The sequence below is a fragment of the Streptomyces albidicamelliae genome (genome assembly GCF_025642175.1).
Lineage (GTDB): Bacteria > Actinomycetota > Actinomycetes > Streptomycetales > Streptomycetaceae > Streptomyces > Streptomyces albidocamelliae.
The window spans coordinates 1-55,386 of sequence record NZ_CP106796.1 but is presented as its reverse complement, the minus strand read 5'-3'; the positions used below and the strand labels follow the sequence as shown (position 1 = coordinate 55,386).

At 69.0% G+C, this 55,386-nt stretch carries 58 protein-coding genes and 1 pseudogene (1 of these 59 only partly in view); 38 read left to right on the top strand and 21 right to left on the bottom strand.

Annotated features, from left to right (window positions below; all coding sequences use genetic code 11):
* On the bottom strand, positions 1-286 hold the 5' portion of the coding sequence (locus N8I86_RS38280) for a hypothetical protein (protein ID WP_073898897.1). It extends 14 nt beyond the left edge of the window; the window shows 286 of its 300 coding nt (coding positions 1-286); its start codon is at positions 284-286; its stop codon lies off the left edge, out of view.
* 80 nt (positions 287-366) lie between these two features.
* Positions 367-843 carry a hypothetical protein gene (locus N8I86_RS38275; protein ID WP_143611395.1) on the bottom strand — a complete coding sequence of 159 codons (477 nt, stop codon included), beginning with the start codon at positions 841-843 and terminating at the stop codon, positions 367-369.
* 244 nt (positions 844-1,087) lie between these two features.
* Here N8I86_RS38275 and N8I86_RS38270 point away from each other — a divergent pair, with 244 nt between their 5' ends.
* The 7 genes from N8I86_RS38270 to N8I86_RS38240 all read left to right on the top strand — a co-directional run bounded on the left by N8I86_RS38270 (position 1,088) and on the right by N8I86_RS38240 (position 6,511).
* Positions 1,088-2,017, top strand: a complete 930-nt coding sequence (locus tag N8I86_RS38270; RefSeq protein ID WP_263280275.1) for an ABC transporter ATP-binding protein — start codon at positions 1,088-1,090, stop codon at positions 2,015-2,017.
* Positions 2,014-2,838, top strand: coding sequence for a hypothetical protein (locus tag N8I86_RS38265; RefSeq protein ID WP_073898903.1), 825 nt, complete (start codon positions 2,014-2,016; stop codon positions 2,836-2,838). Before N8I86_RS38270 ends, N8I86_RS38265 begins: the two co-directional genes overlap by 4 nt.
* A gap of 397 nt (positions 2,839-3,235) precedes the next feature.
* Positions 3,236-3,958: a hypothetical protein gene (locus tag N8I86_RS38260; RefSeq protein WP_263280274.1), complete on the top strand. Its 723-nt coding sequence runs from the start codon at positions 3,236-3,238 to the stop codon at positions 3,956-3,958.
* A gap of 28 nt (positions 3,959-3,986) precedes the next feature.
* Entirely contained in the window at positions 3,987-4,175 is a 189-nt protein-coding gene (locus tag N8I86_RS38255; protein ID WP_143611399.1) for a hypothetical protein, read from the top strand.
* A gap of 72 nt (positions 4,176-4,247) precedes the next feature.
* Positions 4,248-4,751, top strand: coding sequence for a hypothetical protein (locus tag N8I86_RS38250; protein ID WP_143611401.1), 504 nt, complete (start codon positions 4,248-4,250; stop codon positions 4,749-4,751).
* A gap of 6 nt (positions 4,752-4,757) precedes the next feature.
* The gene (locus N8I86_RS38245) at positions 4,758-5,135 is read left to right on the top strand and encodes a hypothetical protein (RefSeq protein ID WP_143611403.1); all 378 of its coding nucleotides are present in this window, start codon (positions 4,758-4,760) and stop codon (positions 5,133-5,135) included.
* A gap of 836 nt (positions 5,136-5,971) precedes the next feature.
* Positions 5,972-6,511, top strand: coding sequence for a hypothetical protein (locus N8I86_RS38240; protein ID WP_143611405.1), 540 nt, complete (start codon positions 5,972-5,974; stop codon positions 6,509-6,511).
* Positions 6,512-6,807: 296 nt separating this feature from the next.
* Here the strand turns inward: N8I86_RS38240 and N8I86_RS38235 are convergent, their stop codons facing one another.
* Both N8I86_RS38235 and N8I86_RS38230 read right to left on the bottom strand, forming a co-directional pair.
* A complete protein-coding gene (locus N8I86_RS38235) occupies positions 6,808-7,566 on the bottom strand; it encodes a DUF2182 domain-containing protein (RefSeq protein WP_263280273.1) in 759 nt (252 codons plus the stop codon).
* A complete protein-coding gene (locus N8I86_RS38230) occupies positions 7,563-8,177 on the bottom strand; it encodes a DUF1326 domain-containing protein (protein WP_073898911.1) in 615 nt (204 codons plus the stop codon). The genes N8I86_RS38235 and N8I86_RS38230 overlap by 4 nt, the downstream gene beginning before the upstream one ends.
* A gap of 774 nt (positions 8,178-8,951) precedes the next feature.
* Here N8I86_RS38230 and N8I86_RS38225 point away from each other — a divergent pair.
* A complete protein-coding gene (locus N8I86_RS38225) occupies positions 8,952-10,163 on the top strand; it encodes a M4 family metallopeptidase (protein ID WP_073898913.1) in 1,212 nt (403 codons plus the stop codon).
* Entirely contained in the window at positions 10,160-10,471 is a 312-nt protein-coding gene (locus N8I86_RS38220) for a protealysin inhibitor emfourin (RefSeq protein WP_263280272.1), read from the top strand. Before N8I86_RS38225 ends, N8I86_RS38220 begins: the two co-directional genes overlap by 4 nt.
* Before the next feature lie 124 nt (positions 10,472-10,595).
* Here the strand turns inward: N8I86_RS38220 and N8I86_RS38215 are convergent, their stop codons facing one another.
* Complete coding sequence (locus tag N8I86_RS38215; protein WP_263280271.1) at positions 10,596-11,456, bottom strand: thermonuclease family protein; 861 nt, start codon at positions 11,454-11,456, stop codon at positions 10,596-10,598.
* 633 nt (positions 11,457-12,089) lie between these two features.
* On the opposite strand from N8I86_RS38215, the gene N8I86_RS38210 reads away from it, so the two are divergent.
* Positions 12,090-13,304, top strand: a complete 1,215-nt coding sequence (locus N8I86_RS38210) for a hypothetical protein (RefSeq protein ID WP_263280270.1) — start codon at positions 12,090-12,092, stop codon at positions 13,302-13,304.
* Here N8I86_RS38210 and N8I86_RS38205 read toward each other — a convergent pair.
* From N8I86_RS38205 to N8I86_RS38190, 4 genes are all read right to left on the bottom strand, one after another.
* Positions 13,288-15,009, bottom strand: a complete 1,722-nt coding sequence (locus N8I86_RS38205; RefSeq protein WP_263280269.1) for an asparagine synthase-related protein — start codon at positions 15,007-15,009, stop codon at positions 13,288-13,290. The genes N8I86_RS38210 and N8I86_RS38205 overlap by 17 nt on opposite strands.
* Positions 15,010-15,070: 61 nt before the next feature.
* Positions 15,071-15,694: a lasso peptide biosynthesis B2 protein gene (locus N8I86_RS38200; protein WP_263280268.1), complete on the bottom strand. Its 624-nt coding sequence runs from the start codon at positions 15,692-15,694 to the stop codon at positions 15,071-15,073.
* A gap of 464 nt (positions 15,695-16,158) precedes the next feature.
* Positions 16,159-16,779 (bottom strand): CAP domain-containing protein, encoded by a 621-nt coding sequence (locus N8I86_RS38195; RefSeq protein WP_263280267.1) that lies wholly within the window; start codon positions 16,777-16,779, stop codon positions 16,159-16,161.
* Positions 16,780-16,961: 182 nt separating this feature from the next.
* Complete coding sequence (locus tag N8I86_RS38190; RefSeq protein WP_143611409.1) at positions 16,962-17,210, bottom strand: hypothetical protein; 249 nt, start codon at positions 17,208-17,210, stop codon at positions 16,962-16,964.
* Positions 17,211-18,290: 1,080 nt separating this feature from the next.
* Here N8I86_RS38190 and N8I86_RS38185 point away from each other — a divergent pair.
* Entirely contained in the window at positions 18,291-18,461 is a 171-nt protein-coding gene (locus N8I86_RS38185; RefSeq protein WP_011113206.1) for a DUF5670 family protein, read from the top strand.
* A gap of 264 nt (positions 18,462-18,725) precedes the next feature.
* Here the strand turns inward: N8I86_RS38185 and N8I86_RS38180 are convergent, their stop codons facing one another.
* Positions 18,726-19,112, bottom strand: a complete 387-nt coding sequence (locus N8I86_RS38180) for an SRPBCC family protein (RefSeq protein WP_263280266.1) — start codon at positions 19,110-19,112, stop codon at positions 18,726-18,728.
* 416 nt (positions 19,113-19,528) lie between these two features.
* Here N8I86_RS38180 and N8I86_RS38175 point away from each other — a divergent pair, with 416 nt between their 5' ends.
* Positions 19,529-19,753, top strand: coding sequence for a hypothetical protein (locus N8I86_RS38175; RefSeq protein ID WP_263280265.1), 225 nt, complete (start codon positions 19,529-19,531; stop codon positions 19,751-19,753).
* 125 nt (positions 19,754-19,878) lie between these two features.
* Here N8I86_RS38175 and N8I86_RS38170 read toward each other — a convergent pair whose 3' ends face one another.
* From N8I86_RS38170 to N8I86_RS38160, 3 genes are all read right to left on the bottom strand, one after another.
* Positions 19,879-20,331, bottom strand: a complete 453-nt coding sequence (locus N8I86_RS38170; RefSeq protein ID WP_079192709.1) for an RICIN domain-containing protein — start codon at positions 20,329-20,331, stop codon at positions 19,879-19,881.
* Positions 20,332-20,814: 483 nt separating this feature from the next.
* The gene (locus N8I86_RS38165) at positions 20,815-21,228 is read right to left on the bottom strand and encodes a hypothetical protein (protein ID WP_263280264.1); all 414 of its coding nucleotides are present in this window, start codon (positions 21,226-21,228) and stop codon (positions 20,815-20,817) included.
* A 258-nt stretch (positions 21,229-21,486) separates the two neighbouring features.
* Positions 21,487-21,846 (bottom strand): peptidase inhibitor family I36 protein, encoded by a 360-nt coding sequence (locus N8I86_RS38160; RefSeq protein WP_263280263.1) that lies wholly within the window; start codon positions 21,844-21,846, stop codon positions 21,487-21,489.
* 256 nt (positions 21,847-22,102) lie between these two features.
* Between N8I86_RS38160 and tap the strand changes: the two genes are divergently transcribed.
* The 5 genes and pseudogenes from tap (at position 22,103) to N8I86_RS39550 (ending at position 26,467) form a co-directional block, all read left to right on the top strand.
* The gene (gene tap, locus N8I86_RS38155; protein WP_263280262.1) at positions 22,103-24,340 is read left to right on the top strand and encodes a telomere-associated protein Tap; all 2,238 of its coding nucleotides are present in this window, start codon (positions 22,103-22,105) and stop codon (positions 24,338-24,340) included.
* A 77-nt stretch (positions 24,341-24,417) separates the two neighbouring features.
* Positions 24,418-24,536, top strand: a pseudogene (locus N8I86_RS38150) (telomere-protecting terminal protein Tpg); the annotation flags it as partial.
* Between the two features lie 552 nt (positions 24,537-25,088).
* Positions 25,089-25,295, top strand: a complete 207-nt coding sequence (locus N8I86_RS38145) for a hypothetical protein (RefSeq protein ID WP_263280261.1) — start codon at positions 25,089-25,091, stop codon at positions 25,293-25,295.
* Positions 25,296-25,560: 265 nt separating this feature from the next.
* Positions 25,561-26,079 (top strand): hypothetical protein, encoded by a 519-nt coding sequence (locus N8I86_RS38140; protein ID WP_263280260.1) that lies wholly within the window; start codon positions 25,561-25,563, stop codon positions 26,077-26,079.
* A gap of 199 nt (positions 26,080-26,278) precedes the next feature.
* Positions 26,279-26,467, top strand: coding sequence for an SOS response-associated peptidase family protein (locus N8I86_RS39550; protein ID WP_351946927.1), 189 nt, complete (start codon positions 26,279-26,281; stop codon positions 26,465-26,467).
* Between the two features lie 209 nt (positions 26,468-26,676).
* Here the strand turns inward: N8I86_RS39550 and N8I86_RS38135 are convergent, their stop codons facing one another.
* Complete coding sequence (locus N8I86_RS38135; RefSeq protein WP_073898934.1) at positions 26,677-27,246, bottom strand: DUF4232 domain-containing protein; 570 nt, start codon at positions 27,244-27,246, stop codon at positions 26,677-26,679.
* A gap of 1,013 nt (positions 27,247-28,259) precedes the next feature.
* On the opposite strand from N8I86_RS38135, the gene N8I86_RS38125 reads away from it, so the two are divergent.
* The 7 genes from N8I86_RS38125 to N8I86_RS38095 all read left to right on the top strand — a co-directional run bounded on the left by N8I86_RS38125 (position 28,260) and on the right by N8I86_RS38095 (position 34,493).
* Positions 28,260-28,544 carry a hypothetical protein gene (locus N8I86_RS38125; protein WP_073898938.1) on the top strand — a complete coding sequence of 95 codons (285 nt, stop codon included), beginning with the start codon at positions 28,260-28,262 and terminating at the stop codon, positions 28,542-28,544.
* Between the two features lie 5 nt (positions 28,545-28,549).
* Positions 28,550-28,906 (top strand): hypothetical protein, encoded by a 357-nt coding sequence (locus N8I86_RS38120; protein WP_263280259.1) that lies wholly within the window; start codon positions 28,550-28,552, stop codon positions 28,904-28,906.
* Between the two features lie 267 nt (positions 28,907-29,173).
* Positions 29,174-29,464, top strand: coding sequence for a lactococcin 972 family bacteriocin (locus tag N8I86_RS38115; RefSeq protein ID WP_158075379.1), 291 nt, complete (start codon positions 29,174-29,176; stop codon positions 29,462-29,464).
* Positions 29,465-29,666: 202 nt separating this feature from the next.
* Complete coding sequence (locus tag N8I86_RS38110; protein ID WP_263280258.1) at positions 29,667-31,730, top strand: hypothetical protein; 2,064 nt, start codon at positions 29,667-29,669, stop codon at positions 31,728-31,730.
* 44 nt (positions 31,731-31,774) lie between these two features.
* Positions 31,775-32,425: an ABC transporter ATP-binding protein gene (locus tag N8I86_RS38105; protein WP_263280257.1), complete on the top strand. Its 651-nt coding sequence runs from the start codon at positions 31,775-31,777 to the stop codon at positions 32,423-32,425.
* Positions 32,426-33,871 (top strand): glycosyltransferase family 39 protein, encoded by a 1,446-nt coding sequence (locus N8I86_RS38100; RefSeq protein WP_123439549.1) that lies wholly within the window; start codon positions 32,426-32,428, stop codon positions 33,869-33,871.
* Between the two features lie 457 nt (positions 33,872-34,328).
* Complete coding sequence (locus N8I86_RS38095) at positions 34,329-34,493, top strand: hypothetical protein (protein WP_263280256.1); 165 nt, start codon at positions 34,329-34,331, stop codon at positions 34,491-34,493.
* 56 nt (positions 34,494-34,549) lie between these two features.
* Here N8I86_RS38095 and N8I86_RS38090 read toward each other — a convergent pair whose 3' ends face one another.
* Complete coding sequence (locus tag N8I86_RS38090; RefSeq protein WP_263280255.1) at positions 34,550-35,779, bottom strand: acyltransferase family protein; 1,230 nt, start codon at positions 35,777-35,779, stop codon at positions 34,550-34,552.
* A gap of 516 nt (positions 35,780-36,295) precedes the next feature.
* Between N8I86_RS38090 and N8I86_RS38085 the strand changes: the two genes are divergently transcribed.
* The 3 genes from N8I86_RS38085 (at position 36,296) to N8I86_RS38075 (ending at position 38,844) form a co-directional block, all read left to right on the top strand.
* Complete coding sequence (locus N8I86_RS38085; protein WP_263280254.1) at positions 36,296-36,913, top strand: RICIN domain-containing protein; 618 nt, start codon at positions 36,296-36,298, stop codon at positions 36,911-36,913.
* 125 nt (positions 36,914-37,038) lie between these two features.
* Positions 37,039-37,587, top strand: a complete 549-nt coding sequence (locus N8I86_RS38080; RefSeq protein ID WP_263280253.1) for an RICIN domain-containing protein — start codon at positions 37,039-37,041, stop codon at positions 37,585-37,587.
* A gap of 276 nt (positions 37,588-37,863) precedes the next feature.
* Positions 37,864-38,844, top strand: a complete 981-nt coding sequence (locus tag N8I86_RS38075) for a hypothetical protein (RefSeq protein ID WP_263280252.1) — start codon at positions 37,864-37,866, stop codon at positions 38,842-38,844.
* A 545-nt stretch (positions 38,845-39,389) separates the two neighbouring features.
* Here N8I86_RS38075 and N8I86_RS38070 read toward each other — a convergent pair.
* Positions 39,390-40,112: a hypothetical protein gene (locus N8I86_RS38070; RefSeq protein WP_263280251.1), complete on the bottom strand. Its 723-nt coding sequence runs from the start codon at positions 40,110-40,112 to the stop codon at positions 39,390-39,392.
* 269 nt (positions 40,113-40,381) lie between these two features.
* Here N8I86_RS38070 and N8I86_RS38065 point away from each other — a divergent pair, with 269 nt between their 5' ends.
* The 3 genes from N8I86_RS38065 to N8I86_RS38055 all read left to right on the top strand — a co-directional run bounded on the left by N8I86_RS38065 (position 40,382) and on the right by N8I86_RS38055 (position 42,101).
* On the top strand, positions 40,382-40,951 hold the full coding sequence (locus N8I86_RS38065) for a hypothetical protein (protein WP_263280250.1): 570 nt from the start codon (positions 40,382-40,384) through the stop codon (positions 40,949-40,951).
* 410 nt (positions 40,952-41,361) lie between these two features.
* Positions 41,362-41,667 carry a hypothetical protein gene (locus N8I86_RS38060; RefSeq protein ID WP_263280249.1) on the top strand — a complete coding sequence of 102 codons (306 nt, stop codon included), beginning with the start codon at positions 41,362-41,364 and terminating at the stop codon, positions 41,665-41,667.
* Positions 41,668-41,894: 227 nt separating this feature from the next.
* Positions 41,895-42,101 carry a cold-shock protein gene (locus N8I86_RS38055; RefSeq protein ID WP_263280248.1) on the top strand — a complete coding sequence of 69 codons (207 nt, stop codon included), beginning with the start codon at positions 41,895-41,897 and terminating at the stop codon, positions 42,099-42,101.
* A 326-nt stretch (positions 42,102-42,427) separates the two neighbouring features.
* Here the strand turns inward: N8I86_RS38055 and N8I86_RS38050 are convergent, their stop codons facing one another.
* Positions 42,428-43,087, bottom strand: coding sequence for an SOS response-associated peptidase (locus tag N8I86_RS38050; protein ID WP_263280247.1), 660 nt, complete (start codon positions 43,085-43,087; stop codon positions 42,428-42,430).
* A 155-nt stretch (positions 43,088-43,242) separates the two neighbouring features.
* Between N8I86_RS38050 and N8I86_RS38045 the strand changes: the two genes are divergently transcribed.
* A complete protein-coding gene (locus tag N8I86_RS38045; RefSeq protein ID WP_263280246.1) occupies positions 43,243-43,839 on the top strand; it encodes a hypothetical protein in 597 nt (198 codons plus the stop codon).
* A 1,109-nt stretch (positions 43,840-44,948) separates the two neighbouring features.
* Entirely contained in the window at positions 44,949-45,209 is a 261-nt protein-coding gene (locus tag N8I86_RS38040; protein WP_263280245.1) for a hypothetical protein, read from the top strand.
* Here N8I86_RS38040 and N8I86_RS38035 read toward each other — a convergent pair.
* Positions 45,193-45,519 carry a hypothetical protein gene (locus N8I86_RS38035; RefSeq protein ID WP_263280244.1) on the bottom strand — a complete coding sequence of 109 codons (327 nt, stop codon included), beginning with the start codon at positions 45,517-45,519 and terminating at the stop codon, positions 45,193-45,195. The genes N8I86_RS38040 and N8I86_RS38035 overlap by 17 nt on opposite strands.
* Before the next feature lie 159 nt (positions 45,520-45,678).
* Here N8I86_RS38035 and N8I86_RS38030 point away from each other — a divergent pair, with 159 nt between their 5' ends.
* Positions 45,679-46,302 carry an SMI1/KNR4 family protein gene (locus N8I86_RS38030; protein ID WP_263280243.1) on the top strand — a complete coding sequence of 208 codons (624 nt, stop codon included), beginning with the start codon at positions 45,679-45,681 and terminating at the stop codon, positions 46,300-46,302.
* Between the two features lie 43 nt (positions 46,303-46,345).
* Here the strand turns inward: N8I86_RS38030 and N8I86_RS38025 are convergent, their stop codons facing one another.
* Positions 46,346-46,819 carry a hypothetical protein gene (locus N8I86_RS38025; protein WP_263280242.1) on the bottom strand — a complete coding sequence of 158 codons (474 nt, stop codon included), beginning with the start codon at positions 46,817-46,819 and terminating at the stop codon, positions 46,346-46,348.
* Between the two features lie 136 nt (positions 46,820-46,955).
* Here N8I86_RS38025 and N8I86_RS38020 point away from each other — a divergent pair, with 136 nt between their 5' ends.
* The 3 genes from N8I86_RS38020 (at position 46,956) to N8I86_RS38010 (ending at position 48,332) form a co-directional block, all read left to right on the top strand.
* Positions 46,956-47,258: a hypothetical protein gene (locus N8I86_RS38020; protein WP_263280241.1), complete on the top strand. Its 303-nt coding sequence runs from the start codon at positions 46,956-46,958 to the stop codon at positions 47,256-47,258.
* Positions 47,259-47,554: 296 nt separating this feature from the next.
* On the top strand, positions 47,555-48,211 hold the full coding sequence (locus N8I86_RS38015; RefSeq protein WP_263280240.1) for a hypothetical protein: 657 nt from the start codon (positions 47,555-47,557) through the stop codon (positions 48,209-48,211).
* A gap of 19 nt (positions 48,212-48,230) precedes the next feature.
* A complete protein-coding gene (locus tag N8I86_RS38010; protein ID WP_263280239.1) occupies positions 48,231-48,332 on the top strand; it encodes an SNU13 family protein in 102 nt (33 codons plus the stop codon).
* A gap of 1,165 nt (positions 48,333-49,497) precedes the next feature.
* On the opposite strand, the gene gcvH is transcribed toward N8I86_RS38010, so the two are convergent.
* Positions 49,498-49,887, bottom strand: a complete 390-nt coding sequence (gcvH, locus tag N8I86_RS38005; RefSeq protein WP_073898994.1) for a glycine cleavage system protein GcvH — start codon at positions 49,885-49,887, stop codon at positions 49,498-49,500.
* A 954-nt stretch (positions 49,888-50,841) separates the two neighbouring features.
* Positions 50,842-53,406 carry a DEAD/DEAH box helicase gene (locus N8I86_RS38000; protein WP_263280238.1) on the bottom strand — a complete coding sequence of 855 codons (2,565 nt, stop codon included), beginning with the start codon at positions 53,404-53,406 and terminating at the stop codon, positions 50,842-50,844.
* Between the two features lie 297 nt (positions 53,407-53,703).
* Between N8I86_RS38000 and N8I86_RS37995 the strand changes: the two genes are divergently transcribed.
* Both N8I86_RS37995 and N8I86_RS37990 read left to right on the top strand, forming a co-directional pair.
* Positions 53,704-53,898, top strand: coding sequence for a hypothetical protein (locus tag N8I86_RS37995; RefSeq protein ID WP_263280237.1), 195 nt, complete (start codon positions 53,704-53,706; stop codon positions 53,896-53,898).
* Between the two features lie 58 nt (positions 53,899-53,956).
* Positions 53,957-54,250: a hypothetical protein gene (locus tag N8I86_RS37990; protein WP_263280236.1), complete on the top strand. Its 294-nt coding sequence runs from the start codon at positions 53,957-53,959 to the stop codon at positions 54,248-54,250.
* Positions 54,251-55,386: the final 1,136 nt, after the last annotated feature.

Here is a 55,386-nt window from a genome sequence, read left to right as displayed (position 1 = left end):
GGATACCGTCGCGATGGAAGACATACAGGTATGCGCCCATGATGAACAACGCGATGAGCAGGCCGGGGATGCGAAAGAGTTGCCTGTGGAGGCCCTTGAGTAAGGATCGCGCGGCCACCGGGACTATTGCGATCCAGCCCGCGAAGTAGACGCACCAAGCAGCCGTTTGGGCCGCGTCGGCTCGTCCGAGAAAGGCAATGGCGCCGGCCAGGATGGCGATGAGGGCCGGAACTGCCCACCAGACGTTGTCGTTCGTCTGTTCCGCTTCGCTCCGAGTGTTGTTCATGTCTCCTCGCATAAAGCCGCAGGGCAACGGCCCCCACCGCGGCTCTCAGTGGGGGCTGTCAGATCATCGCACCGTACGGCCTACGCGTGGTGGTAGACCCAGGTGACGACGGACCAGATCACATCGGCGGAGGAGTAGAAGCCACTGGCCTTCAGCACCCACTTGATGGGGCTGTACCACTTCATGTTGTCGATCTCGTGGCGTATGTAGCGAACCGCCTTGGTCTTGCCCAGGTGGTAGACCTTCTTGGAGTTCTTGACGAGCCACTGCCACGCGGGCTTCGACTTCTTGATGAGCGCAATGATCTTGCCGATGTTGACGCCCTTGGCCACCACCGACGAGCCCTTGACCTCAACGCTGTCGGCCACACCGTTGCTGCTCATGGTGCGGGCGACAGCGCGGGCCTCGGCGTTGCTGCCGGTCGTGATGACCTGAGTCGCGACGGGTGCGCGGGTCACCGTCTCGTGCTGAGTGGCGGCCTGCGCGGTGGTGCTGGCGAGGCCGAACGCAGTGGCGGCGACCACAGTTGCTGCGGTCAGACGCAGTCTGGTGTTCACTTGGGACTCCCATGTCGCTTGCGGGCATGGGGCATTCACCGCAACAGGGTGAAACCCCCTGTACGCCCAGGGCATTGGGCGTACAGGGGCCATCTTCGTCAGGCTGTCCCCACGGCGGGAATCGGATCTTCGGGCATCCGACGTTTGTGCAATGCCGGCAGGCGCCGTCACAGGGGGGCCGAGGGCAACCCGGTGCGACCGACAGCCGTCCTTTCCCGCGGAATGCGGACTGAAATTCCCGACGATGAACGAGGTGTTCGTGAAAGACGTTCTTGTCCAGGTGTGCGAGCTCAGGCGTACATTCGGAAAAAAGCGAGTTCTGGACGGTGTATCCGTGGACCTGCGCGCCGGATGCGTCACCGGTTTCGTCGGCTCCAACGGCGCCGGCAAGACGACCACCATCAGGGCCATGCTCGGCCTGCTTCCGGCCGAAGGGCACACGCTGTACCTCGGCCGCCCTCTCACCGCCTGGCGTGCCCCCTCCCGCATCGTCGGAGCAGCATTCGGCGGGGTGGCAGGTCACCCGAAGCACCGCGTACGCCACCACCTGCACATGATCGCTGCGGGAGCCGGCGTACCCGACCGGCGTGCAGACGAACTGCTGGACCAAGTCGGCCTGCGGGAAGCCGCCGGCCTGCGGCTTTCGGCGCTGTCGCTGGGCATGTCGCAACGCGTCGGCACCGCACAGGCACTGATCGCCTCTCCTCGCGTCCTGATCCTGGACGAGCCCGCCAACGGCCTCGACCCGCACGCCGTACGCTGGCTCCGCGACTTCCTGCGCACCCTCGCCGACGCAGGCACAGCCGTTCTCATCTCCAGCCATCTGCTGGCCGAGATGCAGCAATTGGCCGACCGGGTGGCCGTCCTGTCACAGGGCAAAGTCGTCGCCGAAGCCGACATGAGCGACCTCCTGGCCTACGCCGACCGGCAGTCCGTCGTGCAGATCCAGTACGCGTCCGACGACGCTCCCACGCTCGCCGGACTGGCTCGCCGGCAAGGCTTCGCACTGCGCCGCACCGGCCCGGACACCGCGGACATCACCGGCATCAGCAGAGAGAAGCTGGCCCGCCTGTGCCTCGACCTCCGTGTTCCGTTGTTTCAACTGTCCGAGAACCGGCCCAGCCTCGAAGACTCCTACCTGACCATCGCGCACGAGGAATTCAAGATCACATGAACACTGCGGTGAGCTCTCACACCCCTACCGACGTACAGCCCTCCCCCGCACAGGCATGGTGGCGCGCCTGTCACTACGAGCTGCGCCACCTGGCCGCGCTGCGCTCCACGTGGATCCTTGCGGCGATCGTCACCGTCATCGCGCTCTGGGTGCCCTTAGCGGCCCCGTTCATCATCAACTCCTCCAAGGACACGACCGACCCGGCGCTGGTGAACTCGGTGCAGTGGACGCCAAGCCTCATGCAGATGCCCAGCCTGGCCGTCTACCTCCTCGTCCTGGGGACCGGCCCGGTTTCGACAGAGCTGATGCGCGGCGCGAGCCGGACCACGTGGCTCACGGCGGCTTCCCGCAGCTACGCCTTCTGGGCCAAGTGCGTTGTGGGTGCCGCGATCGGCATGCTGGTATCAGCCCTGAGCTGTCTTCTGGAAATCGGCGGCCTCGCTGTCGCGGCGGCGGCAAAGGGCGTCCACCAACCGCTCTGGACGCAACTCCTCGGGGCCGCTGCCCGACTCGACCTATGGATGGCTTGCTGGATGCTGCTGTGCACATCAGCCTCGGCACTGATCCGCAACCGGGTCGGCCCGGTCTTGGTGCTGCTCCTGCTGCCGTCGCTGGGCGAGCGCCTTGTGAGCACGTTGGCCGGAGGAATCCCCAGCATCGGTCCCGACAGGGTGGCTGACTGGCTTCCTTTCGCCGCCGGTCAGCGGATGCTGACGGCGCACACCGCGCGGGACGCCGTCCTGGGCGGCCTGATCTTCATCGTCATCACGGCGGTGGCCGCATTGGCTGGGCATGCGGCATACATACGCAGGGCCGGCTGACTCGCGACAGTCCGGCGTGGCGGCCGCCGGGGAGATGCACCCGCAAGACGACGGCCTTGAGTTCGGCGAACGGCGCGAGCGACAACGGGAGGACGTTCGTCGCCCGATGTCATCGGCCTTCTTCCGGAGACTTCCGCGTCACTCACCCCGTCCCGTTGCGGCGCACCAGCCGGCCGCGCCCGGTCGAGCGGATGCCTGTCCGGCCGGTGCATCCCCTGATGCCTCGCCGCCCCCACGGCACTACGGGCCGGAGCAAGAACCGGAGCACTGGCGACAGATACGTCTTCCTTCCTGCGACCTGCCCGAACAGGTGATGCCCCAATGGTCAATACCCCTGCAGGCCTTACCCCCGTAGCGTCACGACCACCCCTTGTAACACCACCCATCAGGAGCAGCAGTGCGTTCTGGTTCCCCCTGGCAGCGCGTCAGCACAGCAGCAGTCGCAGGCGCCGCCGCTGTCGCGATCCTCGCCCCTGCCGCCTCGGCCGCCCCGGCGGTCAACGGCACCCCTCACGCGCATGCCTCACAGGCCGGCACCGCCCTGCCCCGTCAGCTCACCCAGGACGCCTATGTGGCGTGGCTGAAGAAGCAGCACACCGACGCTGCCGCCGCCACGCTCAAGGCCTTCACCAAGCTGTCCAACCTGAGGAAGTACATCTTCCTCCAACAGCTCCAGAACCGGTCCGCCTACGCCGCGCTGCAAGCGCAGCTCAAGGGTGGCCCCAAGGGCTTCCACAAGACCGTCCCTTATAACAAGGTCATCAGCATCGCCCGCGACGTCGCCATCACCAAGACCCGTGGGAAGAAGCCCGCTACGACCGTCACCTTCACGGTCACCCAGACCATCTACAACATCCCCGTCACCTCGCACACTGTCTGGGCCACCTACCAGACGGCCAAGGGCAAGCAGCTGAAGGTCACCGACAGCGGCGCCCGTGTCACCAACACCAACGGCGCGTACGCGATCAAAGCCACCAGCAGCGGCAGCACTCACACCGGCGCCACCGCCCAGTGGCACGGCGCCCCGCGAGTGGCCTCTGTCGGAAAAGCCATCGACAAACAGCAGAGTGTCGCCACCAGCGCCTCGGTGTCCTGGAAGGCCGGCCTCACCACGAACTGAACCACGCCCCGATACCTGCGGGGCGACCGTGAGCGCCACGCTGTGCGGCACGCTCACGCCGCCTGCATCATCGCCCACCCCGGCCGCCATCGATCGCCACCGCAGCGCTGATCCGCGCGGGGCCGACAGGTTGCCGGCTCCCTTCGTGCACCGCACCTACGATCACGCGGTGCAGCAAGCAGTAGTCGAAGCGTCGATGGCGACCAAAGCGCATTGATCCGTACGCCCGCCCAGACCCCGATGTGCTTCCTGGACACCGAGCGGGTGACCTTCCCTGAATCGAGGAGACATGCTGACCACGCGACACACCCTTGCCGCAACCGCCCTGGCCATCATCGGAGTTATCGGAGCCGCCGCCCCCGGGTCGGCCCACGACAGCGGCCATGCCGGACCGTCAACCGTGGCACAGGCCAAGAAGGACCCGTGCGCCCACGCTCCCGAGTCCAAGGTCGTCCGCACCTACACCCGGGGGCCCAGGATTGGACCGAAGCTCGTGGTCGTCCTGCGCTGCGGCTCCTCCACGTGGGGTTACCGGCACCTGAAGAAGAAGGGCCGCTGGTCCACCGCGTTCGACCGGAAGATAGCGAACACCGTCCAGTCCGGAACGATCACCGTTGACATGCCGGGACGGCGGATCTTCGACGACATCCTCAAGCAGTGCCCCCCGAAGAGCCGGTTCAAGGTCGTTACGAATCCCGGCAAGATGGGCAGGAATCCCCACATCAACCCGCAGGGTATCGTCACCGCCTACATCAACCCCGACAAGATCGGCGTAGCTGCGAAGAAGTGTTGAGAAGCCATGCATCCCACCACACAGGTCCGTGATCTTCTCAGGCCCTTTCTCATGGGGCTGCACGACTTCGGCGCCGAAGTCCTCGGCGAGCACGACTGGGTCGAGGTGGTCGGACTCGAGGCGAGCCCGCACAAAGGCTCTTACCTCCTAGAGGCCGAGCTGTTCGGGCGCGGACGCACGCGCGGTGTCACGGACATCGGCCCGCGCGGTGAGCATTGGAAAGTGCGCCTGGACTGCAAGGACCACCTGTCGCACGGCTTCTTCCAGGATCCGCCGGCCTGGGAGGACGTCCGGGCCGCGGGCAACGGGCTGACTCTCCAGCTCAAGCTCTGGTGGGACACCCATCCACCGGGAGGTGGCCGGTCGGCGGACAGGCTGGCCTGAACGTCGCCTTGGGCGGGTGCACCGCGAGCTGGCTCGATCCAGTCCCAGCCACTGCACAAGCCTGTAGTGACGTCGGCTGGGGCTGCGAGCGCGGGGAACGGGACGAGGCCGACCCGGCCGGTGTGGACGCGGGCGATCGGGACGATGCCTTCACGGCGAAATCCGGCCTCGAGCGCGGCCCGTGAGGCGGTGCTCTTCATGGCGGCCCGCAGTTCCCGACGCGGGAACTGCGGGCCGAACTGCTGGTCGCTCAAGGTCATCGGGCCAGTGCCCCGGTCGCCTCGGTGGTCCCCGCGACGGCAGGCTCAAGGCATGCCCCACAGCCGAGCCCAAGGAGCCCGGCCCGCCTGCTGTTCCGTACCGCTGCACCGATGCGCGGGCCCACCGCCTCAAGGCTGTCCAACCCAGGCGGCGGGCAGGTGCTCCCTTAGGAACACCTGTGACCACCATGCACCGCGGTGACAATCGAAGCCGGGAATTATCACACCCCCAGGTCCTGAGCCAGTCGCTCGAGGACCTTCTGGCCCAGGCCGAGCACCTCCACTGCCGTCAGCGTCATGCCGGTCGGCTTGCTGCCGTCCGGTGGGTGCGGTGCCGTACGAGCCGGGAGGCGAAGAGACGACTGCCCGGCGGATCTTCAGGCTAGGCCGAACCGCGGTGGTGCGAGGACGGCGGGCGCCGGCACGGGACGATCTGCCGGCCCTCTTGGGATGTGATCTCGCCGTCCGCGCCGGCACCCCGCCCCGGAGCAGGCCGTGGGGTCGATTCCCGCGTCCCTGTCGCCGGTGTGTGGGCGGGCGAGGGCGGCCTCGGGGAGCGAAGCTGAGGGCGTGGGTATGAAAAGTGAGCATCCGGCGAGTGCTGAGCAGATCTGGGCGGCGTTGGCTGCCCTGGGGGCCGAACCGGTGGCGGATCCGCAGGTCCGCTCCGAGGGGCCGCGGGAGGCGGACCGCCTACGGCTGCTGGGCGCACTGCTGGCCACGGCAGAGTGGGAGATCACTGCTGCGACGCGGCTGTCCGAGGAGGGGGAGATCGAGGATGTCCTGCAGACGTCGCTCGGTTGGACGGACCGGCTGGGTCGTGACCCCGGCCTCGCGGTGAACGTCCTGACGAACAGGCTGCAGCGCACCGCCATGCAGGTCTCCGAGTCCGAGGGGGAACAATCGCTGCCGGGCCGGGAGGCGTCTTTCGCTGCCGCCATGACGGCGTTGTACACCCTCAGTGCCCAGATGCATGCCGATCGAGGTGACGTCGAGGGAACCCGGCGGGCTCTGGGCGGGGCGGAAGAAGCCCTCATTGACGTCATGCAGGGCGTGCACGACCTGCGGATTGCCATCGGCGATGGACCCCGGGAGACCGAGGGGCCGGAGGACTGACCCGGCATCCCGGCCACTCGTAGCCGCCCCGGCACCCAGGTGACCGGCGAACACCCGGCTCGCGGGCATGGTGCCCGCCGTCCGCCTGGGCCGGAACGGACCGGCACGACCGCCGAGGCGACCTCACCTGCACCAGGTGCGATGCGGAGCGCGACCGAAGAGCTGGACGAGGCCGGGCTCGGAACCGCATACGTCCGCGAAGTCACCGCAATGGTCCGTGCAGGCCGCGCCCGCGAGCGAGCCCTCTCGAAGCGGCCGCCCCGCACCGAGGACTTCTCGGCAGGCGCCGCCCGTGCTCACATCCCGGCCATACCGCCGCCGGTGAGACCCGGAGCCAGCGCCGGGACCCAGAAGACGGCGACGGCCAGGACGATCGAGGCGATCCCCACGGCACGGGCCACCAGGCGGCCGAACGGAGCGAGTTTCTCGGCGGTGATCACGGCGGCCAGGACCACCATGGCCCACAGGTTCATCACACCGAACGCCGCCAGCAGCACCATCAGCGACCAGCAGCAGCCCAGGCAGAAGGCCCCGTGGTGGGCTCCGGCACGCAGATCGCGCGAGGCCCGCGGGTACGAGGCGTAGCGCAGCATCAGGCCGATCGGCGAACGGCACCTCGCCAGACAGCGGTCTTTCAGAGGCGTGAGCTGGTAGACGCCGCTGACCGCGAACACGGCCGCGGCCACCGCTGTCCCCGCCGCAGGGGTGAGGTGCGCCGCCCGGCCGAGGCCGACAGCCAGCGCATACGCCGGCAGCCCGGCCGCGGCCCAGACGAGCAGGTAGGCGAGCGTGAAAACGACCATGCGCGGTGCCCGGTGCACGGTGAGGGTGCGTGCGTACAAGGCGGCGACGGGCGCCGTGGCGGGCAGCATCATCGCCGTCATCATCAGCGTCCACACGGCCAGGAAAGCGGCCAGGCCCAGGCCCATGGTGCCGGGCACGGCCGGCATGCCGCCCCAGTGCGTCACCACCCAGACCCAGGCGGCGGCCGCCACGACCAGCAGCAGCCCGGCGGGGACCACCCGGATGCGGACGATAACCGGCCCACCGGTCATCCGGACCACATGAAGGGCGCCGAGTGTCCGTTGCCGCCCGTGAAGTCCCAGGACCGGCCGTACACGCCGTCGCCCGTCGCCCGGGTGGACCGGGCGATCGTCAGTGTGCTGTTCACCGGGTGGAACATGCCCGTCAGACTCATCACCGGGCCGTCCTGGCCGAACTGCGGGGCGATCTGGTCCTCGATCTCGATGTCGATGGCATCGCCCACCCGCACGGCGTGGTGGCGACCGTCGTCGCGGTAGTCGATGGGGACGCGTTCCACGCCGAGGACCTCGCCGATGAGCGGAGCGAGCCCGGCCATCGGGCCGCCCGCCTGGCCCGAGAAGACCTTCCCCAGCGCCTCCGCCTGGCCGTCATCGGCTGAAGCGTCGACGTACAGCGCCACCTGCCAGCCGCCCTCGGCCATCACCCGCGGCCCGTCGATGAAGACGGCCACGCTGCGGTCGGAGACGTCCACGTCGTCCACGGTCCCGCTGTCCACGTGAAAGGCGAAGGTCACCTGGCAGCGCTCGTGGTCGGCCGGTGCGGTGAGGCCCGAAGTGGTGCAAGGGCACACCACGTCACAGTTACAGCTCTCCAGGTATGTGCCGCTCAGATTCCAGGGCATGACTCTTCCTCCCTGCTGTGCGGCACTCCGGGGCAGAGAGGGTGCACCGAGAGGGTTCGCTCCGCCCCGGTGCCGCTCCATTCCAGGCTATTCCTGACGGCACTCATCGTGCAGATCCGCTGTCCGTGCAGTTCACCGGCCTGTACGGTACGGAATCCGTGGGGCACCCGGGAGCTCGATGCGTCATCGACGACGTCTTCTTCTTCATGGCGCGTGCGATCTCCGAGCCGGCGGCCTCGGCGCCGGTGGAGCGATGATGCTGATGCGGTGACAGCGTCAACAATTCGAAGAGGTTCGGACCGACTTGACCGACATGGGGCGACAACTCCACAACCGGCTAGTCCCCTCCTCTCGCAGTCGGCCCGCGAAAGATGACCACGTCTGCCAAAGAGCATGTGACCGCTGTTCTTTGGCCTTGGCCGCCGCCCGGGACTCATCGTTCTATCGTCAAAATTTGAATGCGAAATATGACCTGATCCTGGCTGTTGTAGGATGCAGGGCTTATTGCGTGAGCGTAGTGTTGTCCAGGGGGAGTTGAAGGCCGATCAAAGATTCTTCGGGCAACGAACAATTTCCCCCTCGTGCCGTGGACGGCAAGTAACTGGTGATGTCAGCGCGACCGCGCCGCTGCACTGGGGATGACGACCGTGCTGAACAAAGAATCCCACCTCGCGTTGACGGTTGAAACGCGACGATCGGTGATCCGGTACCAGCTGAGCAGCCGTCAAGGTGACGCGTGCTCGGCCATCGGTCCTCTCGCTCAGGAGGTGTCCCATGAGCAGGGCTCGCCCAATCAACTGCATCATCCCCCCGTACATCCTCGACAAGCTCCTGGACAGCGATGACGGCGAGGTGCGCCAGGCCGCCCTGGACACCCTGCTGGTCACCGCTCGCCTGCGGGGCGAGCGATCGGTGCGGGCGTCCTTCGCCGGCGCGGCCGCCCCCGGTGACGGCCGGCGCACCGTCTTCGACTGCGAGCAGGCGGAGATTCTGGTCAACGCCGTTCTGGCGAGGCCGGAGGACGGCCCGGAGTCCGCGGATCCGTCCGTCAACCAGGCGTTCGAAGCGCTCGGTCTCACGCGTGACTTCTACAAGGAAGTGTTCCAGCGCAATTCGATCGACGGCCGGGGGATGCGCCTGGACGGATACGTCCACTTCGGTTTCCAGGTCAACAACGCCTTCTGGGACGGACGGCAGATGCTCTTCGGCGACGGGGACGGCAAGGAGTTCAGCAACCTCACCGGATCCCTCGAGGTGATCGCCCACGAGCTGACGCACGGCGTCACCGACAACACCGCGGAGTTCGAGTACCACAACCAGTCCGGGGCTCTGAACGAGTCGATGTCGGACGTGTTCGGGTCGCTGGTGAAGCAGTGGTCGAAGAAGCAGACGGCTGAGGAGGCGGACTGGCTGATCGGGGGTGACGTGTGGACCCCGGGGATCGGCGGCGACGCCCTGCGGTCGATGAAGGACCCGGGTCAGGCCTACAACAACCCGCAGTTCGGGAAGGACCCCCAGCCCGACCGCATGAGCAAGTTCATCCACCTGCCGGACACAAAACGAGGTGACTTCGGTGGGGTGCACTACAACTCCGGTATTCCGAACAAGGCGTTCTACCTGACCGCTGTGCGCATCGGTGGATTCGCCTGGGAGGCTGCCGGAAGCATCTGGTACGAATCGCTCAAGGCCTCCAGCGCCGAGGACGGGTTCGAGGACTTCGCGGGTACCACCTTCCAGAAGGCCGGGGAACTGTTCGGTGTCGGCAGCCCCGAGCAGTCGGCCGTACTGTCGGCGTGGCAGGAGGTGGAAGTCCCGCTCCGGGGAGTCCCGACCGGAGTCGCCCGGGTGCGGAGCCTCGCGGCCAACGGCAACGGCGGCGCGGGCCGGGAGAACGGCCTGGAGGCCCTCGCCGGGCAGCTCGCGGCTCTGAACGACAAGGTCGCGGGGCTGGCCAAGGACGTGGCCGCGCTGAAGGGCACCGGGTGAAGGTGACCCTGGAGACCTACGGCGGGCTGGCGGCGGTGACCGATCGCCGCCGCCCGCCCAAGGTGCTGGACACGGACGATCTGTCCGAGACCGCTGCGGCTGAACTGTCCGACCTGCTGGCGGCGGCCGTCTCGACGCCCCTGGAGGAGCGGGTGGAGCAGGCCGGCCGTGCCAGGGACGCGATGAGCTACACGATCACCGTGCAGGACGGCGACCGGCTGACAGCCATCGAGCAGTCGGACGCCGCCATGACCCCTGCGTTCGCGTCCCTGCTCACCTGGCTCAAGAAGCACTTCGCGCAGCAGTGACGCGCGAGGCGTGAGGCTGCGCGGCAACGTGAGGCTGCGCGGCCACCCTCCCCGTCGGGGGGCATCTCCCGCATCTCACCGCCGGGTTCGCCCCGCCCGGCGGGGCGAACCCGGCGCAGTGGGCTCAGGCGTCCTCGAAGAGGAGGTCTTCGGGCGGGTGGGTCATCCGCACCGTGTGGTCGTTGGTGACTTCCACGATGTGGTGCAGACCGGCCCGCCGTTCACCCGTGGAGAGGATGGAGAAGCGGTCCTGGACACCGGCCAGGAAGGCCGGGAGGCAGGCCAGCGGCATGCTCAGGTGGAGGTAGTCGACCAGCCTGCGGAACAGTTTGGGCAGGATCACCGCGTCGTCCGTCAGCGAGGCCAGTCCGGTGGTCTTCGCCCCGGTCGTGGTCACGTCGCTGGGCCACAGGCCCCGGCCGGCCTCCCGCGCCTCCGTGGCCGCGGCGGCCATCTCGGTCCGCAGGCTGGTGAACAGGCTGCGGTAGAAGGTCGGATAGGCCAGCCCCTCGGTCAGCAGGTGGTGGTTGACGGTCGTCCGCAGCACGGCGGCGTCGACGTCGATCTCCAGGCCGCTGGTGCCGGGCGCGGGGCCGTTCCCGGCGAGCGCCACGCAACGGCCGTGGACGTCGGCGCCGCGGGTGAGGATGAATCCGGGAACCGTCTCCGGGGTGGTGGCGGTCACCGTCTCGCCCGAACCGCGCTGGACGTCGGTGAATCCGAGCCGGCTCAGCAGCTCGTCCCGCGCCGCGTGCGCGAATTGCAGGGGCTGGTGGACGCGAGTTGGACCGTAGTGCGTCTCGAGCGCGTCGATCGCGTCCAGGCGCAGTGTCGCCCGCCCCACGGCGTTGTGCTCAACGGCACGTCCGGCGCCCCCGCCGACAAGACTCCACTCGGTGGGGTCGTCGGCCGTGAAATGGACGGTGTCACCGTCGGGTTGGGTTCCCTTGATCTCGTAGAAACCCTTGATGAGCAGCATGGGCATGATGACTCCTCGGTAGGGGGACGGCCAGTGAGTCGGAGTCCTTGCGTTCAAGAGGGCAGACTCTGCGGTGCCTTGGTCTTCGCGGGTCCGGAGGCGCTGTCTGAGAGGGAAGCGCGGTTGGTCCGGCATCACCAGGCTCGGCGCAGAACCGCGCCACGGGAATCACCTTCCGAGCACACGCCACGGAATTCGTTCAGGCGTCAACTGACCGTCGATGACGAGTCTCGCGCGCTCACAGAAGGGGTCAACACCAGCATATCCGGGTCCTGCTGGATCGCAGCTCGGGCGAGACCGTAAAAATATGTCATCGGAGTTGGGTGAAAATCGAACGATTCCGGATGTCGTTGCCGGAAGCGACGACATGGCATCGGGGAATTCGCGAGTACGGCCGTTACCGCGTCAGTGCACGATGGGTGGGCCGACCGGCGGAATGTATGTGGTGATCCCGGCGGAATGTGTGTAGTGATCGCCGTGGATCACATCGGAGCATGGTGATCGGATTCCTTTGCGTCGCCAGGAGGTGATCGTGTGACGACTTCCCCCGAGCCTAAGTCAGGGGGCCGCTCCGGCTCGTACGTGATGGTACGACGGCGCATGACGAGATCCCGATGCGCGCGGGCGGAAATGGCATGGGTGGTGCTGGTCCTGCTCCTGACGGCGCTGCCCGTGGGCTGGTGCGGCTTCAAGGACTTCAGGGAGGCTCTGACCTTCCCGGGGTGCGTTACCGGAGCAGCCCTCATGTTGGCGACACTCATCATGGTCGTGGGTATTGCCGCGGTCGTGGACTGCTGGGTCCGAGGGCCGATCTCCAACTTTAGAGTGGTCGCGCTGGTCGGTACCGGCGTCGCATTGTTGACGAACATCTTGCTCGCCCTGCAGACCTGGAATGATGGCGAGATTGTCCGTTTCAAAGTACTGTCCCTCGTGCTCATTGTATGTTCGCTATCCGCTGTCATCCTGGTATGGCGAAGGCTGGATGAAATCCCCGCCCCGAGGCGGGTGGCCGCGGCACTCGTCATCTCCACGGCCGTGGCGGTCGCTAATTTCGGCTACCAGTACCTTTTCCAGCCGTATCGGCGCGACGCCACGCCTCTCGTGCAGCTGGCGGTGGGCAAGGCGGTGCTCAGTGCGGACCGCAAGGCATTCTCCGTGCCTGTCGAAATCAAGCTTGTAAATCACAGCGATATCGGTTTCTACGTGCTGGGCGCCGAGTTCCATGCCATGGGAGAGGACGTGGCGGTCAGCCCGAGGGACCTGGCCCTCTCGAAGTGGCGAGAGCAAGCCGAGAAGTGGGCCGTGTCTCGGGAGAAGCACCCGCTCACCCGCAGGGAGGTCTACCAGCCTGGCAAGCTGGTGGCGGCGCAGCCGTGGATTCCCGCCGGGAATTGGATCAAGGCGAACGACGAGTCACTCACGCGGACCGTTGTTCAGCTTCCGAGCAACACGAATTTCGACAAGCTGACGTTCTACGCCACCCTGAACCTCGCACGTAAAGACCGGCTTGTCGTGGAAAAATTCGACGATCCTCAGTACTCCTGGAAGGGCTTCGCGCTGCCTGCCTGGGCAAAGGACAAGAAGGAGGAAGAGGAGGACACCATCATCCAGTCGTCCGATATGCGAGAAAACAATGCAATCGATCATTACACGAGAAGAGCGCGCCGCGTCACAACGTACTGGACCTTTGGTCAACATGGTGTAACCGTGGCGCCGGCCATCGTGCCGGAGGGTGAGGAGAGCCGTCCCCTCTCTGAGCAGATGTTCCGTGAGGTAGTGAACCGTTACGGGCTGATCGACGTCTATGCCGGCCCGGTAGAAGAGACCCTGGACGAGGTCAAGGCGAGGCGCTGAGAAGCCCCTCCAGCCACATCACCAGGGCGAGGGAGCTGTTCACGCGATCCCAGGAGTACGCGTCCCCCACCCCGAGCCGCGCCTCCCGCACGGCCCGGCACAGCGTCTCGACGTCGAACATCTCCTGCACCAGTGGATGCCTCGCGCAGCGGCACAGGCCGATGAGGTCGTCGCCGTGTACCTGCAAGCCGCGGACGTACAGCTGGTCGAAAGGGGTTTTGACCGTCCGGTGGTGGATGCGGGCGGGCAGCAGATCCGCCATCGCCTCACGCAGAACCGCCTTGGGCCGCCCCGGACGGAACGTCGCCTCGGCGGGAAGGCCGCGCATCAGCGCGATGACCTCCTGGTCGAGGAAGGGATGGGAGAGGAAGTAGCCGTCCTCCCGCGCGCGGTGCCAGGACAGCAGGTCGGGAGCGGCGAGGTAGTTGGCCGCGTCGTAGAGCGACCGCTCCGGCGCGCGTCCGAAGACGAACCTGCTCTCCGCGATGGCGGCCTCACGGTAGCCGTGGGCCCGCGCGAAGCCGGAGCGCAGCCATGGGGGACGGCTGAAGGCGCCGAGACCGCCGAGCACCGTGCCGGGGGAGGCGAGCATGCCGATCCGCTCGGCCGCCAGAGGAAGAGCCGGTTTCAGGACGTAGTCGTGGACGATGTCCCGCACGCCCCGCTCGCTGCCCTGGGCCCAGGCGCGTGCCTGCAGCGCCAGCCCGCGCAGCCGTCCCGTGCGGGCCAGCCGATGCAGATGAAAGGGGTTGGTGTCGGCGATCGGATCGGCTCCGCACCCGGTCAGGAGGATGTCGCAGCCCCGCTCGGACGCCGCGGCATGAAGCCTGCTCCAGAACGGCGCCCGGAAGGCGTGCGCATGCGGTTCGTCCGCGTCTCCCGCATGGTGGCGGAAGTCGTCGAAGTCGGCCACGTCGCCGGCATCCACGATCACCGGGCGGGCTTCGGGCGCATGGCGGCGGATCTCCTGGATCGCCTCCTTCAGGTACGGCTGCTCCGCGGCCAGTTCTCCGCTGCCGAAGCGCCCGGAGAGCAGGACGAGACCCCCGTGACGGCTGCCTTCTCCGGTCAGTGTCCGCGCGGCGAGCAGGGCGACACTGGTGGAGTCCAGGCCGCCGGAGACGTGGCATGCCGTCGTCGTGCCCATGCGGCGAGAGACGGCGTTCTCCAGCGCGCGGCGCAGCTCCTTGGCCGCTGTGCCGGGGCCGGCGTCGCCCGCGGCCGCCGGCGGGAGTCCGCCGGAAGCGGAGGCGGGTCGCCGAATGCGGCCGTGCAGCCGCCCGGTGGGGGACAGCTCCACCACCTCGCCGCCCAGGACCCTACGGACTCCCGTGAACGGGGTGAGTGCCGTGTGGGGCTGCGCCATGTTCCCGGTCAGGTAGCGGCAGAAGTAGCGCCGCTCCAGCTCTTCGGCGTCACCGAGGCTGCGCGCCGAGCTGCTCACCGCGCTCACCCGGCCGTCGGACTGCCGGAAGAACAAGGGGATGCGTGCGGACTCGTCCCGCATCAGCAGGATGCGCTCGCGGTAGACGAGGACGGCCGCGTAGTCGCCGTTCGGCGGACGCGGCACGACTCCTGCTCCGGCGAAGGCGTCGAGGAGGCGGTGCGCACCCGCCACGCGGTCGCGGAACGAGCCGACCCAGCCGACGACCGTCGCGGTGCCGGCCTCTGAGGAGACCGTCGTCACCAGCCCCTGTTCCGCCATGTCCTTCGCAGCCCGGAGCCGTGGCGCACCCGCGGCCCACTCGAGGCGGACCGCTTCCACCTCACCGCCCTCCGGGGTCGATGGAGAGAATCGGTGCGAACGCATGCCCGCGCGGGTCGGCATCCGGGATGCACAACCCGGCCGCGGACGTCCAGGCGTGCAGGGCGAACGGGTGCTCGCGCATGCCGACGTGCAGCACGGCCCGCAGCCCGGATCGCCGCAGCAGGACGAAAGCCGTCACGGCCTCGGCCTTGCAGTCGTCGTTGACGAACCAGCTGGTGTGGGCCAAGGACTGCACCGCCCGTTTGAGCCGCGCCACCTCCTCGGCCGCGGGGGGCTCCGCACGGACGTAGTCCGGGGCCGCCACGGACAGGAACCGCAGGACGCGCCCGAATCCCACCGTCGCGATCAGCAGGCGAACTCCGCGGAGCCAGAGCCCGATCTCGGCGTTCGCATACTCCTTCCGGCGGGCCGGCGCGCACCCGGCACGGACGAGAGCGTCTGCGAGCTCCGCGCGTTCCTCGGCGCTTCCGTGCACGAACGTGTGGACGTCCGCCGTGGTCATGCCGAGGAAGCGGGCCCGCCTGAAATCCGCGATCAGAGCTCCGCCGGACATCTGGACGACGCGGCAGGACGGCGACAGGAACCGCCGCACCGCCACCAGGGCTTCGGCGTGGTCGGCCACCGCGCATCCTCCCCTCGACGGCCGGTGGACGGTGTCAGGCGTGGTATCCGTGACCGTCGTACATGCCGCCGCTGAAGCCGCGAATCAGACGGCCGCCACCGAGAAGAAGAAGCCTGTGCGGCCTGCGGCGCCGATGCAGTATGCGGATGAACATGGCCTACCTCCGAAATTGGGTAGGAGTAATCAATTACAGGCTACTCTGCGCGAAATCTCCTGCAAATCGGGAGCCCGTGCCCCTCAGCACCCCAGGAACGGTGCTGGTGGTGTGTCAGATGGCCTCCGCAGCAGGGCGCGTGAACCCCGTGGTGTCCCTGTGTCCTCGGCGAACGTCACGTCCGGGGACGATGCAGGGGTAACGGGATCGGGCCGGCACGGCACCGCAGGGGATCGGCGGTCCACGCGCCGCGTTCACGGGCTGACGAAGCCAGGTCGTTGAGACTCCCGACGCGCGGCGTAGGGGTGCCTCACTGCTGGCAGCTTCCGAAGGTGACGACGTACGTTCCGGCTCCGCTCGCGCCTGTTCCAGCCGGGTCGGCCGCACCGGCCTGGGCCCAACGTCCGATCTCGCGCAGTCCTGGGTCGAGGATGTTCGCCCGGTGGGGCGGTGAGTTCATCCACCAGGCAAGGGCGGCGTCCGGCGTGCCGCTGCCGCCCCAGCCGTTGTAGGTGATCTCGGCGACCCGCCAGGACACGGGGTTCGGGCAGTAGCCCGCTCCCAGGATGCGGCTCTGCGGTGTCGAGGATGTCTGCGGGTTGGTGTGCGAGTCCTTGCCGGGGCCCCACCACTGCTGCTGCACGGCGGCGGAGGCGTGCTGGTGAGCCGCCGTCGTCAGGTTCTGGTTGTAGGTCAGGGCCGGAAGACCGAGTTGCTCACGCTGAGCGTTGATGAGGCAGACGACCGCCTCCCTCACCTCACGGTTGCGGCGGTCGGCCCGGTGCGAATGACTGTGGCTCGGAGCGCGGGCGGAGGCTGCGCACTCCTGGGCCCAGGCCGGCGACGCGGTGACCGGTACGAGGGGCGTCGACAGGGCTGCGGCCGCCACCAGGCCCAGGGCGGTTCCGGTCAGTGCAGTACGGCTCCTCATGAGGGTTCCACCTCCCGCGATTCGGCGGTGCGTTGACGCGAGCCAGGAGGTCGAGGCGGGCCTGCTGTCGCAGGGGCAGGCCATCGACGAGTGTCCGTGACGCGCCTGGCCGCCCGGGCGGGTGGTTCGTCTTCCTCGCACAGCGCCCGCAGAGGGGGCTGAGTGCGGTGCGGCAGGCGCTTTCAGCGGGTGATCGGCCCGGGACGATCCTGTCCGTGCCGGAGCGCGCACGCCTTCAGATTGCGGAACTTTTTGTAGTAGTACTTGTAGGCCACGGTGTAGCCGGCGGCGTAGCCCTCCGCGCGTGGCGTGCCCGACGGGAACAGCGGAAGGTTTCTCGGGGCACAGCTCCAGCCCGCCACTCGGCCGGCTCGCTCACCCGCTTGGTAGCCCTCGCAGTGGCCTCGCCAATAGGGCTGGTTCAGCTCCATGGAGTAGATGCACGCCGACCAAGGGGGATCCTCCGGCAGAAGCCGGGGCTGTACTGCCCTCTCGGCAGCCGGCGCGGTGGTGTCCGCAGCTGCGACGGACGGCAGTGCGAGGACAGCACACAGGGAGAGTCCAACGACGGGGAAAGAACGCGAGCGGCGCATCTTTGCCTCCCTGAATCCCCTTCAGGAGGAAGGACGGCGAAGAAGACTGCGGGTCTGCCGGGTTGCCGGGGCACCGCAGATTTCAGCCAGAAGCCCTTACCAGTCTAGGACCATCTCGGCTGTCACGCGATCGGACGGACCGCGCAGATCCCAAGCCGGAGCGCCGCTGCCGGCGCGACCGCGCGAGGCGTGGGTCGAGGGCCGCCCGCACGAGAACTCGGAGCCTTCTTCCGGCACATGCCTTCACCGGCGACGGAGGTCCTCGGCGCAGGCTCCGATCCGGTCAACGTCCCCTGCTCGTCGGGCAAGTCGGTTGCCTACGGCATCCTCCGCGGCCGGCGTATCCGGTCATGCTCGACATAGCGGGGACCGGCACCGTCCCATCACCGACGGGGGGCTGCCATGTTCCGGCGACCCTCGTGCACTCGCCGACGCAGCCGGACCAGGCCGCGCCCCCCCCGTCTCGCGACGAGCCCGGACAACAGCCAGTCCACGAACGGACCGTGGAGCATGCAGAGTTACGCGAGCCGCGCAACAGGCGAGCGGATACGTGATCGAGAAGCGGTTGCACGCCGGACACCCGCTGGGCGCTGCCGCGGCGACCGACGACCGGGCGCAAACGTCAGCCACATCAGCCACGTCAACGCCGGTATGGGCCGCTCAGCCGGGGGCGCGGTCTCTGTCCCTTCACAGACCCCCGGCTCGCCGGACGGAGCCCGTGGTCGTGATGCGCGCGGCCCGTCGTGAGCTGTCCCGGCCGTTTCGCGCAGGGCGCGCGATCATGCGTGAGGGTCCGGGCCGGGGGAACCTGCGTGGCGCGGCGGCCCGCATATGCCCCGTACTTTGTGAAAGTAACTCACGTTTTGTGGGCTTGTAGTTGTGAGGTAAGGGCACCTGGTGGCCAGGAGGTTGATAGCTATGGTTCCCCTGCTTCTGGTTCTTCTGCTGGCTCTGATCCTCTTCGGTGCGGGTTTCGCACTGAAGGCGCTGTGGTGGATCGCGGTGATCGTGCTCGTCGTGTGGCTGCTGGGCTTCGTCGTCCGTACGGCGGACAGCGGTGGCCGCAAGGGCCGTTGGTACCGCTGGTAGACGAAAAGCCGACGCGAGAAGCGTTCCACGCGTGTGCGGGAGTGGGCCCGGCCGATACGGCCGGGCCCACTGGCGTGAAAAGGGCGCCTGCCCGGATGGTGGGGAGGGATCGGGCGTATCGGGCGCACCGCAGGGTACGTGAGTCATACAGCGGCCCCGCGGGCCCAGCAGTGGAACCCTGCTCCTCCTGTCCGCGGGGCCGCTGCACGCACCGCCCGCTGCGGGCGCCGGCCGAACCGGCGGCCCGGGCAGCCGACCGGAAGGTCAGGGCCGCACCAGGCGGTGCAGTGCGAGTCGGGCGAGGGGCGCGTAGGCGAGCAGGACGAGCTGCGGGCCGTACATCGTCAGGCTGGTGGCGCTGCCTGGGCCTTGAGGCCTGACCTCGTGGTGGAGTCTGATCCGGATGCGCCCCAGACGCACCCGCCACGTCCAGGTGCGGCGGTCGTGATCGACCGCTTCCACGACGAAGACGGCACGGATACCGGCGACCGATTCGACCGTGCCGCGCATCCCGGGACTCAGGCGACGGCCCGCACAGTGGACCGCCTTGATCTGCGGGGACCAGGACGGCCACCGGTCGACGTCGGCGTAGCGCTGCCAGACCGTCCCGGGGGCGGCCGCGCCCTGGGCGCTCAGCGTCACGCGTGCCATGACAGACCGGGGAGCCGGCGTGGCAGGTGCGGGGGAGGAGCGGGTGTCATCGCAACGATCCTGACGTTCGGTGAGGGCCGTGCCCAAGGTGTGATCCCAGCATTCCGGCCGGCACGGCGGCTGTCTCGGTGAGGTGCGGCAACGGGAGCAGGACGAGCCGTGCACTCGGTCGTACGGCGGCTTGCCACGAGGCACCCGGGCGGTGACCGAGCCCCTCGCCGCCTTCCGGCGGACGGTGGAGCGCCACTGGCGGGACCAGATCCTCCGGCGCCGCGCTGGCCTCGCTGCGGAGCGGGAGGGGTGCCGCCGGCCGGCTCGGACGCACTGGTACCGGCTGGGGCGCCCGAGGGCGCAGCCGGGCGCCGGCGAAGCCGGAGGCGGCCCGTGCGGCGGCCGCGGTAGTCGACGGGTACCAGGTGGTGAAGCTGCCCAACGCGAACGTGCCGAACTTCCAGCGGCGGACGGTGTACTGCCCGACCGGGAAGGTCGCGGTCGGCGGAGGCGCGGAGGCGCAGGGCGCTGACGCGATGCTCGTCGGCTCGTTCCCGACGGACGACGGACGCGGCTGGATCGCTCTGGGGCGGCAGAGCGCCTACAGCAGCCTCGGGATCTCGGTGTACGCGATCTGCGCCAACCGCTGACCACCCCAGCCGCTCTGCTGCGCCCCGCCCCGCCAAGGGGTGGGGCGCAGTGCTGTTCGGTGTGGCCGCACCGGCCGACGTACGGGCCGGGCCGAGGCCGTTCGCCGAGGGGCCCCGTCCGACGCCTAGTAGGTCGTCGTCCAGCGCTGGGAGTCGCCTCCGGTGCATGTCGCGGTGGAGACGCGGTCGTTCGGCGTCCGGGCGAGGCACTTTCGGCTGACCCGGTTCCTGATGAGCCTGGGTTCCGTCTCGTCGATCTGCCACATCGCCGCATCGTCGGCGGCGGAGCAGGGTTTCATGGTGAGTTGGCCGTTGCGCAGCGTCAGACACAGTCCGGTCGCCTTCTGCCGCAACGCGGTGTACTCGTAGTCGTCGTTCCAGTACCACCGCTGATAGCTGGTGTGATTGCAGTTGAAGACGTAGGGGCCGTAGTCGGCTCGGAAGTCCAGGCAACCCCGGTGGTCGGCGGCCTGGTTCCTGAATCCTGAGGTGCGGGGTACGGCACCAGCCGGTGCGCTGCTCAGGCCCAGTGCGAGTGCGACGACCGCTCCGACGGCGGCAAGCCTCTGCACAAGCATGGATTCCCCCTTTCACTCGACGTCTCCCGCCGGCGCGATGCCGGCGGCCTGTGTTCCACGGCGTGCCCGGGGCGAGGACACCCCGCACGTTCTCCCCGCCGGGGGGCGTCGTCACGCGCCACGACCGGGCGTTTCCGCTCCTTGGCGCGTCATGTTCACCGTGCCGGGGCGGTGTGGCTCGTCGTGTGGCTCGTCGGCGCTCTGGGGCTCTGCCGCCTCAATTCCCGGCGGTGCGTCGGGCGGCCGCGGCGCGGGTGCGGGCGATGTCGGCGGGGTGGATGCCGTAGCCGGCGGGATCGAGGCTGATCAGGTGGCGGTACAGGCGGCGTATGCGCAGGGCCAGGTCCAGGTGGAGGCGGGGGCGTTGATCGCGGACTTCGGCGACGGTGCGGGCGCTGACGTCCAGGCGTCGGGCGAGTGCGGTGGCAGGCCACCCGGCGCGTGCCAGGTCGGCCAGCAGGCGGGATGCCTCGGTGGCGTCGGTCAGGCCGGGGGCGGTGGGGGAGCGGCGGGCGGGGAGGGGATGCCGAGGACGGCGTCGGCGGTGGTGCGGGCGATGTCCCGGGCCGTCAGGCTTGGTGCCGGGGTGCGCAGGAGACGGCGGACGAGGGTGACGGACAGGCCGGCGCGGTCGGCGATGTCCTGTGCGGACATGCCCTGCTCGCGCAGCCGGCCGGCCCACCGTGCGGCGGCCTGGGGCGCGACGCGTGCGGACAGACCGCGCAGGCGGTCCTGATCGCGTCGGCGGCGGGCACGCGATGCGGCCCGGCGGCACTCGGGACGAGTACAGCCGTAGTCGGCGCACGACGCCTGGCCGTGACGGACGGACGACCGCCGCGGCCGACGCTGCACGAACGGCACGGCGGGGGAAGCGGACTGCTCCCCAAGAGGTGGCATGGTGATTCCTGCTGCAAGGTCGGTGTGCGGGCTCACGCTACGCGCCCCCACCGACAGAAGCGGCCTTGCCGCTCACCGCCTTCGGCCTCCGGGGTCGGACCGGGCACGCCCGGACCTGCACGGCGAAGACCGGTCACCACCCGCGCACTTGCAGCGTGCAGCGCTGCCCGCCCCCCGCGGCAGGCAGGGCCCAGGCGGGGCCGCGCCCGCCTCGCGTACCGGCCGAAGAACGGAGGACGGCACATGAGCGGTGGGGGATCAGCAGGTGGCGCCGACGCCGTCGACCCTGCCGCCGAAGTCCGTGGTGTAGTTGATGCGGTAGTCGCCGTTGTGGACCAGGCGGGTCTCCTTGGGCTGCCAGTTGACGAGGCAGCCGTCGGTGTTGGCGACGAAGGAGCCCACGTGATCGTGCAGCGCTTCGGGCAGGTCGTGGTAGCCGCTGTTGGCGGTCCATTCCCAGCTGGAGCCGCCGAAGTCGGAACCGGTGTAGAAGCAGACCGAGCCGCCCGGGCAGGCGGGGACCTGCCCGCCGGGCTGTGCCGCGGCCGCGTTCGTGCCGGGTACGACGGTGGCCGCCAGGGCCAATGCTGCGGCGGCTGACCAAGCGGGCAGGCGCATACGGTCTCCTCCAGGAAGATGATCAAGAGGTGGGCGCTTCGGCCGTACCGCCGAAGGAGTGAGCATCCCCGGTCGGCAGCAGGCCTGAGCCTGGTGATCAGGCGCGGCCGAGCGCGTGGTCAGGGCCCATGGTCGAGGCACGATCTGGGGCGATGGCTGCAGCGGGGACTGCAGAGCCCGAACTGTACGCAGAAAGAACGCCGGATGTGCGCTATCAGCACGTCTCAAGCCGCTACTTTGGAGTGGGAGGTGCTTCATGTCCGAGTTGTTCGACGCCGTGGACGCGCTGGTCGCGTCCCGGTCGTCGCTGCCGCCGCCGGCGGAGCGCAGGCGGCTGCGCCAGGCACACGCGCTCACCCTGGACGAAGTGGCCGCGGCCCTGGGCGTGCGGCGCGCGACCGTCGGCGACTGGGAGATGGGCAAGACCGAGCCGCGGCCGCCGCAGCGAGACGCGTACGCGCGCCTGCTCAAGCAACTTGCACAGCTCTACCCCACTGCTGAGAGCACCGAAGCACCGCAAGAGGACGCCGCTGCTCCGCAGACCGTTCCCCCGACGGCGTCGGAGACGCTGCCTGCGCCCACCGGCCCGGAGCCCGAGGCCGCGGCCCCTACCGCGTCCGACACCACCACCGCTGCCCCCGCTGGGCCGGCGACGGCCTCACGCCGCCCGGCCACGAAGAAGGCGGCCCCGGCGAACCCGCCCGCGACCACCTCCCGAAAGAAGGCGGCCCCGGCCCCCACGCCCGCGTCCGGCGGCGCGTACGCGCACGGTCCGCTGCTCGTCCTCGACGCCGATGCCGACCGGAACGTGACCGGCTACGGCATCGGCGGCCTGATCCTCGACGTACCCGCCAAGACACTGCCCGCCCTCGTCGAGTGGACGCTGGCCGAGGCACGGCTGGGGGCGGAGCGGCTGCACGGTTCGGGCAAGGACGCTGATCCGCTGCTGGTGCTCACCAAGGCCGCATGCGAGCGCTACGGCCTGCCCGCCGAGCTGTCGCACGAGGAGCGGCTCGCCGGGCGGCTCCCCGAGGGGCACAAGGTCCTCAAGCAGCTCCAGCGCGCCGAGTGGAAACTCACCAAGCGGGGGCTGGGACCCTGGGCGCGGATCTACCGCCCCGCCCACGGCGGCCGCCGCCAATGCGTGCAGCTGTGCATCCCCTCCTGGCACGCCCTCGACGACCGCGCCTGGGGCCACGCCGCCCGACTCGATCCTGCGGAACTCGCCCGGGTACTGGGCCTGTACGCACAGCGGGTGATGACCCCGGTCGGGTCTGCGGCCGTCACCGGGCTGCAGCTGATGATCGCGCTCAACCCGCCGACCCGGGCGAGTGAGCCGGACGCCGACGGCCGGCGGCACCGCGAGCACCGGCCCGGGTCGCTGGGCACGGAGCCGATGGACCCGGCGCCGTGCGAGGCGACCGACGGGCACCCGGTTCTCGCTGACCTTCCGCGGTTCCACGTGCGTGGCCCCGACGAGAAGCTGTTCGAGGAGGCCTACGACTGGGCGCGGGACCTGACCGACGCCGAGTGCACGAAGCGCCACCTGGTCGGCCTCGATGTGAACCTGGCGTTCGCCGCGGCCGCCAACGGCTCCGTCGTCGGCCTGGCATCACCGCCGGTCCACGTCACCGCCCCGGCCTTCGATGCGGCACTGCCCGGCTCGTGGCTGGTCGACCTCTCCCACGTCGACCCGAACCGGGTGAAGGTCGGCAAGCAGTGGCGCGACCTCGACGGAGACCTGCTGCCCAGCCCGTTCACGCCGACCGGCCAGCGCCCCGAGGGTCCCGCCTGGTACGCCACCCCCACCGTGGCGTACGCGGTCGAGCTCGGCTACGAGGTGGCCCCCTTGGAGGCGTGGGTGCGCTCCGAGAGCGGCCGGTTCCTGGACGGCTGGTACAAACGGCTCCGCGACGCTTACGTCACCACCATGGCCGAGCTGGGTGTCGCCGAGAAGCTGCCCCCGGCCGAGTTCCTGGAGGCGATGGACGGCTACAAGAGCCGCGATCCGGAGCTGGGCATCGTCGTGGACGCGGTGAAGATGACCGTCAAGGGCGGCATCGGCAAGCTGCGGGAGAAGGCACGCGGCGGCGGCTGGAAGCCGGGACAGCCCTGGCCCGCGCTCGCCCGCCCCACCTGGCGGCCGGACATCCGCGCCGCCGTGATCTCCCGGGCGCGGGTCAACATGCACCGCAAGATGCTGCACCTGGCCGCGGCCACCGGGCAGTATCCGGTGGCGGTCCTGTCGGACTGCGCCGTGTACGCCGCCGACGGGCCCAGCCCGCTGGACGTCCTGCCCTACGACACCGACGGCAGGACTGTGCCCGGCAGTTTCCGGCTCGGTGTCTCTCCGGGGATGGTCAAGCACGAGGGCACGCAGAGCGTGCTGTGGGGCGCCGACGTCCTCGAACAGCTCGCCGGTGACGGCCACGTCGCCAACCTCGCCCGCTACATCAAGACCGGCGAGGTCACCACCAAAGACACCGGAGAGTAGAAGCAAGAGGGTGGAAGCAAGGGGGGCAGCAGTCGACGGCCACGACCGGCCCGGTCCAGGGCGCGTTCACGCGCCCCATCCCGAAGACCGCCGGGGCCCAGATGCGCTGCCTGGTCCGCCAGCACCAGCGCAGCACGTGGCCGAGCTGCCCGGCATCAGCCGGCGCACCGTCGAACGCTATGTGAAGAATCGGATCTCACCGACCTGATCGACCTCGAATTCGAGCTGTAGCCGGGCCTTCCCTGCGTCCGGGCTCCTCCTCGGTGGCACTCTGGCGGGCGGCCTGTGCAGCAGAGACCCGCACCCCCCCGGGAGGGGTGGCCCTGGAAGCGGCCCCGGAGCCGATCCGTCGGCGAGCAAGCCGCCGGCCGGCGCGGCGGCAGGTCGACAAGCCGTGGACAACGCGGCGGCGTCGAGGGCGGTGTCAAGCCCCGAAAACCCGGCGCATGACCCCGCAGGGGTGCCTCCGGCCTACTGGAACCAAGGCCGAGGACGCCAGATGGGCGCCCTTCACTACCAGCGGGAGACACCCATGGCTCGCAAGATCCGGAAGAACTCTGTCCGCCTGAGATTCGCGACGATCGCGGCGGCGGCCGCGGCGGTTACCGGAGGCGTCGTCCTCCCCGCCACCACCGCGATAGCGGCCCCGACAACCGAGGCACCCACCGCCTCACCGCTGGATCCGGTGGACCCCCCACTAGGCCCCTTCCCCGCGGACCCGCCCCCGGTACAGCCCGATCCTCCCCCGGTGGTGACCTGGGGGTACACCCCGCCGGAAGAGTCCGAGCAGCCGAGCGAGCCGGTGGACGCCAGCACCATCCTCGAAAAGGGCCTCGGCCCCCCGGAGCAGCCCGATCCTCCAGTGACCTGGGGGTACACCCCGCCGGAAGAGTCCGAGCAGCCGAGCGAGCCGGTGGACGCCAGCACCATCCTCGAAAAGGGCCTCGGCGACTGAGAACGACGACCGCGGTGAGCCGAGGTCCGGTACCCGGCCCTCGGCACCGCCCCGGGCAGCCGCAGCCCACGTGGGGCGGCATCGTCTGCAGAGCCTGTGCATCTCCACCGCCCGGCTCTGCGGCCCGGCGGCCGGTGGTGGAGGGGCGGGTCAGCCGATGGGTGGGCCGGTCGGGGGACGTACGGGGGCGGCCGGAGGGGCTGAACTGAAGACACGAAAGGCCGACCGGCCCACAGTCCCCGAACAGCTTCCGAAGGATCTCCCCATGCTGAACGCCCGACGTCACCTCGCCGCCCGCCTCGCCGGCATCTCCTGCATCGCCGCCGTGGCCGCCGGAACCCTCGGTGTCGCCAGCGCAGAGGCTGCGCCGATGCACCACAGCGCCTCGCACGCAAGCAGCCACCACCAGCAGCACCAGCAGCACCACGGCAAGAACAACAGCAACAGCAAGAACAGCACGTCGAAGAACAGCGCGTCGAAGAACGCTGCCATGCCGAAGGGCGGCAACACGCAGGGCGGTACGCAGGGCTCCGGGAACGGGAACACGCAGGGCGGTACGCAGGGCGGCGGCAACGGCAACACGCAGGGCGGTACGCAGGGCGGCGGCTCCGGGAACACGCAGGGCGGAACCCAGGGCGGCGGCTCCGGGAACACGCAGGGCGGAACCCAGGGCGGCGGCTCCGGGAACACGCAGGGCGGAACCCAGGGCGGCGGCTCCGGGAACACGCAGGGCGGCACCCAGGGCGGCGGCTCCGGCAACACCCAGGGCGGCACCCAGGGCTGATCACTGACAGGTCGGTGCCCCGCGGAGAGAAGTATCCGCGGGGCACCGGCACGCTCTCTTCGGTGATCGTGGCCTGCAGACCTGCCGGATCCTGCTCTGTACCGCCTCCGCAACCGCGGGCCCGCGGAGGGCCCAACGCTGCGTACAGGCCCCCTGCCCGATACCTTGTCGAGCGACCGGGCGGTGAGACAGTGGGCGCATGTGCGGCCGATACGTCTCCACCCGGCGCCCGCAGGACCTGACGCAGCTGTTCCATGCGGACGAGTGGCCGACCGCCGAGGCGCTCGCCTCGAACTGGAACGTCGCCCCCGCCGACGGTTACCCCGCGGCCCCACCCCAGCCAGGCGCTGAGCAGCATCCCCGGCGACCCGGGCCAGGGATCCGGTAGCCGCGAGCCACCACACCCGTGCACTGCTCTACCGCGCACGACGCCAGGCCGGCGTCGTGCGCGGCGACGGAACCTCCGGCGGGCCTCAGCACGTCAGGGCCATCGCCGGCGGACCGACATGATCACCGCAATAGCCCCTGACGCGTAAATATCAGCAGGTCAAAGCGTTGTGATCGTCGTGCAGGGCTCGTTTTGCGGGGACGGTGGGGTCAGGAAGGCTTGACCGCCGAGACCGGGGTGACGGTCACCTTGTTGTCGCACTCGGCCCACACCCCGTCGTTCAGGGCGACCTGGTGCTTCCCGGAGTGCGGCAGCCCGATGACCATCGTCGGATACGTCACCGGGTCCTTGCCCGACACGCAGTAGCCGTCGGCCTCCCCTTGGACCTGGACGAAGGTCAGTTTCACCCACGCCTTGCCGTGCGGCCGGACCGTCACGGTGGCCGCCCTGCCGGTGGGGGTGACCTTGAGCGGGGTGTTGTGGGCGGGGGAGCCGTTGCCGGCGCCCGCGACCGTCGGATGGCCCTTCAGGACGCACGTCTTCCGGGAGACGTTGGTGAACTGCACGACCGCCGCCCCGGTCCCGGTCCCGACGGGCCGGTGGGCGGCCTGCCAGGCGCTGACCTGGAGGGCGGAGGCCGGGCAGGCGGGCGGCGGGGTGGCGGTGGAGGTGCTCGCCGCCATGGCGGTGCCCGGCAGGATGCCGGTCACCGCCGCCGCGACGGCCGTGACCGCCGTCGTCGCCAGAGCCGCCCTGCGAATGCCGTTGCTGTGCCGCATGCTGTGGTCCCCCTGAGTCGTCTCGTCCGCGGGTTTCGGTCGTCGGTTGTTGCCCCGCGGTACGCGTGGTCGTGGTACGTGAGTGCAGATGGGGCGGGAGAGCGGCAGGGTTCCGTGCGGCGACTACTTGTGACGCAACGGTGACGACAGGCTGCACAGCCCTGGCCGATGCGCGTGTGACGACCTGGTTCCACACCTACTACGAGGACGAAGACCTGTGGTCTCGAGGGGACTCCCCCCAGCCACCTCGATGTTCGCGCCACGCGGTCCGGAGGGCCTCGAGTTCGGCGCGGGGGAAGTGCTCACCCCGCTTGCCGCGGCATGCGCTCTTGCCGTAGTCCCTCACGACCTCGTCGAAGCATCGGCGGGCCGCGCAGGGAGGTCCGTTCCGACGCACCTGGCTCGGCGAGATTCTCACCGCGGGGAAGGACTCCACCGCACACGACGTCCACCAAACACTCACCGTCACCGGCACCTTGAACGGCCTCTACGCCGCGCTCATGGACTCGACACCGCCCCTGTCCGAGCGCAGGCACGAAGGTCGATGCCGGCGCAGACGAAGGTGGCACCGATGCGTTCGGTGAGGTCTTTGAGCAGGGCTGCGCTCTGGGCGCCGGTGGTGGTACGGGGCTGAGCAGGAGCACCAGGAGATCAATGACCTTGTCGCCCCGGTCGAGCGCGCCCGCCGCGGGCCGGCCCCGGGTCACCAGCTCCTGATTGATAATCACCCTGTGCTTGCAGAAACCACTTTGACGGCCCATCACCTACACGCATGCGAAGGGTGACGATGATCACCACATGGAGAATTGCTGGCCAATGATTGACCTTTCGTTGTAGGTTCTTGGTGTGCCCATCCGGTCGGCTGACCACCGGCAAACGGATGGCGCTCAGGGGGTAGGGGGTTTTGCACTTGAAGTCTGCCTCGATCGGTTCGGTCGAGGTGTTAAGTGCGCACCACGGTATTCGACTGCCCTCTGTGGCGAACGACCATCGATATCGTGAAGGATCTCGCTATGCGCAGGCTGCTTGCCGTCTCCCCGCTCGTCACCACCGTCGTCGCGGCCGTGTTCTCCATGGGGGTCGCCGCTCCCGCGCAGGCGGCGAGCGGATGGACCGCACACGTGCAGTGCACCAAGATGCGCATATCTGACAACAGCGCCCACGGATTCGTGCAGGGGCATGGCTGGGCGAAGACCCAGCCCGACGCGTGGAAGGCGGCCATCAAGGACGCCAACGACCAGATGCGCGAAGGCTATCGTGCGAAGCACTGCACGAAGAAGAACATCACGAGGGGCTGACGGGCATGAGGGCACGCACACTCAGCTTCGGGCTCTACGGGGACGAGCGCGACCTGGCCTGGGCGAGGAACCTGGTCAGGGAAGCCGTGACGTCCCGAAGCGCCCGGCTCGTCGAGGAAAAAATCGCCCACACCGTTCTCGGCAGCGAACTGACGACCGCCGATGTCTACGGCTTCCTGGCGGAGCAGTGGGCCGTCGAACACCCCGGCGAGAGCAGCGCGGAGCGCGTGCCCGTGGAACTGTCCGTACGACTGGTGTGTTCTCGGCGCACCTGGTGGGCGATCCGTAAGGCAGTGATCAAGGCCCTGTGCCCCGAAGGCCCGAGGCCGCACACCTGCCGCGTTCCGTGGATCGCCGCCTGAGGCGACCCGCCCAGTGTAATTCCGACGCAAAGTCGTTTCATTCGAGATTTCCAGAACCCCCTCCGCGTACCAGGGTGAGAACTGGCGAGCCGGCATGTCCGTCCCGTCTCCGCACGGACGGATCCGCCCTTTTCTGAATGGGCCCGGCTCGGCCCCACGTCGACCGATAGCGACATTCCCCCGTCCACGAAAAGTGGATCGAGCATGTCTGCGGTACGCCCCGAGGTCGACATTCCATCAGGATCGCGAAGTGAAAGTGAGTCGATCATGACGATGAAGAACGGGCTCAAGGCCGTCATCGCGGCCGGTGCCCTCCTCGCTGCCGCCGCCGCTCCCGCGCTGGCCGTATCGGAGGACGCCGGCGGCGGCAGATGGAGCCACGACGTCGGCGCCAACTACGTGTACTCCAACTACTTCCACAAGAAGAACTGGCACGCCTCCTCGGTGGAGGGCAAGTACTGGGCCAAGAGCGGCTGCACCAAGGAGAACGTGTGGTCCAAGGCGTCGGCCGAGAAGGCGAACACCATCAGCCACGCCTACTACGACCCGGCCTGCTGAGGCCCTGTGCTCGCGGCTGACACGGCTGCGAGCCACTGACCGGCGTCTCTCCGGCTGTGGGGGACCCTCCCCTGCAGCCGGAGGCGCCGCGGTTCCCCCTCCCCCCACGACATGCGTGCTCCTGCGAGCGCGCGGACCTAGGTAGTCGATGCTCCACCGAGGTATCAAATTCGTCCACGCCGCAGTGCTGGTCTTTTCGGCGATGCTCGCCTTCCTTTTCGTGCGCGGGCTGGACGAGCAACTGGTGCTGGGCAGTTCGGCCCAGGTCTGGGTTTTCAAGTCCGACGACTCGGTGAACGCTGCGCAGGTCACACGTGCCGTCGCTCGGTTCGCCGAGGAGCACCGGGTCACGGTGGCGCGTGAACTGCCCGATCTGAAGAGCCCCGACCGGCTGCGGCATGTGTACCTGACCACCGGTGACAAGAACGCCGACACCGCCTCGTGGCTGACCGACGGATACCCCAGCTTCAGCGGGCACGCCGACACCGAGGTGCACCAGCTCGCCGAGATCGGGCAGCGGGACCCCCGCGGCTTCTACTACGTCTTCGGCGCGCCCGGCACCGCCGAGATGCTGACGTCCGAACTCGCCCGTCTCGGCCTGACCGCGAGCGTGCAGCACCCGCTCGCGTCCAGCGAACTGGCCGCGTCCTTCACGAACGACGACCTCTCCTGGTCCTTCGGCGTGGTCGCGCTCGCCGCCGTGACGATGACGGGCGCGAGCGTGCTGCTCAGCGCACGGACCTATGGGGTGCTGCGCCTGCAGGGCAGGTCGCTCACCGGTGTCCTCCTGCGCGACCTCGGACAGCTGGCGGGATTCTGGCCGGTCGCGGCCGGTACCGTCACAGCAGGAGTTCTGGCATTCCTGGGCCTCTACAACGGCTTCGCCTGGCTCGGCCTCTTCGCCGCCGTGGCCGCATGCCTCGCCGTCCTGCTGCTCCTGCTCGTGGTGGCCGCCCATGCCGCCGTGCTCGCCCTGACGTTCAAGGTCGACGTACTGCGCGCACTCAAGGGCGAGTTGCCCGCCAGGACGGCCTTCCTCGCCACGTACCTGGTGCGCGTCCCCGCCGTGCTGCTCGCCCTGGGGTTCGCCATGGACGTCACCCTTGCGGGGCAGCACGTACTGGCCCGCCAGGACAACCAGGACGTCTACGCCAAGGCCGACAACGCCGTCACCATCCGCCTCAACGGCAGCTGGGGCGGTGAAGGGGACGACGTGGTCACCCACGTGGGCCGCTGGTTGCGCACATCCGACGCGGCGGGCGAGATCATCGTCGCCGGCCGGCGCGATCTGCAGAGCGTCTCCGCCGACTCGCGCCTCCCCGAGGGGGAGATGCTCATCGTCAACGAGACCTTCCTCGCCGAACAACCGGTCCTCGACCCGAACGGGCGGCGATACACCCCGGCACCGCGCGACGGCAAGGCCCCGGAGGACCGCGCGGTGCGGCTCGTCGTCCCGCAGTCCCTGGCGCGCTACGCAGCGGACATCAGGGCCACGGTCCCCGACGTGTTCGGCCGGCTGGATCCGGCACTGCGCCGCCGGGTCGAGGTCGAGACACTGCAGGCCAAGAGCGGTCAGCGGATCTTCGCCTACAACTCGGGCAACCTCAGCCCCAACATGGCGTACACCCCCGACGACGACCGGACGCTGGTGCGCGACCCCGTCCTCGTCGTGGTGCCCGACGGCTCGAGGATCCTCACCGACGACGCGTACACCACGTTCGCGACGCAGGACGGGATCGTCTTCCCCGACCCCGCGGACGTGCTGCGTGCAATGGCGACTCACGACGGCGGACTGCAGACCTACGTGGCAGCCGTAAACCCGGTCGGGCAGAACGCCGCCGCGCTGCTGCGCGACGCCCGCAACGAGTTCCGGCTGCAGCTCTTCGACCTCGTCGCGGCGGTGGGCGTCCTCCTCATCACCGGACTCGGTGTCTGCGTCATCCATGCGCGCAAGAACGCGGACGCGATATTCGCGCAGCACATCAACGGCTGGCGGTTCACCTCGATCCACCGCAACATTCTGGCCGTCGAGGGACTCCTGGCTCTCTTCCTGGCCTGGTGGGTGCCCATCCGGGCCTGGCAGCAGAACCAGGACCTGAAGGACATCACAGCCCAGGGCATCCCCGCCCCCTACCCCCCCGTCCACATCACGGCACTGGACCTCGCCACCATCGCCGGGCTGGTCGCCGTCGAATTCTGCGCCGTTCTCCTCGCTCTCCGGGCGTTCCACCGGCGCATCGTCAAGGAGGGGGTGGCCGACGCGTGAGCACCGCACCAGGCCCGCTCCCTCCGCCCAGCAGGAGCACTCCCGTGATCGAAATCGTCAAGCTGTCGAAGACCTTCGGCACCCGGACCCTGTGGTCCGACGTCACCCGCAGCGTCAGCCGCGGCGAGATGGTCGCCCTCGTAGGCCCGAGCGGCTCGGGGAAGTCCACCCTCCTCAACTGCATCGGCCTGCTCGACAAGCCGAGCTCGGGGCAAATCCTGTACGAGGGGAAGGACATCACCGGGTTCGGTCCGCGCGAGAGCCGACTGTTCCGCCGTGACGTCCTGGGATACCTCTTCCAGAACTACGCACTGATCGAGAACGCCGACGTGGCGGCGAACCTGAAGGTCGCGGCCGCACCACGGCGATCCCTGCGCGACCGCAGCGACGCCGCTGTCGCCGAGGCCCTCGACCGCGTCGGCCTGGCGGGTCGGCAGACCGAGAAGGTCCACCGCCTCAGCGGCGGCGAACAGCAGCGTGTGGCGCTCGCCCGGCTCCTCGTCAAGCAGCCGAGCCTGGTTCTCGCCGACGAGCCGACCGGTGCCCTCGACCACGACAACGCCACGGTGGTCGTCGACATCCTCCGGGAGATGAGCGAGGCCGGCTGCGCGGTGGTCATAGCCACCCACGACGACCGCGTCCGCGACCGGTGCGACTCCGTGTTCGCCTTCCAGAACGAAGCCATGGCCGCCTGAATGGACCGTCACGTCACCGTCGCCCGACTCCGCATACCCCTGTGGTTGATCCCCTTGCCGTGGACCGTCGCGCTGGGGCTGTGGGGCCTGTCCCGGCAGCACAGCGTCTGGCGGGACGAGGCCGCCACCTGGCAGGTGGCTCTGCGGTCCGTCCCCGAAATCTGGCACATGCTGGGCCGCGTCGACGTCGTGCACGGGCTGTACTACCTGCTGATGCACGGGCTGTTCACCTGCTTCGGGGCGAGCACCACCACCCTGCGGCTGCCGTCGGTCCTGGCCATGGCAGTGGCCGCCGTCTGCGTGGCGGCCATCGGGCAACGCCTGGCCGGGGTGTGGGCCGGCCTCGGGGGAGGGCTGGCCTTCGGGCTGCTGCCGGCCGTGCAGTTCTACCTTCAGGAGGGCCGTCCGTACGCACTGGTGACGGCCGGGGCCGGCGTCTCGACGCTGCTGCTGGTGACCGCGTTCGGCGAACGCCGCGCAAAGGGCCGCTGGCTGGCGTACTCGGGCACCGTCCTGCTGTGCGCGCTGCTGAACTGGCTGTCCCTGCTGATCCTGCCCGCACACCTGGCGACGCTCATGTGGGCGAGGGCCGGACGCAGGACCCTCGTACGCTGGACGGTGGCCGCCGCGGCAGCAGCCACCGCCGCCTCGCCCTTGATCCTCTTCAGCCGGAGCCAGTCCGACCAGGTCTCCTGGATCCCCCCACTGACGTGGCACATGCTGATCGGCCCGGCGGTCCTGCTGGCGATCGGCGGACTCTGCGCAGTGCTGGACGGACCGGAGAAGGGGCGGCCGTCGGTGGCGGCCGTCGGGCTGCCGCTGCTGGCGGTCCCCCAACTCGCCCTCATCGGGATCTCCGTCGTCAAACCCATGTTCCTGGACCGCTATGTGCTCTTCTCGATGCTGGGCCTTGCCCTGCTGATCGGCACGGCGCTGGCCACAGCTGTGCGTGCGGCCGCACCCCGGTTCCCCCGTGGCTCGCAGTGGCTCGTCCCGCTGGCGCTCGTGGTGGCGGTGCTGGCACTGATGCCGCAGTCCCTGGCGAAGCGGTGCCCTGGCAGCCGGGTCGACGACGTGCTGTCGGTGTCCGGTGAGGTACGGCAGTGGAAGAGGCCCGGCGACGGGGTCCTCTTCATCCCGGCGGCCCGGCGCGACACCGCACTGGTCTCCCCCCGCGACTTCGCTGGACTGCGGGATCTCGCGCTCGCCGAGAGCCCTGTGGAGTCCGGGACGCTCAAGGGCGAGGAGGCCGGTCCGCGACGGATACGCGCCGCGATGCTGGCGCACCGGCGCATACTCCTCGTCACCGACGCATCCCGCGTCTCCCGTCCGGTCTCCGCGGACCGGGACAGAACCAAAACCGCCGTGCTGGCCGCCCACTTCACCGTCGTGGCGGACAAACAGGTCCGGGGCCGACGGGTCACGCTCTACCAGCGCCTCCGGTGACACAGGAGAGGACCGGGCGGCGACTCGTCGACGCCTGCAGCACCTGCACCGCAGCGACAGCACAGGCTGCCGTCGTACTCGGTGAGAGGAGCCGGGTCCGTGAAATGATCAGCCACCTCGCCGCTGCGCTCCCGGCAGGCACCTCGTCCGCGCGCGCCTGCCGGCGCTGCGGTGCGCGCTCGGTAGGACCACCAGGATGCAACTCCGGCTGCCCGAAGGGGTGCTGCGCAGCCTCCGCCTCGACACCGCCCCGGATGGCTCCGGCCCGGCAAACTGAGGCAGAACCCGCTCCGCCAGCAGAATCTGCGACCCTGCGGTAGACGACCAGCAGTCGCTTCGCCGACCGCACCAGGGCCCGGCATGCCACGATCCACCCTTTGATCAAAGCGGGGCACAGCAGGCGCTCGATCCAGCGACAGCTCGGCCTGACTTACCCGGAAGACCTCTTCACCGGCCAGTGGCAGACTGGGCCCCGATCCTGGACGAGGACAAGCCCTACCTCGACGGCCGCTGGGGCGAGGGCTGCACCAATGCCTGGAAGCTGTGGGAGGAGACCGTTGCGCCCTTCCACCGGCAGCGGGCCAGCCCAGCCACTGCCCGGCCGCCGAGGGTGGCGGTGTAGCTCGCGTTCGAAGACTTCACTGGGATCCATCCAGTGCGGCGAATTGTCGTCCAGGGCTACCGGTGGTGGCCGTAGTGGTGGACTTCTTTTACGCCCGCTTCGGAGGTGACGTGCAGACCGGCGTCGTCATCCGGGGAGTCCGTTCCTATTGTCTGTGCTGACGGCCGCGACAGATCTCCGATGAGGGACCTCCATGACCTGTTCCGCTTGAAGGGCACCTCAAAGATCTTGGAAAAGAGCCATGCCCCGAGAACCGAGACCGGCAGGGCCACGATAAGCGTGAACCAGAATACCGGCAGACCTGGCGGGACGAAGAGAGGCGCCACACGGCGAACTACGGTCATGACGATGGGTAGATGAATCAGGTAGAGGCTGTAGGAGAAGCTGCCGAGACTCCGCATGGGGCGCGTGGTCAGGAGCCGCACAAGGATGGCGGGTCTGCCGGTGGCGACCGCAGCGAGCAGCATCGACATGGCGGGAGCGCTCGCGAGATCTATCCAGAAATAGTGCTTCACGGTCCAGACAGAACCTTGCATGGCGCTGAGAGCTACGACGGGCAGGGCGGCCAGGACAGCGAACCATCCCCACGGCAGGCGTTTGACTCTGTCTGAAGCGGTGACGACTGCGGCGCCTACCAGGCCTGCGACGAACACGGGAGCGAGATGTGGAGCGAGCCAGTTTTCGCCTTCCACAGGAGATGCGTTTGCTGCCGCCAGGCCACGGGTGACAACCGGAATCGTCACGCACGCAACCAGCACCGCTGCACCCATGCGTCGCCGAACAAAAAGAAGAAGGGGGAAGAGGAGATAAAGTTCGACTTCCACTCCGATCGACCAGAACGCGCCGTTCGGTGTGGGGGCGGTGAACGTGTCCTGAGCGACGAGGCCATACACCAGGATTGACGTGCCAGTAGGCGGGCCGGAGTGCGATGCCGGCACGATCAGCCAGGAAATCATCAGACTCATGGCCAGCGCTGCCCAATACGGAGGCAGGATGCGCCAGGCGCGATGGCGCAGAAACCGACCGACGCCGCCCGACCGCCAGCCATGACGGGCCGGAGAGATCGCCAGGGAGAAGCCGGACAGCACCAGGAAGAAAACGACGGCCAGACGCCCAAACATGAGTGGCTCCAGCCACGGAGGCGCCGAGCTGTCGGGGTATCCCGGGAAGGTGTACAGCCAGCAGTGGAACAGGACCACATACAAGGCCGCCAGGCCACGCAGACCATCCAGGCCCACCAGCTGCCGCTGGCCTTGTGCACCGCTCGGCCCCGCCTCCTGCCTCATCGGAGCGGCCAAGTCGAGAGAACTGCTGACCGGATGACTCGAATCCACTGTAAAGTTCAACCCTTCCTCTGGGCACCGCGTTCGCCGCACGTCTCGCCTCGGCAGGCGCCGCACATGCGACCTTTGCGAGTGACCACCGACCCCGATCGCATGACGGTACGGAGGGCGGCACCAGTGTCACCCGCTGCGATCGGTACGTGACGTCCGGCTCAAGGGTTCAACAGACGGATCGACACGGTTCGGATCCGGCCAGGGTGGCTCTACTTTGCGTTCGTGCAGGCAATCGGGCCACATCCCTCTCCATGACCCGGCCAGCCGGTAAGAGGCCGGAGCCGCGGGCGGCGGAGGGCTACCTCAAGATCAAGCCGATGGTGGGCCGTTGATGCGGGCCAGTCCGCCACATGGGTTGATCAGCCTCAATGCGCCCGCGGGCACAGCCGACATGCCTCGTCCAGCAGAACACTTCCAGCCCAACTATTCGAACGAGCTAGCGAACCTTCGTCGCAGGCTGGTTGAGTGCTGCCAGGCACCATCGACCACAACCCAACAGACGGGGGAATGTCGAGTGCCGTAGCCGCGGTCCTCGCCGGCGCGCTGATGGCGGTTGCCGCTCCGGCGGTCGCACACGCCGAGTCGCCGCAGCACACCGACTGGCGCCAACCCATACCGTCCTCACAGGTGCTCCACGGCAACCTTTTCGGTATCAAGGCCTCCGGTATCGGGATCGGGAACCTCAAGTCCAAGAAGTTCCTCCAGGCCAGCAGCACCGCCAACGGCGCCAAAGTCGTTCAGCAGCCGGGGAACTCCGCCAACCCGCTCCAGAACTGGACTGCTGTCAACGACAGCCCGTACACCAGCTTTGAGAACGTCCCTGCCGGCAGAAACCTCGGCATCAACGGTGCCAGCACCGTCTCCGGGGCGGCGGCCATCATCGCGAACGGCGCCGGGGACGCCAACCAGGACTGGAAGCTTGTGCCGGTCGCCGGCTACCCCGACGGCTACTTCGCAATGAAGAACCGCAAGAGCGGCCTGTGCCTTGGCATCTCCGGAGCCAGTACGGCCAACGGCGCACAGGCCGCGCAGTTCGCCTGCGACGGATCGGCCAACCAGGGCTGGGCCCTGTTCAACCCCTGAGTCGCTCGGCCGGCGGGCGTTCCGGTCCACCCCGCACAAGGGGGTGACGACTGGAACGCCCGCACTACCCAGCTTCTGCACCGGTGCACCGCAACAGTGCCGACACGACACAGGGAGAACGTGCCATGCGCACAACACGTAGCAGGACCACAGTTGCGGCGACGATCGCGGGAGCGCTGCTGGCCTTAGCCAGTCCTGCGCTCGCTCACGCAGAAGCGCCACAGACCAGCGAGCCGAAGCCGGCCAAACTGGCCGCCGTCGGCGCTTCGCGGATCAAAAACCTCAAGTCCGGAAAGTATGTGCAAGCTGCGAGCACGGCCAACGGCGCCAAGGTCACCCAGCAACCCTACGACAGCGGCACCACCCTGCAGACGTGGGAGACCTACATCTTCGACGGCTACTACACGTTCGAGAACTTCGGCGCCGGGAGAAACCTCGGCATCAACGGTGCCAGCACCGCCTCCGGTGCCACCGCCATTATCGCGAACGGCTCCAGCGACCTGAACCAGGACTGGACCGTGGACTGGAGCGTCTACGACGGAGACCACTTCGCACTCAAGAACCGCAAGAGCGGCCTGTGCCTGGGCATCTCCGGAGCCAGTACCGCCACGGGGGCCCAGGCCGCTCAATTCCGCTGCGACGGATCGGCCAACCAGGGCTGGTCCTGGGAGTGACCGAATCACCGTCGTGAACTCGGGCTTGTAGCCTCCGATCCAGCGACGGTGGGCCAATCAGCTCACTCGCGTCGCCCTCACCCGCCTCGATGCCTGGATCACCGACAGACCCCTCGCCCGCACCCGAGTCTCACCCTTCGCAGCGCTCCGCCCCGCTGGATGAGATCCAGCGGGGCGATCTCACCAACCACTGAGCCACGCGTATACCCAAAGGGCTGTCCTCCAAAGGAGCGCCCGCCCGAGTATGGGACGACTCTCCCTACTGCGGTGACTCCGGTGCGACGAAGCGCACCGCCCCAGGTCCTCGCCCTGGTGCACGACGTCGCCCGGCGTCATAGGCAGCGCACCACCGGCTTCCAGGTGGTGTCGGGTGAGGTGGAAGCAGCGTTGCCAGTCGATCGGCCAGGCAGGGCACCAGGGGGGTCGCTCGCGCCGCTCCTGTGCGAGCCCGACCGGCCGCTGGCCACCCTCACCCTGGCCCAGCTCCACACCTTGGACCGGCTCGCCGCCTCCCACCGCGCTGTGGCCCGGGAGGCCCTCAAGGCCGCCGACGCCGCCTTCACCCACCTGCCCGGCCCCGTCACCAGCCGCGCCGGCCACACCCATCCCGCCTGGGGCCAGCGCCCGATGGGCGACCTCTCCCGTCACGAACTCGCCAGCCAACTCGCCGCTCTCCGCCGGCAGATGCAGCGTGCCCAGGAGAGCCACACCCTGCTCTCCGACACCGCCCGGCACCTCATCGCCGCCCTCACCCGCGAGGCGCAGCTGCGCCGCGCCCTCACCGCCCGGCGCGCCACCACGGCCCAGCGCCGACGGTTCGCGCGCGCGGCACTGGCCCGCGCCGACGCCGTCTCCGACAAGATCCATGCCGAGCTGCGGCTGCGCGAGCGGCTGCCCGACCACGCGCCCCACCGGCCCACCCACCGCGGGGAGACCCCGGACTGGGTCGCCGACCGGCACGCTCTGCTCCATCCGGACACCCCCGCGCACTGGACCACGCACCTCGCCGAACGCCACCGCATCCTGGCCCGCTCGCTGGCCGACCGTGGCCACACCCTCGCCACCAACCCGCCCGCCTGGGCCCGCCGCCTGCCACTGCCCTCAGGCGCCGCCACGGCTGGGCCATCACGGCCGCCCTGGTGGAACTGTGGCGCAGCCGCCACGCCATCACCGCGATGCCCGGACTGGGTCCGCGCCCCGACACCCCGCAGGATGCCGCGGCGTGGGACGACCTGGACGCACGCGTTCGGGCCCTGACCGGATGCCGCCGCCCGCTGCCCCCCCCGCCGTCGGACGCACCCACCGCCGTCGTCGTCGAGGCCGCCCTCGACCACCTCGACGCGCCGCCGCCCGCCGGGCCCCTGCCCGACCACCCGGCCCTGCGCGACCCCCTCGGCGTCGCACCCCTTACCTACGGCGCACTCGACGCCCGCACAGCGCGGCGCGCCCTGGCCGCCGTCCTCGCCGGCGAAAGCCTGCCGGAGCCCTGGATGCAGGAGCAGCGCACTTATACCAAGCCGCTGACCGCCCTCAGCGACTACCGGCGCCGCCACCATCGCGCCGGCCCCGACGTCCTCGGCCCGCGCCCCCAGGGCCTCTATGGCGAAGAGTGGGACCACCTCACCGACGCCATCGACCTCTACACCCACGCCCGCGTCCAACACCGCCTGGAACAGATAGGGCCCGCGCCGCCGCCGAACGCGCCGCCCTCTTGTCGCCCACCCCGCCTCTGCGTCAGCCGCTGCCGGGGGCGCACCGTCCCGGCCACCGGCCCCCGATCCAATGACGCAGTGCCGGCGGGGTCACGTGGCCAGGAACAGCAGGGCAGCCGCGACGAGCAATCCGACAGACAACACCGCCAGGACAGCGGGCGGTACACGACGGATCCACACGAGCATCCTGTTCGACTGCCATGCCAGCCATCGCACAAGCCTGCGGCCTCGGCTCACTCGCCGCGCCAGTTGCCTAGAGGGGGCCGGCGCCCCAGGTGGTGACGAAGTCCCCCCGTATGGCGGCGAAGACGAGACGCGGTCAGGCGCAGCGGCCGCGACAAGTGGTGCCTCGGGCACTGCCCATTTCCAGGTACCGAGGGCTTTGTTCAGGCTGCCGCGCCGCAAGCTGCCATGGCCCCCTCTGCGCCAGCGGGTGCCTGCGGAGTCGGTGAACTCGACGAAGAAATTACCCAGCACAAGGCCCGTAGGCGGCAGCCCTGGGAGTGTGGAGTCCAAGGGCGGTAGCGCAAAGGTCATCTCGCCTGTGGGAAGCACGGGAACCTCGGTGACAACGTCTTCGTGATACAGCACGCGCACGGTCTGAAGAGGCTGATTGCTCTGGTTCGCGACGACCACGTGAGGAACGGCCCAGCCATCATGCAGCGACGACGGATCCAGCCTCACACGGAGGTCGAGCATGGATGCCTGAGTAAGGCCCCGCTGCTTCTGAATGTCGCGGTGACCCTGATAGCTCAGGACAAGACCCACCACGGCGACGAGCGCGGTAACCGAAGCGAGGAAAATCTGCACCATGCGCAAACTCTGACGAACCTGAAGGTAAGTGTCAGCGCACAACCCCGGCGCGTCCAAGATGCCGACTGTCTTCAGCGCCGCTCGGCCGACCGACCGGCTCCGCCCGGGCGCCTGGCTGCCGCGTCGGCTAAGTGGCATCCCTCCTGAACCCCGCCGTGCTGCGTGCGAACACCCGGCCGCGGGAACAATCCCTTTGCCCTCGTGGCAGACGGGTGGCACATAGTGGTCTTTGAATCTGGACCTCTTCCTCTAGGAACGGACGGCACTGCGTGACCACCGCGCACCCTGCAACCTCCACCGAGCGCGTTCCCGGGCGGGCCTGGACGATCCGGCTCACTGGGCACAGTGACCGCTCCGCCACCGTCTCCTGCACCACCGCGGCCTGCCGGATGCCGCCCCGCTCAAAGGACCTGGCCGCGCGGCGCGCGTTCGCCGCGCAGCACGCCGCCGCCCACGCGAAGGCGGCCACCGTCCGCTCCAACGCCTGGTGCCACTGCGGCTCCCAGCAGTGCTCCGCCCACACCGAGCCGGTGCACTGCGCCGGTTCGGTCGTGCTGATCGTCAGGCACGATCCGACCGTGGGCCAGGTGTGGAGCGTGGAGGAAGTCTGCGCGGCTTGCGCACCGCTGATCCCGCACGCCACCGTCGCCGCCCGCGCCGCCCGTCCCCGCCGCACGGCCGAGCAGCCCGCCGCCGCGGTGCCGGCTCCCGCCCGGGCGGCTGTCCCCGGCGGGTTCTCCTCACCCGACACGGCCCCCGCCGACGGTGCTCCGGCTCCCGGCCGCCGCTCGGGCCGGCGCCCGCCGCGCCCCCAGCGCCGCCGCACCGGCCAACGCTGACCCGGGGACCTGCGCCAGTATCTGGAGCTGCTGGAGCAGTCCCTGACACGGTTTGGTCACCCACGGCGAGCCGGGATGCCTTTAGCCAAGGGGTCGTACCGGGCCTGCAGTCCGGCCGGCGGTCACCGCGCGCGGGCCGCCCCGCGGGACAACTGCGCCAGCCTCGACTGCGTCATGTCCCGCCAGGCGGAACGGGCCGGGCACCCGCCCGGGCGGGTGGTGGGGGTGCAGGCAAGCTGCCGGTAGCCGCCGTTGCCCACGCCGCGCGGCGTCCCCTTCGCCGAGCAGAAAGCGCTGTGATGAGCGAGCAGGACTCCCGCGCCGACGACTTCCCCAGGTGGCTGGCCTGACTGGGAACGGACGCCTACGCCCTGGCCTGGGTTGGCGAGGACAACGATCCCCTTCGTTGGATGACCGCCCCGGCGCCCGCCGTAGGCAGGACGGGCGCCGACCGGCCCGGCGCCGACCCGCCCCGGCTGGTACTACAGGAAATCACCCGCGGCCAGAGCGAAACGCTGCGCCGGTGGCTGGAGCTGGAGGGGGACAGCACCGACGAACCGCTGGGCATCTTCGGCACGGCGGACGGCCGGCTGCGCGAATACACCCCGGCGAACTCGTCGCCCAACAGCTCCGCCCAAGACCACCGCGCCCACCACACCACGCACCCATACTGCCACCACCGCCGCGGATCAGGTCCGGGCGTACGCCCGGCCTGACCCGGTGCCTGCGCCGGGCCCTCTCCCGCCACCGTAGGGGGAGCAGTGGCAACGGGGCCCGGCGGCCGTGCGCATCGGCTGGACGCGGCCGCCGGGTCCCACAGCAGTGTCGCTGATCCGTGGAGCCCCTCGTCTCCGGTGGGCGTGCCCGCGCCGGGTGCGCCCCACGGACGGGCATCATCGGGGATGGCTGCGTGTGCGGCCCGTGTGGAGAAGGACCAGCACTGATGGCAACTGGCACCGTGAAGTGGTTCAACGCCGACAAGGGGTTCGGCTTCATCCAGCAGGACGACGGCGGCCCGGACGTGTTCGTCCACTTCTCCGCCATCCAGACGACCGGCTTCAAGGAGTTGGCGGAGGGGGCAGCCGTCGAGTACGACATCACCCAGGGGCCCAAGGGTCCCCAGGCCGAGAATGTGGTTCCGCTCCGCTAGCAGCGCCGTGTGGCGCAGCTCTCCTGTCCGCTGAACCGGCCGCCGCGCAGCCCACTGGGGATGTGCCTCTCTCGATCGACCGGCTCGCGCCGACGCGCGTAATGCGGCCATCCCCGTGCACGCGTCGTGCTGAGCCGGGGATCGCCTCCTGCGCGCGGTTGGCACGCAGGTCCGTGGCGTCCTCCAGCCGCTTAGCAGGCACCCTCTTGCATATGAGGGGCGGAGCACACGACGCGTCTGGTACACGAAACGTACGGCGAGGGCACAGTGGTGCCGCCGGCAAGCCACCGCTATTCGCCCGCCTTTACCTGCACCGTTGGTCGTAGCTACATGCTGACCGGGTCGAGGAGGTGGGGGCCGTTGTTGCGGACGTTGTTGACGGCCGTGGAGACGGGGCGGGCGTCGAAGTGCCCGTCGGCGGGCTGGCCGAGGAGTGCGCGCAGTTCGTCGGCGTCGTGGTGGGTGGGGTCGAGCCAGGCGTCGTAGTGGTCGGCGGTGAGGGCCAGAGGCATGCACGGGTGGACGTGGCCGGCTGCGTCGGTGGCTTCGGTGGTGATGATGGTGCAGGTCATCAGCCAGGCGGCCGGGTCGTCGTCCTGGGCGACGGCCGGGTCGCCCCAGTACTCGTACAGCCCGGCGAGCGCCATCACCTGGCCGTCCTCGGGGTGGATGAAGTAGGGCTGCTTGCGTGCCTTGCCGGTGGCCGGGTCCTTGTGCGGCTGCCATTCGTAGAAGCCGTCTGCGGGGAGCAGGCAGCGGCGCTTGAGGTACGCGCGGCGGAAGGCCGGCTTCTCGTGCACGGTCTCCACCCGGGCGTTGATCATCCGCGCGCCGATCTTCGGCTCCTTCGCCCAGGTCGGTACCAGGCCCCAGCGCAGCGGCCGCAGCTCCCGCGAGGCTGCCGCAGGGCCCCCGCCGGGCGGCGTGCGCTCGAGGACGGCCCAGACCTCGTCGGTCGGGGCGACGTTCCAGTTCGGGGCGAGCACGCAAGACGGCCAGCTCTTCGTCCCGAATTAGGGCCATAAGATCGTGCTCTAGGTCAGACATGCAGGTCAGGGTGTTGGGAAGCGTCGGTTTCCGTCGGTGCCTCACGGGTCCCGGGGTTAGATCCTCTCCACGACTTAGCCTCGACACTGCCTTCGTGCGCAGCGCAGCATGGAAGAGAGGCAGCGCCGACGCGCTTGCCAGGCACGTCGGGGCTACTCCTGGAGGAGTGGAGGCCACGATGAAGTGCCGGATTATGGCCTGTGGCGCAGCGGCGGTCGTGATGGCCCTGGGGGTGAGCGTTGGCCCAGTCGCGGAGGTCTCAGCCGCCCCTGCGCAGGTATGTGCGGATCGCGACGGCGACGGTGTGATCGACACGATGTACACCGACAGCGACGGCGACGGTGTAGTGGACACGATGGCCCACGACAGCGACGGCGACGGCAAGATCGATGTAGTGGGTGAGGACACCAACGGTGATGGAGTGATCGACAAGGCCACGACGGCGGATCAGTGCGCGAAGGGTGGGGACGGTGCATCGGATCCGCAAGACCGTCCAGACCGTCCTGGAACCCAGCACCAGGACCCGGGCACAAAGCAACAGGAACCCGGGACCCAGCAGCGTGATCCCGGGACCAAGCACCAAGAACCCGGGGTCCAGCACCAAGAACCCGGGACCAAGCACCAGGACCCGGGCACAGAGCAACAGGATTCCGGAACTCAGCAGGACTCGGGAGGTATGCACGATGAGTAAGCGCCGGGTGCTCTGCCCCTGAACGGGACGCCGGGCCCGGTCCATTCAGGCTCGGCGTGCGAGGCGCCTTCCCGGCCGTGGACGGTCGGCGGGGTGCTGGCGGGCGTCGGCTGCCTGGCCGCAGCCCTTGTGATCCTTGCGATCTGGGTGAACGTCGCGCGGTGGCCGCGCCGCCTCCCTGGCCCTCCCTGGGTCATCCTCCTCGCCATGCGGCTCTGCCTGGTCAGGACTGCAGCTGCCTAGATGATCAGTCAGCACGCTGGCCAGCGAACGGAGCGCGGCAGCCACCGCAGAGCTTGTGGCGCCGCTGTCGCCACCAAGGCCGGGTGCGGACGGCTGTCACCCACTTTCGGGTGTCGGCTGGGCGGCAGGGTGGGACTGACGAGCAGCGTTCGCGGAGGTGGTACGGCTTGACGGGGTATCAAAGGGTGCATTCGGGATGTACGTGGAAGATGAAGTTAAGAGTCACGGAATTATGGGTGATGCGTAACAGCGCTCGTGTACTGCGCGTGCCTGGCGTGTCGGTGGTGAGGGTGGGGTGTGCGGCCAGCCGGTCGTAACCGCCTTTGCGTAAGACCTGCTAACGGCCTGTGGCCGCAGGAGGGTTGCGCCCATGCCCTGCGGGGAGAGCTTGTGTACGTTTACGCTTTCGTGCCCGGTGCCGGTAAAACGCTGGGGGCATGTCTTGGCCAGCAAGGGGCAATGCGCCGGCGCTGCGAAGCCTCGGTCACAGCGCTTGGCCGACGAACGCCGGCCACCGGGACGCGGCGTCGGTGACTGACGAGGCGAAGGGCGCGCACCGCGGACGCCTCCAAAAGCGCCTGCGCCGCCTGATTCGTGCCCTTCTGGCGACGGCTGGGTTCTTCGTCCCCGATCCCCTTTCTAGCCGTCACTGGCCGGCGGACGCCTATGGCCTCAGTGGCGATCGTTGCGAGGGCTGGGCGGAAATGGACTGTCCTTGGTGCCGATCACTGTCACGGGGTCAAGGGGCGTCGGCCGCGCAAGAGGGGTCAGGGCTGGTAGCGAACCAAGTGGACAGCACACGCGGCGCCAGGGGTGCGAGAGGTGCCAGGCGTGTGAACGAAGCATAGGCAGAACGGAGCGAGATCATGCAGACCACGACCGCATCAACCGATCAAGCACGGGACGACATCCCGGTGGAGGACTTCCTGCTGGCGCCGCCCAAGTCCGCAGACCGCATTGCCTGCCGCCTTGATCCTCGAGACCTGCGGCGCCTGAACCTGTACGCAGTGCTGACCGCTGCTGGGATCGCTCCCTGGCCAGGGGACCGGGAAGCGATCGAAGAGCTCAGCGTACTGCCCGACAGGGTGCACCAAGCCCTGCACCACTGGCTTAGCTCCGGCAGGTGAGGCGCTGGACGTCGGCACAGCGCGTCCATGGGGCCTCCAGGGCGGCGGCCGCCGTGCGCAGCGTCCGGGCGAGGTATACCGCGCGGTCGACGTCGCCGGACGTGATGCAGGCGTCGAGCAGCACGGACAGGGCCTGCAGCCGCTCGTCCACGGTGGCGACGGCGCCTGCCTGGGCCTCTGCCTCGTCCCACTCCGCCCCCGGGACGGCGCCATGGCCGGCGGCTGTGGGCGGGACGACCCGCGCCGCCCGCTGCCGTACCGCCTTCAGGACAGCGGACGACGACTGGATCAGCTCAGCCTCGCGCCCCAACTCGGCAGCCTCTGACGGTGGTCCTGCCGGTGCAAGCGGCAGGACCAACCCGGTCACCCTAAGCGCCGGGGCGGAGGGCCCGTAGACCACCATGGTCGGCGGGGCTTCCTGTGCCTCTCGCGAGAACGCCGTGATTGAGAGCGGGGAAAAGGAGGATTCATGGACGAGCAAGCGCTAATCACCCAACTTCGGGATCTCATGCCGCCTCATGACGGGGCGGGAGACTCGGTTGACTGGCAGAAGGTCGAGCGCGTCTGGGGAATCACGTTCCCTCAGGACTACAAGGAGTTCGTGGCCACGTACGGCGACGGTGAGACCAACGCGTTCCTCACCTTCCTCGTCCCCGGCCCGGCCGAAGGATCTGTCCCCTCCGGCGCCATGGCGGCGGAGACGGCCGAGGCGCGGCGGATGTGGCCGGAGAAGCCCCCGGCGGGTTATGGCTCGCCGGCCATACCGCCGGTCATCGCCTGGGGCGTGAACGCGCGTGCCGACCTGCTGTGCTGGGTGACCGACGAGCCGGATCCCGGGCGCTGGCCGGTGGCAGTATGGAGTCGAGGCGATCTCGGCTGGAGCGTCCACGACTGCGGAATGCTCGAGTACCTTGTGCGTCTCTTCCGCGGTGCGATCGACCCCATGTGGGCGGACGAAGACGGCGTACGGCGCTTCGTGCACGTCCGGGAGGCCCAACGCCTCCTGGCGGCCGGCATCGACGCGGACACGGGAGAACCCAATCCGTACGCGGACATGTTCGGTCCCTCATGGCCCGGGCTCGTGGGCGGCTAGGCCAGTCTCGTGTGGCTGAGCGCCTCAGTCGGCACGAGACTCCTCATTCGCCGGCTTCCCCCTCGGGGGGTGCTCCTCCCACAGCAACCCGCTGCACAAGTTCGTCAAGCTGACCTGCGATGATCATCCTTCGGCGCTCCAGCAGATTCCTGTAGACGGTCAGTGGTACGGGTTCGCCGCTGGATGCAGCCTGTGTCAGTGCGAAGCGGGCCTCGACCTCCAATGCCAGGTAGGCCCTGCGGCGGGCGTGAGCCGCTCGCTGATGTACCTCCGGCTTCAGAAAGGCGATAGCAGCGCTAAGGCCGGCGCTTACGAGTGCCAGTACAGCCGCTGGAATACGGGCATCTGCGGAAGAGAGTCCCGTTGCTCCCGAGATCCCGGCCAGCACGGCAGCCGGCAGTCCTAGCGCGGCATGGGTGAGTCGCCAGAACTGCCGACGGAAGCGGTTCTTCCGGGCTTGTTCTTCGCAGTTGGCCTGAAGGTCGGCGACCTGACTCCCCACGATGTCATCTGCCATGGCGCGAGCCTGCCACTTGGCGCTCTCGTCTGGACGGTGTATCGCCATTGCGATCGCCACTCTGCGGCCAACCATGGCACTCAGGGGGGCCAAGTGGGGCGCTCAGTCACATCTCGCGGCGGTGTGTGCCTGCGTCATGAGCGTCATCGTGGCGCAGGCCCGGCACCCGAAGTCCGCCTTCGAGATGGACGCCCTTCCACACCGGGCGGTGACGCTGAGAGATAGGGCGGGGCACGCCCAGCTCGGGCAGGAATTACACGCACTTTCCCCCGGCTACCTGGTGCGCCTCCTGGTCGTCCTTGCGGCCGTGCTGGGCGCTCTCACCGCCACGCTCGCCCTCGCCGCGGCCTTCGCCTCCACCGCCACCACCCGCACGGCCGCCCGCAACACCCTCGACCTCCTGCTGCGCCTGGTGCCCTGGTACACCCCGCGGGGCTGACACTTGAGCTTTTGCTCGCAGATCGGCGACCCCTGGAGCCGGGTCCTGCTCTCGGCCAGAAGCCGGGCAGGTCCCTGCCGCTGCCCCGAGCCGGGGCGGCGGCAGGCCCGCGGCTTCGAGGACAACCGTGGAGGCCCGCACCACCGCGCCACGAGCGGCCAGAGACTGCTCCCTAGCAGACGCGGGACATGAGGGTGATAGAGGCGCCGGTCATGTGGCGACGCGGTCTTGTGGGGCAAGACCGCGCCCTTTACGACTGTGCCAGGGAGACTTCCGAAAGGGCTGGAGGCGGGGGCATGCAAGATGCGCTCTACGGGCTGCTTGGTGGGTTGGGCGGAGCAGCCATCGCAGCCGGTGCCGCGTACTGGGGTCCGGTGAAGGCCCAGAAGGAAGCCCTGCGGGAAGCCGAACGGCAGCGCGAACTGGCGCAGGCGCAGGCTGAAGCCGTCAGGGCCGATGAGCGGCGTATGGCCCGGCTGGCACGCGTCGCTCTCATCCCCCGACGGATCGGTGACTGGATGCACTTGCTCATGTTCAACATGCACTCAGGGTCACGGCGGGTAGATGCCGAATCCTTTGCGACGGCTGCTCTGGCGGCCAGGAACGCGGTGAGCGAGGCGATCTATGACGGGGTGAGTGAGGGTTTCCTCATCGTGGCCACCGAGGCGAGCCAGCGTGGCTTCCAGGAGAGTCAGATCAGAATCGGAGAGGAGGAGCAGACCGCGATCCTGGACGCGCTGGATCTGTTCACCAGGCGCATCGCCACCCTGATCTCGTTGTCCGACGACGACCCGCGGTGGCCTGATGCAGCCCAGGCGGCAAGCCGGGCCGGCAACGCGGCGATGAAGGTCAGGGCGGAACTCTCCGCCCAACTCATCAGCCGCCTCCTGGACGTCGACAACCTCGACGTCATCGACACCAGGCCCAACCCCTTGAACCCCGCTGGCAGTTAAGAGGTCCGAGCAGCGGCGCGTGCCGCTCGGCCAGGAGAGCTCGCTCGGCATCGCCGAGTACGTCATGGCCGCCGACGCCGACCCGCCGCACATCGTCCTCACCCGCGTCCAGTTCTACTGACAGCCCGCTGACGAGCAGCCGCCGAACATCGTGACTTCCTCGCGGTGCCGACTGCCCGGCAGTCCGTCGAGAGGAGACCGGGGTTTCCGGCCGTCCCCGGTGGTGTCAAGTCCCGAAATCCGGGGGCATGACCCCGCCGGGGCGGTTCCGGCCTACTGGAACCGAGGCGAGGGGCGCCACGTGGGCGCCTCTTCACTACCAGCGGGAGAAGAACCATGGCTCGCAAGATTCGGAAGAACTCCGTCCGTCTGGGTGTCGCGGCCCTCGTGGCGGCGGTCACGGGAGGCGTCGTTCTCCCCGCCACGACGGCGATGGCGGCTCCGACGACCGAGGTGACCACCGTCTCGTCCGAAGTAGACCCGTTTGCCCCTCCGCCGGAGCAGCAGCATTACGGGCCGGCCAAGGCCCCACCGAACCCGTATGAGCCGCAGGTGGAGCCGGAGGGCCCGCCGAATGAGGAGCCGGAGGGTCCTGCGGTGGTGACCTGGGGGACGGGGACCACGCCGGCGGAGTCTGATAAGCCGCAGGAGGAGCCGGTGGCGCCGCCGAATGAGGAGCCGGAGGGCCCTCCGGTGGTGACCTGGGGGACGGGGACCACGCCGGCGGAGTCTGATAAGCCGCAGGAGGAGCTGGTGGCCCCGCCGAATGAGGAGCCGGAGAGCCCCCCGGCGGAGTCTGATAAGCCGCAGGAGGAGCCGGTGGCCCCGCCGAATGAGGAGCCGGAGAGCCCCCCGGCGGAGTGATACGGAGCGCGGGTTGTGACCTGCGGGTTTGTCGTGGTCGTCGACGACTCGGCTTGTCGCCGCAGCCCAGTCCAAATACGACCAGGGCCCCGGGGGCGTTCACAAGGCCGACAGGCCACCGCACCTGGGCTGCCGGGCGGCCGGCACCGCGCCCTGCACCTCCCCTGGCACCGCATCGTCGCCCTCACCGGCGCCCCGAACTGGGACCGCGGCCACGGCGTGCCAGAACTGTGGCGCCCCTACGAGCCCGTCGCCGCACCCCCGCCACCCGACCGCCCCACGAGCACCAGGAGCGCCGGTCTGCGCGCCGTGCCGACACCGGACGGTGTCGGTGAGGGATGTCGTGCGCTGGGCGGGGAATGCCGGACCCGGCGAGGGTGGGCTTCAGGAACAGAGTCGCGCTCTGCCCCTGAAGCCTGCGGTCATTCGCCGCACGCTGTTGTGTAGCTGGCGGCGTCAAGGAGATCGAGACTGTCGAGTTCGTTCCTATCGGAGGGCTCCAGTCGGAAGAGCCAGGCGGCGTAGGGTTCCGAGTTGAGCAGGTTGGGGCGGGATTCGAGTTTGGTATTGACCTTGATGACCTTGCCTCCGACCGGGGCGTAGACGTCCGTTGCCCCCTCCGTTGACTCGATGGGGCTGACCGTCTCGCCTGCGGCGACCACCACCCCAGTCTTGGGGAGTTCGACGAAAACAATGTCGCCGAGAGCGTTCTGGGCGTGGTGGCTGATGCCGACGGTCACGATGCCGTCAGCCTCCACCCGGACCCACTCGTGGGTCCGGGTGAATCGCAGATCTGCCGGAACTTGAGACATGTCGTCCTCTGCGGGTTGCGGTGGTAGCACGGAGCAGGGGCCTGAGGGCCGCGTTCGCGGCCCTCAACGCTCCGCGAACGGGGCCACTCCATCCTGTACTTCCAATTCCCCCTAACGGTGGATCACCGCGCACGGCTCGCCCCATCGCCCGGGTCCTCGCCTCCGAACGGGTCACCGCTGGCCTGATCCCGACAGTGACCCGGCAGGTGACCGAGGCGCCGAACACCCGCCCGGCACCTGCTGCACTGGAAGTGACGGAGGCGGCGCCAGAGCGTTCGGCCGCGTCACGTCACCTCACGATTCTGCGGGGAACAGCGCGGCGATCACGGCGTGGTGCGCGGTGAACGTCCCCGTGGTGCCGTCCGCGGCCGTGAGCACGCTCGCGGTGTCGGGGGTGATGTCGTCGCCGACGGCACGACGTGCAGCGCGGTCTCGTCGTCCTCGGCGCACAGCAGGCTCGCGGGGCTCATCCGACGGGCCCCACCGGGCGGGGCGGGTAGAGCCGGTGCTGTGGGCAGCGGTAGTGGGTGGCGGCAGGCGATCACCACGGATCGGCGCTTGTCGTACTGGTAGCGGTCAGACGGCCGCGCGGCGGAGGTACGGCCTCCACGTCGCCCTGGCGCAGATCACCCCGTCTGACTGGAGGTACGGGGTGTGAGGCGCACGATCTCTGCGCCTTCGGGGAGCTCCAAGCGTCGCCTGTGCGGCCTGGGCAGCAGCACGTCCGGGCCGCCGGGCAGCAGGCCTCTGTTGCGCAGGACCTCGGCGCGGCTGCGGCACCAGAAACACCCGCCCCTGTCGCGAATGGGGAGCGTAATTCAGCCCGCTGCGCCACGACGTGGCGGAGTCGGCTCTAGCTGCGGTGCACTCGACTGACATACGTACGCATTCCGTACGCCATATGCACGCTTCATGCTCCAGCCGCTGCGCCTGGTCGGCAGGCTCTGGTGGCGGTCAGGTCCAGCGCATGCCGATGGCGGCCAGTTGCTCCACGCGCTCGGGTGTCAGGGTGGCGGCTCTGGAGCGCTGGTTGCTGATCCATGCTCCGAGCTTGATCTCTCGTTCCGCCCACTCCCCGCCGCTCTCGTCGTTGTTGCCGCCGTCCGCGCGGCCGCTGACGACGATCCGCTCGACGTGCTTCCTGGGGACCTGGAGGTGGCCCTCGCGTTGGTAGTACTGTCGGGCGGCGGCGTAGTGCATCGCCCATTTGTCGGCCTGACTCGTGCGGGGCTTGGGTTTCTCGGCATCGGTGGCGGGTGTGATGCCGAGGATGTGTTCGCACATCCATTGCTGGACGGTGGTGAGGTTGTCGAAGCCGAGTCGTTGTGCTCGTACCCACCGCCCCAGGTCCTCGCCCTGGTGCACGACCGCGCCGGGCTCGGTCGGCAGTGCGCCGCCGGTGTCGAGGTGCTGGCGGGTGAGGTGGAAGCAGCGTTGCCAGTCGATGGGCCAGGCGGGGCACCAGGCGGGGTCGATGTCGTCGAGCTGTTCGCGCCGCTCGGGGGGCAGTGCCCCGGCCGCCGACGCCGCGGGCAGCCCCTCGGCCCGCCGCTGCTCGTTGTTCTGCGCCCGCTGGGCTGCGGCCCGCGCGTTCTTCAGCCAGATCCCCACGCGATAACCCTGGAAGGTGGCATCGGTCGGTGCTGCCAGGTGCCCGTTCTCGGCCGCCCACCCGCGCGCCGCCGCGAGGCCTTCTTCCCAGGCGACGTCGTAGTGCGACCACACCATGCCCAACCGTTCCAGCTGGGCGATGCGGTCGGCGTCCATGTCCCCGCGGGCGTAGAAGCGGCGCGCGTCGGCGATCCACTGCCCCAGCGGGAACGCGGCGAGCGAGGCCGGCCACCCCTCACCGCTCTCCTGCTCCTGGTCGTCGCCCGCAGCGGGAACGCGGTACGTGAACGGCACCTTCAGGTCCCCGTGGAGCCGTTGGTACAGGGAGGCGGCTTCGATGCCGCGCCGCCAGTGGGCGTGTTCGGGGTTCAGGACGCGCAGGTTGATGAACGCCGCCAGCTGCGCAGGGTCACGAGGCGTGCTGAACTTCAGTAGCTCCCGAGCCGGCACCGACAGCCGGTTGCTTCCGTCACCCTCGGCAGCTTCACCTTCCTCGCCCCCTGATCGGCTCTGTACGCCTCGGACACGGCTGCGCGCTTGTGGCTCGGCCAGCGCCTCCACGACGCGGGCGTCGTGGGCGCGCAGGGCTTCCAAAAGCTTGGCCAACCCGTCGAACGCCCGCGAGGTGAGCATGTTGTCGACGGTCTCGCCGGGTCCGAGCAGGACGGGTACGACCAGGCTGGCGACCTTGCCCTCGCCGGGCTGGATGCGCAGTGCACGGCCGACGGCCTGGACGAGGTCGGGCATGGAGCCGCGGACATCCGCGAAGTACACGGAGTCGCATTCGCAGGTGTCGACCCCCTCGCCGAGCACGCGGACGGACCCGAGGAACGTCTTCTCCACGACCGTACCGTCAGTAGCGATCCCTCGGGAGAACTCGTCCAGGACGCGACGGCGGTGGAGTGGCTTGTGCTCGCCGCACAGCCAGTCGGCCCAGAGGGTGCGCGGATACAGCGCGGGGTCCGCCGCATGCAACCGCTCGGCGACGTCGGGAAGACCGGCCGCGAAGGCCTCGGCTTCCCTGACGACGTGGTGGAAGACGAGCGTCCTGCGGAAGCCTTCCTCGGCTGAGGCCTTCACCAGCGCGGTCTGGAGCGCGGCGAGCCGGGCCCCGCGCACCTGCTCGGACCGTGCGTCCTCGCCCAGGAGTTGGGCGGCCTGGAGGTGGGTGTCGGTGATGTCCAGGCACACCACCTGGTACGGCGCACAGATACCCCGGTCGATCGCCTCCGACAGCGTCAGCGTGTAGCAGCGGGCCCCGAACGGACCTTCCGGATCGTCCTCCATCGACGCCACCAGCTCACCCGGCACGCCCGGCGTGGCATCGGAGTCGTCGTCGAGCTGCCACAACCTCGGGGTGGCGGTCATGTACAGCCGGCGCAGCGCGGGGATGCGGGTGTGGTCGTGGACGACCGCCCAGGGCTTGCCGATCCAGCCGGAGGTCCGGTGCGCCTCGTCCACCACGATCAGGTCCCACCCCGGCAGACCTGCGGCGTGCGCGTGTTCCAACGTGCCGAGCCCGAGGGAGGCGTACGTGGCGAACACGGTCACCTTGTCGAAGGGACGCACCCAGGCGACCAGCTCGTCCACGTCCGTGGTGTTCGAGAACGACGCCTCCGGCCCCCGCAGGGACGAGACCCCGACCATCGGCCCCGTACGCCCGCCCTCACGCCATGCGGCCTCGGTCTGCGCCAGCAGATCCAGCGACGGCACGAGCACCAGCACCCGACCCGCCCGCAGCTCCTCCGCGCTGCGCACGGCCACGAGGGTCTTGCCCGATCCGGTCGCCATGACCACCTGCGTCCGCAGACCCCGCTCAGGCACAGTAGATCTTGCAGGCAATTCGAGCGCACGGAGAACCGCGTCCACGGCCTCCCGCTGATGAGGACGGACTTCCTTCACACCCACTCCGGTGCCCCTCTCCCACCAAGCCGGACGACAACTCCCACAACCAAGCCACCACCAACTAGCCGACCGGCAAAGGGTGTTGGGACGGCAGGCACAGCATCTGCACCCTGACATCGGATCGACGTCTCGGATGCAGACCCGCAGACGACCACCCCCGAGCGGGCCACAGAACCCACAGAGCGGAAGCAACCCAATTCCAGAGTCTATCGCAACCACAGAATGAAGCAGTGGGCGGAGAATCAACCAGGAAGCCTCGGGTACTCCGCATGCATCACTGTCCACCCGGTACGGAGAGTCATGACGCGCAAGACCCAAGACAACGAAGGCAACCGGTTCTGTAAAGCCTGCGGCACGCCCGCGGAGAACGGGAATCTGTGCAGCCATTGCGGCGCCGCCCTGGACCTCCCCGACGATGCAGGCCTGATCGAGGATCAGGGTGCCGCGGTGCGCCGTGACTTCGAGGACCGCACCCGGCAGCAGGAGCAAGGCTGAGCGGCTCAGCAGTGAACCCGGCCTACTGAATCCCCTGCCCTGGGGTACACGGGCCGGCATGGCATCCACGACTGATCGCATCAAGGCCGTGCGGGCCGTGCGCCAGCTGCGCAGGGTCCGCTCCTTCTACGCGGTAGCCGCCTTGGTGTGGGCGGCATCGACCGCCTGGACCGGCTGGCAGAGTCCCGGGAGTCGGCAGATGTGGGTCTCCGCCCTCCTCCTGACCGTCTTCACCGGCCTCCTGCTCGCAGCCTCCCTGTGGCTCCAGCGTCTCCAGGCCGCCGGCCCGGACGAGCCCGCGCACCACGCTGCACCACGGCGGGCGGCCCGGCCACGCCATGCGCATGCCTGACTTACCGTCCAAGCGGGGTAGGCGAGTTGCACAGGCACCCTTGACTCGCGTACGGCGTGTCAATACCAGACGGTGAGGATGTCTGCTTTCAAGACTTCGGACGAATCGTTCGGAGAGAAGTGAACGGTCCATGGCTTTGTCTGGGAGCGTGCGATGCCGTCGAGAGCAGCGCCTACAGAACGCCTCTTACCAGGCAGAATGCAGTCCCAGTTCTCCCGCATCCCAGCAACGCTGAGGGCTGCTCCTCCAGCAGCGGTGCACTGCAGTGTTGACTTGTGAGAGGGGTCGCGGATCTCCAAAGCCCATGGCAAGTCCTTCGCGGCGGCGGTCCAGAGTCTCGTCATACGAGGATGCGCGATGGCTGAAACGTCATGATCCCAAGGGCTGGTGAAGCAGACAGCGACAGCTTCCGCATCCACACCATAGGACCAGCATGGGTCGAAGATTCGGTTTCCTGCTCCGCAGCGAATGCTCTCCGGGTCAGTTGAGATCCAGGACGGACCTGGACACTCGCCCTTGTTGTAGCGGTGAGCTACCCGATAAGGCTTCTGCAGATGACCGTAGTCTGTGAAAGGACGCAGATATTTTTCCTGGGTGGGATTCTGAGGACGCGGGTGTTCCTGGAACACTCCGGTGAGCCAGGCTACAGCGACTCCAACGATCACAGGACCTAGCAGAGCCACCAGAAACCATTTCCCAAGGTACCTCCACCACGGATTCCCAGACGGTTGCTGTGGGCTAGTATTTGACTGAAAATCAGGCATAGGTAGAGCATCGCGCTTACTCGTCAACTTTTGACGCATTCCACGGCGGAAGACCCGGCAACGCCACGCGCATGCTGACCCCGTACCCTCACCCCCTCTCTTGCTGCTGCCAGCCTGGGCCGCGCGAAGCGTGGCCCGCCGCCCCGCACGTAGTGCGGGGCCAGCGGTGCGCAGCGCAGCGAGCGCCGCCGGCCCTAGGCGAAGTCCAGGGCCGGCCGCGAAGTGGCCTCGTTCCCGGAGCGCAGCGGAGGGAACGCCAATCGGGGGCGCAGCCCCGGATTGGCGGGGAGCGCAGCGAGCCGCCAGCGCTCCCGCGGAGCGGAGCGCAACACCCCGGCGCAGCCGGGGTGTTCGTTGGCTCCGGGCGCAGCC

Excerpts from the sequence above, each read along its gene's own strand:
- N8I86_RS38270 (WP_263280275.1), top strand. The coding sequence starts at position 1,088 with ATGAACGAGGTGTTCGTGAAAGACGTTCTTGTCCAGGTGTGCGAGCTC.
- N8I86_RS38265 (WP_073898903.1), top strand. The coding sequence starts at position 2,014 with ATGAACACTGCGGTGAGCTCTCACACCCCTACCGACGTACAGCCCTCC.
- N8I86_RS38250 (WP_143611401.1), top strand. The coding sequence starts at position 4,248 with ATGCTGACCACGCGACACACCCTTGCCGCAACCGCCCTGGCCATCATC.
- N8I86_RS38245 (WP_143611403.1), top strand. The coding sequence starts at position 4,758 with ATGCATCCCACCACACAGGTCCGTGATCTTCTCAGGCCCTTTCTCATG.
- N8I86_RS38240 (WP_143611405.1), top strand. The coding sequence starts at position 5,972 with ATGAAAAGTGAGCATCCGGCGAGTGCTGAGCAGATCTGGGCGGCGTTG.
- N8I86_RS38235 (WP_263280273.1), bottom strand. The coding sequence starts at position 7,566 with ATGACCGGTGGGCCGGTTATCGTCCGCATCCGGGTGGTCCCCGCCGGG.
- N8I86_RS38230 (WP_073898911.1), bottom strand. The coding sequence starts at position 8,177 with ATGCCCTGGAATCTGAGCGGCACATACCTGGAGAGCTGTAACTGTGAC.
- N8I86_RS38225 (WP_073898913.1), top strand. The coding sequence starts at position 8,952 with ATGAGCAGGGCTCGCCCAATCAACTGCATCATCCCCCCGTACATCCTC.
- N8I86_RS38215 (WP_263280271.1), bottom strand. The coding sequence starts at position 11,456 with ATGCCCATGCTGCTCATCAAGGGTTTCTACGAGATCAAGGGAACCCAA.
- N8I86_RS38205 (WP_263280269.1), bottom strand. The coding sequence starts at position 15,009 with ATGGCGGAACAGGGGCTGGTGACGACGGTCTCCTCAGAGGCCGGCACC.
- N8I86_RS38195 (WP_263280267.1), bottom strand. The coding sequence starts at position 16,779 with ATGAGGAGCCGTACTGCACTGACCGGAACCGCCCTGGGCCTGGTGGCG.
- N8I86_RS38190 (WP_143611409.1), bottom strand. The coding sequence starts at position 17,210 with ATGGAGCTGAACCAGCCCTATTGGCGAGGCCACTGCGAGGGCTACCAA.
- N8I86_RS38185 (WP_011113206.1), top strand. The coding sequence starts at position 18,291 with ATGGTTCCCCTGCTTCTGGTTCTTCTGCTGGCTCTGATCCTCTTCGGT.
- N8I86_RS38180 (WP_263280266.1), bottom strand. The coding sequence starts at position 19,112 with ATGGCACGCGTGACGCTGAGCGCCCAGGGCGCGGCCGCCCCCGGGACG.
- N8I86_RS38170 (WP_079192709.1), bottom strand. The coding sequence starts at position 20,331 with ATGCTTGTGCAGAGGCTTGCCGCCGTCGGAGCGGTCGTCGCACTCGCA.
- N8I86_RS38165 (WP_263280264.1), bottom strand. The coding sequence starts at position 21,228 with ATGCCACCTCTTGGGGAGCAGTCCGCTTCCCCCGCCGTGCCGTTCGTG.
- N8I86_RS38160 (WP_263280263.1), bottom strand. The coding sequence starts at position 21,846 with ATGCGCCTGCCCGCTTGGTCAGCCGCCGCAGCATTGGCCCTGGCGGCC.
- tap (WP_263280262.1), top strand. The coding sequence starts at position 22,103 with ATGTCCGAGTTGTTCGACGCCGTGGACGCGCTGGTCGCGTCCCGGTCG.
- N8I86_RS38140 (WP_263280260.1), top strand. The coding sequence starts at position 25,561 with ATGCTGAACGCCCGACGTCACCTCGCCGCCCGCCTCGCCGGCATCTCC.
- N8I86_RS39550 (WP_351946927.1), top strand. The coding sequence starts at position 26,279 with ATGTGCGGCCGATACGTCTCCACCCGGCGCCCGCAGGACCTGACGCAG.
- N8I86_RS38135 (WP_073898934.1), bottom strand. The coding sequence starts at position 27,246 with ATGCGGCACAGCAACGGCATTCGCAGGGCGGCTCTGGCGACGACGGCG.
- N8I86_RS38125 (WP_073898938.1), top strand. The coding sequence starts at position 28,260 with ATGCGCAGGCTGCTTGCCGTCTCCCCGCTCGTCACCACCGTCGTCGCG.
- N8I86_RS38120 (WP_263280259.1), top strand. The coding sequence starts at position 28,550 with ATGAGGGCACGCACACTCAGCTTCGGGCTCTACGGGGACGAGCGCGAC.
- N8I86_RS38115 (WP_158075379.1), top strand. The coding sequence starts at position 29,174 with ATGACGATGAAGAACGGGCTCAAGGCCGTCATCGCGGCCGGTGCCCTC.
- N8I86_RS38110 (WP_263280258.1), top strand. The coding sequence starts at position 29,667 with ATGCTCGCCTTCCTTTTCGTGCGCGGGCTGGACGAGCAACTGGTGCTG.
- N8I86_RS38100 (WP_123439549.1), top strand. The coding sequence starts at position 32,426 with ATGGACCGTCACGTCACCGTCGCCCGACTCCGCATACCCCTGTGGTTG.
- N8I86_RS38090 (WP_263280255.1), bottom strand. The coding sequence starts at position 35,779 with ATGAGGCAGGAGGCGGGGCCGAGCGGTGCACAAGGCCAGCGGCAGCTG.
- N8I86_RS38080 (WP_263280253.1), top strand. The coding sequence starts at position 37,039 with ATGCGCACAACACGTAGCAGGACCACAGTTGCGGCGACGATCGCGGGA.
- N8I86_RS38070 (WP_263280251.1), bottom strand. The coding sequence starts at position 40,112 with ATGGTGCAGATTTTCCTCGCTTCGGTTACCGCGCTCGTCGCCGTGGTG.
- N8I86_RS38060 (WP_263280249.1), top strand. The coding sequence starts at position 41,362 with ATGACCGCCCCGGCGCCCGCCGTAGGCAGGACGGGCGCCGACCGGCCC.
- N8I86_RS38055 (WP_263280248.1), top strand. The coding sequence starts at position 41,895 with ATGGCAACTGGCACCGTGAAGTGGTTCAACGCCGACAAGGGGTTCGGC.
- N8I86_RS38040 (WP_263280245.1), top strand. The coding sequence starts at position 44,949 with ATGCAGACCACGACCGCATCAACCGATCAAGCACGGGACGACATCCCG.
- N8I86_RS38030 (WP_263280243.1), top strand. The coding sequence starts at position 45,679 with ATGGACGAGCAAGCGCTAATCACCCAACTTCGGGATCTCATGCCGCCT.
- N8I86_RS38025 (WP_263280242.1), bottom strand. The coding sequence starts at position 46,819 with ATGGCAGATGACATCGTGGGGAGTCAGGTCGCCGACCTTCAGGCCAAC.
- N8I86_RS38020 (WP_263280241.1), top strand. The coding sequence starts at position 46,956 with ATGAGCGTCATCGTGGCGCAGGCCCGGCACCCGAAGTCCGCCTTCGAG.
- N8I86_RS38015 (WP_263280240.1), top strand. The coding sequence starts at position 47,555 with ATGCAAGATGCGCTCTACGGGCTGCTTGGTGGGTTGGGCGGAGCAGCC.
- gcvH (WP_073898994.1), bottom strand. The coding sequence starts at position 49,887 with ATGTCTCAAGTTCCGGCAGATCTGCGATTCACCCGGACCCACGAGTGG.
- N8I86_RS37995 (WP_263280237.1), top strand. The coding sequence starts at position 53,704 with ATGACGCGCAAGACCCAAGACAACGAAGGCAACCGGTTCTGTAAAGCC.
- N8I86_RS37990 (WP_263280236.1), top strand. The coding sequence starts at position 53,957 with ATGGCATCCACGACTGATCGCATCAAGGCCGTGCGGGCCGTGCGCCAG.